Here is a 56,559-nt window from a genome sequence, read left to right on the forward strand (position 1 = left end):
GGCCATCGCGAAGCGACGCGACCGCAGGGAGCGCCCTTGAGGGGCCGGCCCGACACGGAGAGACGATGGGACTGACGGGAAACCCCCAAACCATCCCTGATCGGCTCCCACCGGCACAGGCCCCCGGAGCCCCGCCTTCGGCCACGATCCCGCCCCGCCGGCACAAGCCCCCGAAGCCACCGCCCCGCGTCCAAGATCCCGCCCCGCCGGCACAAGCCCGCCGCAGCCCCCGCCCCGCCGCACCTCCACCCCACCCCCGCTCCCGCTCCCGGCCCCACCCCCACCCCCAGGGACCCATCGAACGGATGGGCTGGGGGCAGGGGCGATTACCGCGTGCTGTGGTGGGGCGTTGGCCGGGCATGACCATGCTTCAGTCTTCAACGGGCCGGCGGCGGCGTCCGGTGCAGCCGGGTTACGAAGAATCGGTTCAGCATGAGCCCGGGCAGCAGGGCCAGGCCGCCGATCCGCCCATCTACCGTGCGCTGCTGGCCCGCTGGGCCGATGACGGGCGTACGCTGCCCGGCCGGCGGGACCCGGAGTGGGCCCGCCTCACCCGCTCCCCGGTCTGGCCCGCCGGCGGCAGCGGGCTCTACTAGCGCAGCCGGGCCGTCAGCGGGTTTCCGGGCCCGCCAGGTGGCGGGCGATGACCATGCGCTGGATCTGGTTGGTGCCCTCGACGATCTGGAGCACCTTCGCCTCGCGCATGAGCCGCTCGACCGGGAAGTCCGCGGTGTACCCGTAGCCGCCGAGGATCTGCACGGCGTCCGTGGTGACGGCCATCGCCGCGTCGGTGCAGAACAGCTTGGCCATGGCGGCCTGGCGGGAGAACGGCTTGCCCGCGTCCCGCAGGCGCGCCGCGGCGAGGTACAGGGACCGGCCCGCCTCGATCTTGGTGGCCATGTCGGCCAGCATGAAGCGCAGCCCCTGGAAGTCCGCGATCGGGTGCCCGAACTGCTTGCGGTCCAGGGCGTAGGTCACGGCCTCGTCGAGCGCGGCCTGGGCGACGCCGATGGCGCAGGCGGCGATGCCGAGGCGGCCCGCGTCCAGTGCGGCGAGCGCGATGGTGAAGCCCTGGCCCTCCTCGCCGATGCGGCGGGCGTCGGGCACCCGTACACCGTCGAAGTGCAGCTGGGCGGTGGGCGAGCCCTTCATGCCCATCTTCTTCTCGGGGACGGCGGCGGTGAGGCCCTGCGCGTCGCCCGGGACCAGGAAGGCGGTGATGCCCTTGGGGCCCGCGGCGCCGGTGCGTGCGAGGACGGTGTAGAAGTCGGCGACTCCGCCGTGGGTGATCCAGGCCTTGGTGCCGGTGATGAGCCAGTCGTCGCCGTCGCGGACCGCCTTGGTGGTCAGCGAGGCGGCGTCGGAGCCCGCGGCCGGCTCGGAGAGGCAGTAGGCGCCGAGCAGGCCGCCGCCGAGCATGGCGGGCAGGTGGGCGCCCTGCTGCTCCTTGGTGCCGTATCCGGCGAGGCCGTGGCAGGCCAGCGAGTGCACGCTGACGCCGAGGCCTACGGTCAGGCGGGCCGCGGCGAGTTCTTCGAGGACCTGGAGGTAGACCTCGTAGGGCTGCTCGCCGCCGCCGAAGGCGCCGTCGTAGGGGAGCCCGAGCAGGCCGGCCTCGGACAGCAGGGTGAAGATCTCGCGCGGGAACCGGCCGGAGTCCTCCTCCTCGGCGGCCCGGGGGCGGATCTCCCGCTGGGCGATCTCGCGTACGAGCGCGAGGAGGTCCCGGGACTCCTCGGTGGGCAGCTGACGGTCCACCGGCTGCGGGGCGCGGTCTGTCATGGCGGCGCTCTCCTCCCTCGTCGGGCACGGCGGCGACGCGTGAGGTGTGGGACGCGCCGCCGGGTCTCGGTGCTCTTACAGCCGATGGTGCCCTCCCGGGTTACGGAAGGACCTGTTCAGCGGCTGCGGCGGGTCGAGTATGCCTGATCAGGCGCCTCCCGTCACCGGTGCAAGATCACCGTTACGGCAGGGCCGCTTCCTCGGGGAGGGGCGGAGCGGGGCACTCCGGGACGAACTCCTCGATGACCGTCAAGGTCGCGCGCAGCTGGCGTACGAGCAGGGCTCCGAGCCGGGCGCGGCCGGGCTGGCCGGCCGGGTCCGCGGCGAGGGCTCCGATCCACTCCAGGGTGATCCCTTCGACCGAGGAGAGCCAGCCGACGAGCGCGAGGCGGGCGACGGGCGGGACGGTGCGGCGTCCGTACGCGCCTTCGGCGATGGTGGCGACCAGTTCCTCGCGGACGGCGTCGCGGACCGCGAGGACCTCGGCATCGGATCCGACGCCGCCGGTGACGATGGTGCGGTAGGCGGCCTGGTGGTGCTCGGCGTAGTGGAGGTAGCCGTCGACGGTGCGGCGCACCCGTTCTGCGGCGGGCAGTTCGGTGTCCCGGGCGGCGCGGGCGACGAGTTCGGCCACCGAGTCCTCGACGATGGCGAGGTAGTACCCGCGTTTGCTCTTGAAGTAGTAGTAGATCAGCCCCTTGGCGACGCCCGCGTGCTTGGCGATGTCGTCCATGGAGAGCGCGTCGTACGAGGTGTCGGCGAACAATTTGCGCCCGATGGCTATGAGTTCGGCCCTGCGTACCTGCGATCGGCCGGTCGCTCCGCGCTGTTGACCATTGTTCAAAGTCAGCCCTAGCCTCGAACTGCCACAGGATGCCCCGAAGTATGGCAGACCTGTATGTCGGGCTCTCTTCGCACTTCCCCTCCGCACCGGACGACGTACGGGACGACGGGACGTACGGGATGAACAGTCATGGCGACGGCAAGACGGTGAAGGGCGGCGGACGCCCGCCGCGGGCGTGACCGGCGGAGAGGGCGTGACCGGCGGGCCGCGCCTTACAGCCAGCCGACCTGGGTGACGAACATGGCGACGACGACCACGAGCGTCCAGCCGAGGACGTGTTCCAGCCAGGAGGAATCCTCCTTGGGGCCCCCGGTACGGACGAGGTTGCGGGCGCGGGCGGTCAGGGCGGCACTGGTGGCAGTCATGGTGTCCAATGTGCCAGCGTTCGCGGCCTTCGCGGTAGAGACGAGGGTCACTGGTGGCCGGCGTCACGCCGCCCGGCCCCGGCCGATCCGGAGCTGCCGGGCCGCAACCGCCGCGGACCTGCCGGGCCCCGGCCGCTCCGGCAGGTCCGGTGCGGTCGGGGCCCGGCGGCGGGTCCGGTGTCCCCGTCAGGCGCGGGTCTCCCGGCTGCGTCCGGCCATCGCCGCCATGGCGAGGCCGAGGCAGAGGGCGACGGCTCCGGTGATCACGTTGTTGACCACCGTACGGGTCACGTCCATCTCACCCGCGATGGCCCACGGGGCGATGATCGTCCACGCACCGAGTGCGACCGCCGTCCAGGCCATCGCATGGGTGCGCTCGTACGCGGAACCCAGACCGCCCATGCACAGACAGAACGCCAGGCCGGCGATCAGGTTGTTGATGGCGAGCGGGGTCAGGACGCTGAAACCGGCGATCCACGGCGAGGCCGCCAGGTAAAGGCCCGTGACCAGGGCCATTGCCTCGACTGCCTGCGCGGCGGGAGTACTGGTCACCCGCTCGAACCGAGTGCGCATCTCGGCGAGGTCGGGGTGGTGCTCGATGCTCGGATGGGTGGTCATGGCGGGCCGCCTCCTACGAGAAGCCTTTATCTCCCATTTACCCCATTATGTTGCGCTTATACGGGTCTCCGGTCAACGGAAAATATGCCCCTTTCCCGGCATCAAACCGCCGCCCGGGCCGCGCTCCTGGACGCCCGAAGGCCGAGGTCAGAGCACTCCGACCGCCCCCAGCGCCGCGAACTGCACGGGGCTCGGCGCGGCCGGGGCGTAGAGGTAGCAGATGCCTCCGCTGCCCGAGACGACCTTGCCCGCCGCGTTGTGCCGCTTGGTGCGCAGCCAGATGTTCTCGAATTCGCGCCGCTCGTAGACCCGGCGGACGGACGCGTTGTCCGGAGAGTTCGGGTCGTTGGCGATCACGTCCCCGGCGGCGGTGAAGCCGATGACGGTCATCAGGTGGCCCGCGGTGCCGTAACCGGCTCCGGTGAGCTCCTCGGTCCGGAAGGACTGCGAGGTGATGGCGGGGATCCCGGCCCGGACCAGGATCTCCAGGTCGGCGAGGGAGCCGAGCCGGGTGACCACTCCGGCGAGCCCGCGGTAGGTGGCGGCGTACGCGGCGTTGAAGGGCCAGTTGCCGCAGCCCTTGTACGCGGCGTCGTAGGTGGAGCGGGCGGCGTGGCACACCTGCGGGTCGGAGTACTTCGGATCGACCCAGGCCGTGGCGGTGGCACTGGCCCGGCCGCCCCAGTACTCGATGACCATCTGGGAGGAGGTGGGGCTGCACCAGGCTTCGCCGCCGTTGTCGTACTGGGGGTAGCGCCCGGCGTGGACCTCCTGGGAGTAGCGCGGTACGGGCAGCTCGACGGCCTGGCCGGAGGGCGTGGAGGCGGGGACGGTGAGGCGGTCCGGGACGTCGGAGACCATGGCTCCGGCGAGCCGGACGGTGGGTCCCGTGGCGGCGCCGGGCCTGCGGTACAGGGTGAGGCGCAGCTGCCAGTCGGTGAGGCGCAGGCCTCCCGCGGGGGCGTCGACGGCGAGGGTGTCGGTCCAGACGGTGGTGCGGCCGTCGCTCTGGCCGTCCACGGAGGTGCGGCGGATGTCGCCGTCGCCGGAGGCCCAGCGGCCCATGACGTACCAGGGGGTGGTGGTGCCGTCGGTGTAGGTGCCGCGCAGTTCGGTCTGGATCCAGGTGCCGGCGGGGGTGCGGGCGTTCCAGGAGGCGATGGCCTCGGTGGCGGGCACGGCGGGGCGGTGCACCGGGGAGGTCCAGGTGGCGTACTCCCAGGTGCTCTTCTTCCCGGTGTGCGGGTCGGTGTACTCGGTGCGGCCGGCCGGAGTACGGATCTCCAGGCCGGGGCGGGCGCCGGGGACGGCGGTGGTGCCGTGGTGGCGGCCGGCGAGCCAGTGCTCGTACGCGTACCAGAAGCGGTTGTCGACGGTGCGGCCCGGGCCGCGGGGGGCGGGCGGGGCCGCGGCGGAGGCGCTGCCCCCGGAGACGGTGGCCGCGGTGGCGGCGGTGGCGACCGCGAGTGCGGCGACGAGTACGGCCCTGCGCGGTGTGGGTGCGGTCATCGCGGGGTTCCCCCAGGGGTGGGTCGGTGCATCGTTGGCTTCACCTTTCCAGTTCCCGGGGGCCGGGGGCCGAAGCCGCGGGCTCGTGTCGGGGGTGACGGCCGGGCCGGTCGTAGGGTGGCGGGGTGGAGCCACACCAGTCACTCGATTCACTCGCGCGGGAGCTCGCCGCCCTGCCCCCCTCCCTCGGCCCCGTCCGGCTGGTCGGCGTCGACGGGCACGCCGGGTCGGGGAAGAGCACCTTCGCCGGCCGGCTCGCCGAGGCCCTGGGCGGGGCGCCGGTGCTGCACCTGGACGACGTGGCCACCCACGAGGAGCTGTTCGGCTGGCAGGAGCGGCTGCGCGCGCAGGTGCTGGAGCCGCTCGCCGCCGGGCGGCCCGCGCACTGGGCCCCGTACGACTGGGTGGAGCGCCGCTTCGGCGCGGAGCGGGTGCTGGAGCCGGCGGCGGTGGTGCTCGTCGAGGGGGTCGGGGCCGGGCGGCGCGCGCTGCGCCCGCACCTGGCGCGGCTGCTGTGGATGGAAACCCCGCGCGCGCGGTCCTGGGGGCGCGGACGGGAGCGGGACGGGCGGGAACTCTCCGGCTTCTGGGACGGATGGGAGCGCGCGGAGCTCGCGCACTTCGCGGATGACCCTTCACGCCCCTTCGCCGACATCCTGGTGCGCCAGAGCGGTACGGGATACGAGTGGACTTCCGGGGCCGGTGCGACGGCGGGAACCCCCACTTCCGTCACCGAGGGTGACGAGCTCCCCCGGGCCTGAGCGGCCCTGGACCTGGGCCCCAGCGAGCCTCCGTCGACCTGCTTGACCGGGGCCCCGCACCGGCCTTACGTTCTCAATGCGCGGCCTTTACCGGCTGCCGCGGACGCGAAGCCCCCGATCGTTCCCCCGTGATCGGGGGCTTCGTTCTGCCCCCGCGCCCTCCGCGGGCCGCGGTCCGGCGGGCCGCAGCACCCCCGACCCCTCACCCTGAGTCACGGGCCAGGGTCCGGGAGGACGGCCGAACCGGGGGCGTCGCACCCTACGTAAGGTGCGAAACCGCAGGTACGATGCAGCCCTGATTTCAGCGACGCCGGTCGGGGGCACCGGACAACTCGCGTGCTCGACGCGGGGGTTGCCGCGCACCACGGGGCAGGCTTGTGGGGGACGTGATGGATTTCGGCATGCCGGGCAGCACGCACGCCCCGGCCGAACTCGCCTGGCTGCGCGGGGTCGACGCCTGCACCATGGGCGCCTATCCGCAGGCCGAGGAGGAGTTCCGGGCGGCCGTACGACTCGATCCCGCGATGGCCGACGCCTGGCTGGGCCTGCACGCGCTCCGGGTGGACACCGCCAACGCCTTATTGCGCATGTACGCCCATCGGGACCGTTTCGGCGAGCAGCGGGCCCGCCACCGGCGGACGCTGAACTCCTGGTACTGGCTGGGCTGGTGGGTGCAGCCGGTGCTGGAGAGCCGGCGGGACCTCCTGCTGGCCCACGCCTCGCACTGGCTGGACGGGCGCCACGTGCCCGAGCTGGACCAGGCGCTGGCCGCGCTGCCCCCGGTGGACACCGATCCGCAGGTGCGGTTCCTGCACGCCTGCCGGGCCTACCTGGTCAAGGACTGGGAGCAGCTGGTGCTGCACACCGAGCCGCTGGTGGACGATCCGCTGCTGGGGATCGAGGCGGGCCTGTTCGGCGGGATGGCCCGGGTCCGGCTGGAGATGTACGGGCAGGCGGAGCCGCTGCTGTCGGCGGCGCTGATGCGGTGCCGCAGCGAGCAGCCGCAGCGCAAGGAGCTGCGGTACTGGCTGGCACGGGCGCACGAGGGTACGGGGCGCAGTGCGGCGGCGCTGCCGCTGTACCGGGCGGTGCACCGGGTGGACCCGTCGTTCATGGACACGGCGGCCCGTCTGACGGCCATCGAGGACGGCGACGACACCGACAACATGGCCGGGCTGGCGGACCTGGCCGGTCCGGGGTACGCGGGGTACGGGGCCTGGGGCGGGCACGGTCCGTCCCCGGCGGGCGGGGACTTCGCGGCGGTGGCGCTGGGCGGCGGGCCGGTCCCGGACACCGCCGCGGACGGGCAGCCGGACCAGGATCCGCTGGCGGCGCCCGATCCGCCCGATCCTCGGTACGGCCCGGGCTCGCCGGGGGTGCCGCCGCCCGGCCGGGGGGAGGGCGCGCGGCGCAAGGTGTCCGTTCCTCCGCAGTCCGCGCCCCCGGGGCTGCCGGCCGGTCCGGCGGATCCGGAGGCGCTCGCCGAGGCGCTGGCGGAGCTGGAGCGGATGGTGGGCCTGGAGCCCGTCAAGCGGCAGGTGAAGGCCTTGTCGGCGCAGTTGCACATGGCGCGGCTGCGGGCGGGGCAAGGGCTGCCGGTGCAGCCGCCGAAACGGCACTTCGTGTTCTCCGGCCCGTCGGGCACGGGCAAGACCACGGTGGCGCGGATCCTGGGCCGCGTCTTCTACGCCCTGGGCCTGCTGGGCGGCGACCATCTCGTGGAGGCCCAGCGGTCGGACCTGGTGGGCGAGTTCCTGGGGCAGACCGCGGTGAAGGCGAACGAGCTGATCGACTCGGCGATCGGCGGGGTGCTGTTCGTGGACGAGGCGTACAGCCTCTCCAACTCCGGGTACAGCAAGGGCGACGCGTACGGGGACGAGGCCCTGCAGGTGCTGCTGAAGCGGGCCGAGGACAACCGGGACCACCTGGTGGTGATCCTGGCGGGCTATCCGGCCGGGATGGACCGGCTGCTGGCCGCCAATCCGGGGCTGTCCTCGCGGTTCACCACGCGGGTGGACTTCCCCAGCTACCGGCCGCTGGAGCTGACCGCGATCGGCGGGGTGGTGGCGGACGCGAACGGCGACCGCTGGGACGAGGAGGCGCTGGAGGAACTGCGCAGCATCAGCGGGCACGTGGTGGACCAGGGGTGGATCGACGAGCTCGGCAACGGCCGCTTCCTGCGCACCCTGTACGAGAAGAGCTGCGCCTACCGGGACCTGCGGCTGGCGGGCTTCGCGGGCGATCCCTCCCGGGACGACCTGGCCACGTTGCGGCTGGCGGACCTGATGCAGGCGTACGGGGAGGTCCTGTCAGGGCGGGGGCCCCAGGAACGGCCGGAGCCTCCGCCGTTGTAGCCGGGGCGGGGCTGCGGCTGAAACAGCCCCGCCGGCTTTCGAGGCGCGGGGGTCCGGGGGCGGAGCCCCCCGCCACGGCGCCGCACGGCAGCCGCTACGCGCCCCGTACGTACGCGCGGTGCGCGGGGTCGCGTACCTCCCCCACCAGCATCTCCAGGACGTCCTCCATGGCGACCAGGCCCAGCACGCGGCCGGCCGCGTCGGCGACCTGGGCCAGGTGGGTGGCGTCCCGGCGCATGACGCTCAGCGCGTCGTCCAGCGGGAGGGTCGCCGACAGGGTGGTCATCCGGCGCCAGACCCGCTGGGGCACGGCCCGCTCCCGGTCCTCCAGGTCCAGTACGTCCTTGACGTGCAGGTATCCCATGAAGGCCCCGCTGCCGGAGCGGACGGGGAAGCGGGAGTACCCGGTGCGCACCGTCAGCTGCTCGATCTGCCGCGGGGTGGCCGAGGGGCCGACGGTGACGATGCGGTCCCGGGCGAGGAGGACGTCGGTGACCGGGCGGCTGCCCAGTTCGAGGGCGTCCTCCAGGCGTTCCTGCTCCCCCGGTTCCAGGAGCCCGGCCTGCCGGGAGTCCTCGACGAGGCGGCCGAGCTGGGCGCTGGTGTAGACGGCCTCGACCTCGTCCTTGGGCTCGACCTTGAAGAGCCGCAGGACGAGCGTGGCGCAGGCGCCGAGCGCGGTCGTGACGGGCCCGCACAGGCGGGCGAAGGCGACCAGTCCGGGGCTGAACCACAGGGCGGTCTTCTCGGGGGCGGCCATGGCGAGGTTCTTGGGGACCATTTCGCCGATGACCAGGTGCAGGAAGACCACGGCGGCGAGCGCGAGGGCGTAGCCGAGGGGGTGGATGAGGCCCTGGGGGACGTGCAGGGCGTGGAAGACGGGCTCCAGGAGCCGGGCCACGGTGGGTTCGGCGACGGCTCCCAGGGTGAGGGAGCACAGGGTGATGCCGAACTGCGCGGCGGCCATCATGCGGGGCAGGTTCTCCAGGCCGTGGAGGACCTGCCGGGCCCGTTTGGAGCGTGCGGCGAGCGGTTCGATCTGGCTGCGCCGTACGGAGACGAGGGCGAACTCGGCGCCGACGAAGAATCCGTTGGCGAGTACGAGGAGCAGGGCGAACAGGAGCTGGAGGGCGTTCACCGGCCCACCGCTTCCAGTTCGGCGGGGGCGGTGGCGGGGACGGTGCGCACCAGCCGGACCCGTTCGGCCCGGTAGCGCCCGACCTGCCGGACGGAGAGCTTCCAGCCGGGCAGTTCGGCCCGGTCCCCGGGGGCGGGGATGCGGCCGAGGAGGTCGGCGACGAGGCCTGCGACGGTCTCGTAGGGGCCTTCGGGGACTTCCAGGCCTATGCGGCGCAAGGTCTGCACCCGGCAGCTGCCGTCGGCCTCCCAGGAGGGGCGGCCGTCCTCGGCGGGTACGGGGGCCAGTTCGGGCCTGCCGTCCTCCGCGTGGTCGTGCTCGTCGCGGACCTCGCCGACGAGTTCCTCCACGATGTCCTCCAGGGTGACCACGCCGGCGGTGCCGCCGTACTCGTCGACCACCACGGCCATCGGCTGTTCGCTGCGCAGCCGCTCCAGGAGGGGCTGCACCGGCAGGGAGCCGGGCACCAGCAGCGGGGCGACGGAGATCCGGCCGACGGTGGTGCGGGCACGTTCCGCCTCGGGTACGGCGAGGGCGTCCTTGAGGGAGACCACACCGGTGATCTCGTCGATGCGCTCGCGGTAGACCGGGAAGCGGGACAGTCCGGTGGCGCGGGTCAGGTTGAGCACGTCGGCGGCGGTGGCCGTGTGCTGGAGGGCGCTGACCTTCACGCGGGGGGTCATGACGTGCTGGGCGGTGAGCTCGCCCAGCGAGAGGGTCCGTACGAAGAGGTCGGCGGTGTCCTGTTCGAGGGCGCCGGCCTGGGCCGAATGGCGGACCAGGGAGACCAGTTCGCCGGGGGTGCGGGCGGAGGCCATCTCCTCGGTGGGTTCCACGCCCAGGAGCCGCACCAGCCGGTTGGCGACGGCGTTGAGGCCGGCGATGACCGGCCGCAGGGCGCCGGAGAAGGCCTGCTGGGGGCCGGCGACGAAGCGGGCCACCTGGAGCGGCCGGGAGACCGCCCAGTTCTTCGGGACGAGCTCGCCGACGACCATCTGGACGGCGGAGGCGAGCAGCATGCCGATGACCACGGAGATGCCGGCGGTGGCTCCCGCGGGGAGGCCGGTCGCGGTGAGCGGCCCGGCCAGCAGTGCGGCGAGGGCGGGCTCGGCGAGCATGCCGACCACGAGGGAGGTGATGGTGATGCCGAGCTGGGTGCCGGAGAGCTGGAAGGACAGCTCCCGCAGGGCTTCGACCACCGTGCGGGCACGGCGGTCGCCGTCGGCGGCGGCTCGTTCGGCCTCGGGCTTCTCGACGGTGACGAGGCCGAATTCGGCCGCCACGAAGAAGCCGTTGGCGAGGATCAGGGCGAAGGCCGCCAGGAGCAGGAGTAGCGGGATGGTCATGCCGCCGCCTCCGAGGGGAGGGCGGCGCGGGTACTACCGGACGATCCGTCCATTGCTGGAGGGAGTCACTCCTCAAGTCGCAGTTGCCCGCGGGCCACGGGGTCCCGGGGCCGGTGGGAGGGCGCGCAGCCGCGCCCCGCACCAGGGTAGTCACTGAGATCGCCGCCGCAATGGGACGCAGCGGGCGGAGGCGGACCGCTCAGCTTCGGCTCCGGGCCGCTTCAGGGCCGGCGCGGCCGGCTGAGGGCCGGTGTGGCCGGCTCAGTGGTCGTGCGCGCCGGTTCCGCGGGTCTCGGCGAGGGCGCGCAGCGCGCGGGCGTCGTTGACGGCCTGCTGCCTGGCCACGCCGGGCTGGATGCCGAGGGCGGGCAGGCTGGTGCCGTCGCTGAGGTCGAGGAAGACCCACGGGTCGCCGGGGCGCAGGTTGACCCGCAGGATCTGGGCCCACTCCAGGCGGCGCTTGGTCGTGAGGTTGACGACGGTGACGCCGTTCTCGTCCGCGACCACCTTGGGGCGGCTGAGCAGGACGAGGACGGAGGTGAGGAGCGCCGCCATGAAGACGAAGCTGACGCGCTCTCCCGGGTTGAGCCTCTCCAGGAGGACCGCGACCGACGTGATGGTGACGAACATGACGAGCCCGACGCCCAGCAGGACCGCCCGGGTGCGGGTCGGCCGGAAGGTGACCGGCAGGGCGGGGGGTGCGGGCTGGGCGGCGGACTCGGTCATGTGCGTGCGTTGCCTTCGGGAGGGGGGCGTACGGGTCTGTGGACGGCGTACGGGTCGCCGTACGCCGCCGGACTGGGTCGGCGTACGGCGGACGGCGTACGGGTCAGAGACGGCAGGCGTGGATCGAGGTGGTGAGGATGGCGCGGGCTCCGAGCTCGTACAGGTCGTCCATGATCCGCTGCGCCTCCTTGGCCGGGACCATCGCCCGGACGGCGACCCAGCCCTCGTTGTGCAGCGGGGAGATGGTCGGCGACTCCAGGCCCGGGGTGAGGGCGACGGCGCGCTCCAGGTGCTCGGCGCGGCAGTCGTAGTCCATCATCACGTAGCTGCGGGCCACCAGGACGCCCTGGAGGCGGCGCAGGAACTGCTGGGCGCGCGGGTCGTCGGCGTCGGTGCCGTTGCCCCGGATGACGACGGCCTCGGAGGTGAGGATCGGCTCGCCGATGACCTCGAGGCCGGCGTTGCGCAGGCTGGTGCCGGTCTCGACGACGTCCGCGATGATCTGGGCGACGCCGAGCTGGATGGCGGTCTCGACCGCGCCGTCGAGGTGGACGACGGAGGCGTCGATGCCCTTCTCGGCGAGGTGCTTGGCGACGATTCCCTCGTACGAGGTCGCGATCGTCATCCCGTGGAAGTCCTCGGGGCCCTTCGCGGTGCCGGGGAGGGTGGCGTAGCGGAAGGTGGAGCGGCCGAAGTTCAGCGCCAGGATCTCCTCGGCGCTGGCGCCGGAGTCGAGCAGCAGGTCGCGGCCGGTGATGCCGATGTCGAGCTTGCCCGAGGAGACGTAGATCGCGATGTCCTTGGGGCGGAGGTAGAAGAACTCCACCTCGTTCTCGGGGTCGACGACCACGAGCTCCTTGGACTCCTTGCGCATCCGGTAGCCGGCCTCATGGAGCATCGCCGACGCCGGTCCGGAGAGTGAACCCTTGTTGGGGACGGCGATGCGCAGCATGGGGCTTCCTTTGGTGCGTAGGTTGCGAAAGGTGTGTGCTGGTGGGGCGGGGGCCCGCGGGCGGAGCTCCGGCCTAGAGGTGCGCGTAGACGTCGTCGAGGGAGATCCCGCGCGCCACCATCATCACCTGGACGTGGTAGAGCAGCTGGGAGATCTCCTCGGCGGCGGCTTCCTTGCCCTCGTACTCGGCGGCCATCCAGACCTCGGCGGCCTCCTCGACGACCTTCTTGCCGATGGCATGGACGCCCTTGCTGACGAGCTCGGCGGTGCGGGAGGTGCTGGGGTCGCCGTTGGCGGCCTTGAGCTGGAGCTCGGTGAAGAGTTCTTCGAAGCTCTTGGGGGGTTTGTTCGCCATGATGGTCCTCAGAATACGGGGTTCCCCCACGCCACTCAGCGCCAGGGTTCGCTGACGGTCCGCAGGGTCATGGCGGTGGAGACGGCGGCGGTGACCGCTTCGTGCCCCTTGTCCTCGTTCGACCCCTCGAGCCCGGCGCGGTCCAGCGCCTGCTCGTCGTTGTCGCAGGTCAGTACGCCGAAGCCGACGGGGACTCCGGTGTCGATCGACACCTGTACCAGGCCCTGGGTGACGCCCTGGCAGACGTAGTCGAAGTGCGGGGTGCCGCCGCGGATGACCACACCGAGGGCGACGATGGCATCGTAACCGCGACCGGCGAGTACCTTCGCCACGACCGGGAGCTCGAAGCTGCCCGGGACCCGCAGCAGGGTGGGCTCGTCGATGCCCAGCTCGTGCAGGGCCCGCAGGGCGCCGTCGACCAGTCCGTCCATGACCTTCTCGTGCCACTGGGCAGCGATGACGGCGACTCGCAGGTCTCCGCAGTTCTTCACGCTCAGTTCGGGTGCGCCCTTGCCGCTCACAGCTCTGCTCCTCGGTGGTTCGTGTACGGGTACGTACTGGTGCGTACGGGTTGTGGTGGTGTGTGCTGGTGTGTGTGGTTACTGGTTGCCGCAGGCGGAGGTGGGCACGGCCCCCTCCAGCCAGGGCAGGTCGTGCCCCATCCGGTCCCGCTTGGTGCGCAGGTACCGCAGGTTGTGCTCGCCCGCCTCGATCGGCATGGCCTCGCGGCCGGCGACCGTGATGCCGTGCCGGACGAGGGCGGCGGACTTGTCGGGGTTGTTGGTCAGCAGCCGGACGCTGTGCACGCCGAGGTCGGCGAGGATCTGCGCGCCGGCGCCGTAGTCCCGGGCGTCGGCGGGCAGGCCGAGTTCCAGGTTGGCGTCGAGGGTGTCGCGGCCGCGCTCCTGGAGCTCGTAGGCGCGCAGCTTGGACAGCAGTCCGATGCCGCGGCCCTCGTGGCCGCGCAGGTAGACGACGACGCCGCGGCCCTCCGCCTGGATGCGTTCCATGGAGGCGTGCAGCTGGGGGCCGCAGTCGCAGCGCTGGGACTGGAAGATGTCGCCGGTCAGGCACTCGGAGTGCATCCGGACGAGGATGTCCTCGCCGCCGCCGACCTCGCCGTGGACGAGGGCCACGTGCTCGACCCCGTCGACGGTGGAGCGGTAGCCGTACGCGGTGAAGTCGCCGAAGGAGGTCGGCAGGCTGACCTCGGCCTCGCGGCGCACGGTGGGCTCGGCGGAGCGGCGGTAGGCGATCAGGTCCTCGATGGAGATGATCGTCAGGCCGTGCTTGCGGGCGAAGGGGATCAGCTCGGGCAGCCGCAGCATGACGCCGTCCTCGCCGGCGATCTCCACGATGGCGCCGGCCGGGCGCAGGCCCGCGAGGCGGGCGAGGTCGACGGCGGCCTCGGTGTGGCCGTTGCGGACCAGGACGCCGCCGGGCTTGGCGCGCAGCGGGAAGATGTGGCCGGGGCGCACGAAGTCGCCGGGCTCGGAGGTCCCGTTCGCCAGGAGGCGCAGGGTGGTGGCGCGGTCGGCGGCGGAGATGCCGGTCGAGACCCCGTGGGCGGCGCTCGCGTCGACGGAGACGGTGAAGGCGGTCTTCATCGACTCGGTGTTGTTCTGGACCATCTGGGGGAGTTCGAGCCGCTCCAGCTCGGGGCCCTCCATGGGGGCGCAGATCAGGCCGCGGCACTCGCTCATCATGAAGGCGATGATCTCGGGGGTGGCCTTCTCGGCGGCGATGACGAGGTCGCCCTCGTTCTCGCGGTCCTCGTCGTCGACGACGACGATCGGGCGGCCCGCGGCGATGTCGCGGATGGCCTGCTCGACCGGGTCGAGGCGGAAGGTCTCTTCGGGGACGTCGAGGACGTCGGGCACGGGCTTGAGGGTGGGAGTCATGCCGTTGCTCCTTCCAGGGCCGGGGCGGAGGTGGTGCGCGAGCGCTGGTACCAGTCGTAGGCGCCCCACAGGACGAGGGCGAAGTACACGACGTAGACGAGGCCGGAGAAGGCCAGGCCGCCGTTGAAGGCGAGGGGGACACCGACCAGGTCGACGAGGAGCCAGGCGAACCAGAACTCGACGAGGCCGCGGGCCTGGGCGATCATCGCGACGATGGTGCCGACGAAGATGTAGGCGTCGGCCCACGGGCTCCAGGACAGGTGCGGGAAGAGCGTGAACAGCCCGCCGACGGCGAGGGTGCCCAGCGCCGCTCCGGCGAGGAGCAGTCCGCGCTCCTTCCAGGTGGCGGTGCGTACCGCGATGGAGCCGTCCTGGGCCTGCCGCTTGCCCTGCTGCCAGGCGCGCCAGCCCCAGAGGGCCACGCCGATGACGAGGAGCTGCTTGCCGACGCCGCCGGAGAGGTGGGCGGAGGCGTAGGCGGCGATGAGGATCACGCCGGAGAGCAGTTGGGCGGGCCAGGTCCATATGGAGCGGCGCCAGCCGAGGGCGAGGGCGGCCAGGCCCATCAGGTTGCCGATCATGTCGGACCAGATGACCTTCTGGCCGAAGACGGTGAAGGCCTCGGTGTTGAGCCAGGTCAGGGCGCTCACCGGTCGGCTCCTTCGGCGTGCAGGGGGTCGACTCCGGCGGCCAGGAGGCGCTCCACGTACTTCGCGAGGACGTCGACCTCCAGGTTGACCGGGTCGCCGGGCTGCTTGATGCCCAGGGTGGTCAGCGCGAGGGTGGTGGGGATCAGGCTGATGCTGAACCAGTCGGCGGCGGCCTCGACCACGGTGAGGCTGACGCCGTCCACCGTGATGGAGCCCTTCTCGACGACGTAGCGCGAGAGGTTCGCCGGGAGGGCGACCCGGACGATCTCCCAGTGCTCGGAGGGGGTCCTGGAGAGGATCTCGCCGGTGCCGTCCACGTGCCCCTGGACCAGGTGGCCGCCGAGCCGTCCGCCGAGGGCCATGGGCCGCTCCAGGTTGACCCGGGAGCCCTGGGTGAGGGCGCCGAGGCTGGAGCGGTTCAGGGTCTCCTGCATGACGTCGGCGGTGAACTCGCCGTCGGCGGTGTCCACGACGGTCAGGCAGACGCCGTTGACGGCGATGGAGTCGCCGTGCTTGGCGCCCTCGGTGACCAGGGGGCCGCGCAGTCGGAAGCGGGAGGCTTCCGCGAGCTGCTCGACGGCGGCGACCTCGCCCAGTTCTTCGACGATTCCGGTGAACACTCAGTGCTCCTTGGTGGCGGTGGCGGGTGCGGTGACGGGTACTGCGGTGATGCGGAGATCGGGGCCGACGCGGACGGCCTCGGTGATGTCGAGGCGCAGCGCGTCGGAGATGTTCTTGATGCCGGCGTCGGCAAGGGCCGCGGGGCCCGCGCCGAGCAGGGCCGGGGCGAGGTAGCCGATGACGCGGTCGACGGCTCCGGCGGCGAGGAAGGCCCCGGCCAGGGCGGGTCCGCCTTCCAGGAGGACGGAGCGCGTGCCGCGGGCGTGCAGCCGGGCGAGCAGGTCGTGCACGCCGATGTGCCCGTCGTGCAGGGGAAGGCGCAGGACGTCCACGCCGGGCAGGTGCCGGGTGTCGGCGTCCTCGCCGACGACGAGCAGGGTGGGCGCGGCCCCGTCGAGGATGCGGGCGGTCGGCCGGACCGTGGCGCGGGCGTCGAGGGCGATCCGCAGCGGCTGGTCCGCGCCTTCGATGCCGCGCACGGCGAGGTGCGGGTCGTCGGCGCGCAGGGTGCCGGAGCCGACGAGGACGGCGTCGCTCTCGGCGCGCAGCCGGTGGACGTCGGCCCGGGACTCGGCGGAGCTGATCCAGCGGCTGCTGCCGTCCGCGGCGGCGCTGCGGCCGTCGAGGGTGGCGGCGTACTTCCAGGTGACGTGCGGGCGCCCGAGGCGTACGGAGGTCAGCCAGGCGGCGTTGCCCTGCTCCGCCTCGTCGGCGAGGAGTCCGGCCGTGGTCTCGATCCCGGCGGCGCGCAGGGTGGCGGCGCCACCGCCGGCCTGCGCGCTGGGGTCGGACACGGCGTACACGACGCGGCTGATCCCGGCGGCGATCAGGGCCTGGGCGCAGGGTCCCGTACGGCCGGTGTGGTTGCAGGGTTCGAGGGTGACGTAGGCGGTGGCGCCGCGGGCGGCGTCGCCCGCCGCGCGCAGGGCGTGGACCTCGGCGTGCGGGCCGCCGGCCCGCTGGTGCCAGCCCTCCCCGACGACGGTGCCCGCGGCGTCGGTGATGACGCAGCCGACGACCGGGTTGGGGGTGGTGGAGCCGAGCCCGCGGGCCGCGAGTTCGACGGCTCGGCGCATGGCGCGGGTGGCCGCGTCGGGTGCTGCGTCCGCTGTAGGTGTCGCCACCGGGTCCTCCTGCCTCATCGGGCACGGACTCCGGGGCCTGTCGGGATACGACAGATGAAGCGGGCTTGCGCACACGGGGACGCCGAGGCCGGAAAACGGTCCGGTCAGACGTATCCACGGGGGAATACGCCGACGAACCGCCGACGGCGGCGTACCGGTCACTGGCCCGCCGCGCACTGCCTCCCATCCGGACTTTAACCGTCGGTCCAGGAATCTCACCTGGTCAACCGGCCGCTGGCTGCGGACGGGTCGCGGACTATAACCGCCGGTTCGGAATTACACCGACCCCGGAGTGCGCTGCTTACTGGTACTGGAGCCAGTCTGCCACGGGTGATCGGGGGCCACGCGAGTGAGGAGATGTGGCCTGGCTCACATGAAGGCGGATTCGAGGCGGTCTCAGCCTGGCCGTCCGGCGGGGGCGCGGGCGGGCGGGGCGGGCGATTGCGACTGGGGGCGGCGGCGGGCGAGGTGGGGTGGGCGGCGGACGGTGGCGGTCCGGTGACGGGCGGGCCGGGCGGAGGACAGCGGTCCGGTGCCGGGCCGGCGGAGGCCGGGCGCTGCAACGGGTCGGCCAACTGGCGCCAGCTTTGGTCCAGACCTATTGACGGGTTGGTCTAGTCCTCTTAACGTTCCCTTCATCTTCCGCGGAACAGCCCGTCAGATGTGCGCACGTCACGGGCCAACACGAGTCAGTCACCTTGCTGTTGCTCCACGTTGTGTCCCTTTGTGTCCTGCCACCTCCCCTCCCCAGGAGGCTCCATGCTGTCCCCCACGCGTACGAGAGCGATGCTCCTGGCATCCGGCGCCGCAATCGCCGGACTGCTGATGGGCGGGCTCTCGACGGGCGTCTCGCACGCCGCCGACAACGAGTCCTGTCGCCCCGACGGGCTGTACAAGACCGCCGGTGTCGACGTCCCTTACTGCTCGGTGTACGACACCGAGGGCCGCGAGAAGATGGGCGCGGACCACCAGCGTCGTGTCATCGGCTACTTCACGGGCTGGCGCACTGGCAAGGACGGCACGCCCGCCTACCTCGCCAACAACATCCCCTGGTCCAAAGTCACCCATCTGAACTACGCGTTCGCGCACGTGGGAGCCGACAACAAGATCTCGGTCGGCACGGACAACGTGAACAACGCCGCCACCGGGATGACCTGGCCGGGCGTGGCGGGCGCCGAAATGGATCCCGCCCTCCCCTACAAGGGCCACTTCAACCAGCTGACCAAGTTCAAGAAGCAGTACCCCGACGTCAAGACGCTGATCTCGGTCGGCGGCTGGGCGGAGACGGGCGGCTACTTCGGCGACGACGGCAACCGGGTCGCCTCCGGCGGCTTCTACTCGATGGCCACCAACGCCGACGGCTCGGTCAACCAGGCCGGCATCGACACCTTCGCGGACTCCTCGGTCGAGTTCATCCGCAAGTACGGGTTCAACGGCGTGGACATCGACTACGAGTACCCGACCACGATGAAGGACGCCGGCAACCCGCTGGACTGGCAGCTGTCCAACGCCCGCCGGGCCGGCCTCGTCAAGGGCTACGACGCCCTGATGAAGTCCCTGCGCGAGAAGCTCGACCGCGCGGGCGCCGCCGACGGCAAGCACTACCTGCTCACCGTCGCCGCCCCCTCCTCCGGCTACCTGCTGCGGGGCATGGAGACGTTCCAGATGCAGAAGTACCTGGACTACGTCAACATCATGTCCTACGACCTGCACGGCGCCTGGAACGAGTTCGTCGGGCCGAACGCCTCGCTCTTCGACGACGGCAAGGACGCCGAGCTGGCCGCCGCGAACGTCTACGGCAGCTCCCAGTACGGGAACATCGGCTACCTCAACACCGACTGGGCCTACCACTACTTCCGCGGCTCCATGCCGGCCGGCCGGATCAACATCGGCCTGCCCTACTACACCCGCGGCCACAAGAACGTGCAGGGCGGCACCGACGGCCTGTGGGGCAAGGCCCCCGCGACCACCTGCCCGGCCGGTGCGGGCCTGACCAAGTGCGGTGACGGCGCGGTCGGCATCGACAACCTGTGGCACGACAAGGACACCAACGGCGTCGAGTCTCCCGCCGGGTCCAACCCGATGTGGCACGCCAAGAACCTGGAGAAGGGGATCGTCGGCGACTACGTCACCAGGTACGGCTTCCCGGCGAACACCACCCTGACCGGCACCTACGCCCGCAAGTACGACTCCACGCTGGTGGCGCCGTGGCTGTGGAACGCGCAGAAGAAGGTCTTCCTCTCCACGGAGGACGAGCAGTCGGTGGCCGCCAAGGCCGATTACGTGATCGACCGCGGCATCGGCGGCACGATGGTCTGGGAGATGGCCGGCGACTACGACTGGAACGCCGCCAAGGGCCAGTACGAGATGGGTGACACGCTCACCTCGCTGATGTACGACAAGTTCAAGGCCGCCGCCCCGTACGGCGCGAAGAAGTCCAAAGCCGCGCTGCCCGCGCAGGCCGTGGACATCAAGACGGAGTTCACCGAGTTCAAGCTGGGCGACTCCAACTACCCGATCACCCCGAAGATCAAGATCACCAACAACACGAACGCCGCGTTGCCGGGCGGCACCGAGTTCCAGTTCGACTACGCCACCTCGGCCCCGAACAACGCCTCGGACCAGTCCGGCTTCGGCACGAAGGTGATCAGCAGCGACCACACCGGCAGCAACGTCGGCGGCCTGAAGGGCGACTTCCACCGGGTCTCGCTGAAGCTCCCGGCCTGGCAGTCGCTGGCCCCCGGCGCCTCGGTCGACCTGGCGTTCAACTACTACCTGCCGGTGTCCACGCCCTCCAACTGGACGGTGAACATCTCCGGCACGACGTACGCCCTGGCCGGGGACCTGGCGCGCGGCACCACGGTGGTGCAGCCGGGCGGCACCCAGCCGCCGACCACGCCGCCCACGACCCCGCCCACGACCCCGCCGACCACTCCCCCGACGACGCCTCCGACGACCCCGCCGGGCGGGACGTGCACGAACCCCGCGTACGTGGCGGGCACGGTCTACAACAGCGGCAACGTCGTCTCGCACAAGGGCCGCAACTGGAAGGCCCAGTGGTGGACGCAGAACGAAGAGCCCGGCACCACCGGTGAATGGGGTGTCTGGAAGGACCAGGGGGCCTGCTGACCCCCGTAGGTGACCTGATGTGAGGACCCGGTGGCCCGGCGGCCACCGGGTCCTCGCACGTTTTGCCACCGGGTCCTCGCACGTCCTGCGGCGCTGCAACAACCCTGCGGGTCAGGCCACAGCACTAGCGGCCGAACAGCACCTCCTGCGCCGCCTCGCGCGCGGCCAGGCGGGCTCCCGCCAGGACGGCCGGGCCGCCCAGGGCCGTGGCGCGGACCTCCGTCGGGACCGGCGTCAGCGTCGTCAGGCGGTCGGCGACCCGGGCGGCCAGGGCGGGGCCGCCCGCGCGGCCGAGTTCGCCGGCCAGGACCACGCAGCCCGGGTCCAGGACGGCCGCGACCGCCGCCGCGCCCAGGGCGAGGCGTTCGGCCAGGGCGTCGAGGAAGGCCTCGCCGGCGGCGCCGGCCACCGCCTCCTCGACCGGGCCCCGGAAGCCGTGCTCCGCCGCCAGCGCCGCCACGGCGTCCCGGCCCGCCAGGGCGTGGAATCCGCCCCCGCAGTCGGTGGCGGAGGGCAGCCTGCCGGTGCCCGGCACCGGCAGGAAGCCGATCTCGCCCGCGCCGCCGGAGGCGCCCCGGCGCAGCCGGCCGTCCAGGACCACGGCCGCGCCCACGCCCGCGCCGAGCCACAGCAGGACGAAGGAGTCGAGGTCGCGGGCGGCGCCCAGGCGCTGCTCGGCGAGGGCGGCGAGGTTGGTCTCGTTCTCGACCACGACCACGGCGGGCAGGCTCTGCTGGAGGGCGGTCACCAGGTCCCGGTGCCAGCTCGGCAGGCCGGTGGTGTCGCGCAGCTCCCCGCTGCCCGGGGCGACCAGGCCGGGGGCTCCGACGACCACGGTGTGCAGCTCGCCCGCGCCGGCTTCGCGGGCGGTGCGCAGCAGGGCGGCCACCGCGTCCTCGGGGGCGCCGGCGGGCAGGGCGGCTTCGGCGAGGGGGTGGCCGAGGAGGTCGGTGACCACGGCCGTGACGCTGTCCGTCCGTACGTCGAGGGCGGCCAGGTGGGCGCGGCGGGCGACGATCCCGTAGAGCCGGGCGTTGGGGCCGCGGCGTTGTTCGCCGGACTCGCCGACGACCTCGATGAGCCCGGCTCCGGTCAGCCGCTCGACGAGGTCGGCGACCGAGGGCCGGGAGAGGCCGGTCAGCGTCTTGAGCTGGGTGGCCGTCAGGGGGCCGGACTCCTGGAGGAGGCGCAGGGCGAGGCGGTCGTTGATGGCCCGGGCCGTGCTCGGGGAGGCGGGGGACGGAACGGCGGTGGCGGTGGCGGTTGCCTTGGCGGGAGTCACGGCGCCCATCTTAGGGAGGTCGAAGCCATTAACCATCAGGCAAGGTTCCTGATAGTTTACTGCCCATGACCGGGGAATCAGACCTCAGCCCGGCGCGACTGCGCCACGCCCGTTTCGCGATAGCCGCCGTCTTCTGCGCCCACGGCGCCGTCACCGGCTCCTTCGCCACCCGCATCCCCTGGATCCAGGAACACGCGCAGCTCAGCGCCGGCACCCTGGGGCTGGCCCTCGCCTTCCCGGCCCTGGGCGCGGCGCTCGCGATGCCGCTGGCGGGGCGGATCAACCACCGCTTCGGCGCCCGTGCCGCGCTGCGGGTCCTGCTGGTGCTGTGGACCCTCTCCCTCATCCTGCCGAGCCTCGCCCCGAACCTTCCCATCCTGTGCGGTGCGCTGTTCGTCTACGGAGCCACCTCCGGCATGTCGGACGTGGCGATGAACGCGCTCGGCGTGGAGACCGAGAACCGGCTGGGCCGCTCGATCATGTCCTCGCTGCACGGCATGTGGAGCGTGGGCGCGCTGCTCGGCTCCGCCGCGGGTACGGTCGCCGCGCACACCGGGGCGGACGCGCGGCTGCACCACCTGGTCGCCGCACTGGTCCTCACCGCGGCCGGGCTGGCCGCCGTACAGGGGGTGCTGGACCTGAGGAGCGCCGAGGACGCGCAGGCGCCGCCGCATTTCGCGCTGCCGCCGAAGTCGGCGCTGCTGATCGGCGCCATAGGGTTCGCGGCGGTCTTCGCGGAGGGGGCGAGCCTGGACTGGTCGGCGGTCTACCTCAGGGACGTCCTGCACACCGATGCCGGCCTGGCGGCCGCCTCCACCACGGCGTTCGCGCTGACCATGGCCGCCGCCCGGCTGGCCGGGGACCGGGTGGTCGACCGGTTCGGGGCGGTGCGCACGGTCCGGGCGGGCGGGGTCCTGGCCACCGCGGGCGGGGTGCTCGTGGTCACGGTCCGGGAGCCGGCCGCGGCCCTGGCGGGCTTCGGTCTGATCGGGCTGGGGATCGCGGTGGTGGTCCCGCTCGCCTTCGCGGCCGCGGCGCGCAGCGGTCCGGCCCCGGCGCAGGCCATCGCCGGTGTCGCGACGATCACGTACACCTCGGGGCTGATCGCCCCGTCGGCGATCGGCGCGGTGGCGGACGCGAGTTCGCTGGTGGTGTCCTTCGGCCTGGTCACCCTGCTGGCCTTCGCGCTGGTCGTGGGGGCCGCGGTGCTGCGGCCGGGGCCGCCGGTGGGGCAGGCTACGGGGAAGGCCGGCCCAAGCAATAGGGACGAACCCGAGCGAATCCGGCCGTAATATATCGCTGGCCGTGGCGGCATCCCCTGCGCCGCGGCCTCGACGTGTTGTCAGCCGGAGAAACGGAGCGGAACATGGGCCTCGGCGTGCGCTGGACCCTGCACGGAGACGGGCGGACCCCCGCCCCCGGCGCGGTGGTCCGGCCGGAGGAGCGGCTGTCGTGGCCGCGGACCGCGGGGCTGGGCGCCCAGCACGTCGTGGCCATGTTCGGCGCGAGCTTCGTCGCGCCGGTCCTGATGGGCCTGGACCCGAACCTGGCCATCATGATGTCCGGCATCGCGACGGTGATCTTCCTCCTCGCGACGCGCGGGCGGATCCCCTCGTACCTGGGCTGCTCGCTCTCCTTCGTGGGCGTGGCGGCGGCGATCCGGGCCTCGGGCGGCGACAGCGCGACGGTGACCGGCGCCGTCTTCGTGGTCGGAGCGGCCCTGTTCCTGTCCGGGCTCGCCGTCCAGCGTTTCGGCGCGCAGATCATCCACGCGGCGATGCCGCCGGTGGTGACCGGCGCGGTCGTCATGCTGATCGGCTTCAACCTGGCGCCGGTGACCGCTTCCACGTACTGGCCGCAGGACCAGTGGACGGCGCTGCTGGTGATGCTGTTCACCGGGCTCGCGGTGGTGTGCCTGCGCGGGTTCTGGTCGCGCATCGCGATCTTCCTCGGGCTGCTCTTCGGGTACGGGATCTCCTGGATCTCCGACCTGGTCTTCGGCAAGATCCACTCCCCCATGGGCGGTCCCGAGGCCGTGGACCACTGGCGGCTGGACCTGTCCGGGGTGGGCAAGGCGGACTGGATCGGCCTGCCCTCCTTCCACGCCCCGCAGTTCGAGTGGTCGGCGATCCTGATCGCGCTGCCGGTGGTGATCGCGCTGATCGCGGAGAACGCCGGGCACATCAAGGCCGTCGGCGAGATGACCGGCGACCCGCTCGACGACAAGCTCGGCACCGCGATCGCCGCCGACGGCGCCGCGTCCATGCTGTCCACGGCGGTCGGCGGCCCGCCGAACACCACGTACTCCGAGAACATCGGCGTCATGGCCGCCACCCGCGTCTACTCCACCGCGGCCTACTGGGCGGCGGCCGGCTTCGCGCTGCTCTTCGGCCTGTGCCCCAAGTTCGGCGCGGTCGTCGCCGCGATCCCCGGCGGGGTGCTCGGCGGCATCACCGTGATCCTCTACGGCATGATCGGCCTGCTCGGCGCCCAGATCTGGCTCCACGGCCGGGTGGACCTGCGCAATCCGCTGAACCTGGTGCCGGCCGCCGCGGGCATCATCATCGGCGTCGGCGGGGTCAAGCTCCAGATCACCGACACCTTCGAACTCGGGGGCATCGCCCTGGGCACGATCGTGGTGATCACCGGCTACCACGCGCTGCGGTACTTCGCCCCCGCACACCTGAAGGAACAGCCGCCCCTGCTCGACGCGGGCACCTCCGCCTACGACGCCCAGGAGCCGCAGGACAAGCAGCGTTGACGGGGTTTCGCCCGAACCGGGGAAGCGTACGGCCAAGTTCCCCGGATCCCCGCCGGGGCCTGCGAACCTGCCTCCCATGGAAGCGGTGCTGGCGCGGATGCGCGCCCTGGACGAGCGGCTGCCGCCGCAGGACGGCGTCGCCGTCTTCAACCGGGTGTACCTGACGGTGACCCGGACCCTGCACCGCCGGATCGAGCGCGGGGACTTCCCGGCGCCACGGGCGGCGCAGACGCTCAGCGTGCGGTTCGCGGAGCGCTACCTGACGGCGGTGGAGTCGGACCGGGCCCCGGCCTGCTGGCGCCCCCTGCTCCAGTACCGGCGCCACCCGGGGGTGCGTCCGCTCCAGCACGCCCTGGCCGGGATCAACGCGCACATCGGCCACGACCTGGCGCTGGCGGTGGTGTCGACCTGCCGCGCCCTCGACTGCGAACCCCGCGCCCTCGAGGCGGACTTCGACCGGGTCGGCGACACCCTGGTCGCCCTGGAGGAACACATCCGCGAGGACCTGATGCCGGGCCCGGACCTCCTGGAGATCGCCGACCCGCTGACCCACCTGCTCGGCTCGTGGAGCCTGGACCGCGCCCGCTCCGGCGCCTGGGCGGCGGCCCGCCTCCTGTGGACCCTGCGCCGCTCCCCCGACCTGGCCGAGGAGTTCGCGGAGTCCCTGGACTCCGGCGTCGGCCTGGTCGGCCGCTGCCTGCTGACCCCGCTGCCGGCCGCGGCGGTCCCCTGCCGGACGGGACCGCCGGCCCGGACCGGCGGCCTCGGCCTCCTCTGACGGCGGCACCCGGCCGGTGCTGCGGCCGGGCACCGGGCCCGGTCAGCCCTGCCCGGAGTGCGGAGACGACGCCAGAAACGCCAGACCCCGACCGCGCCGGATCCCGTCCTGGAAGGGGCCGGGGTGCCGCCGGGCATGAGAACGGGCCGCCGCCGCGCTGTTCGCGCGGGGACGGCCCGTGGTCACGGGGATCCGGGAAGGATCAGTCCTCCGGGAGTTCCACCGGGGCGATCTCGTCGTAGACGTCGCCCGGGCCCGGGTTGGTGGCGTCGGTGGAGCCGCCGAGGTGGTGCATGACGCCCCAGACGGCGTTCAGGGCGGTCTGCACGGCGCCCTCGGCCCAGCCGGCCGTCCAGGAGATGTCGTCGCCCGCGAGGAAGATGCCGCGCTTGTCCTCGGGGAGGCGGTCCTGCATGAAGTGCGTGAACAGACGGCGCTGGTAGCGGTAGTGGCCGGGGAGGTTGGCCTTGAACGCGCCCATGAAGTAGGGCTCGTTCTCCCAGGACACGGTCACCGGGTTGCCGATGACGTGGCGGCGGATGTCGACCTTCGGGTAGATCTCGCCGAGGGACTTCAGCATGACCTCCATCCGCTCGTTCGCGGACAGCGGCAGCCACTTCAGGCTGTCGTCGCACCAGGTGTACGAGAGGCAGATGACGGCGGGCTTGTCCGGGCCGTTGTCCAGCAGGTAGGTGCCGCGGGTCATCCGGTCGGTCAGCGTCATCGACATGACGTCGCGGCCGGTCTCCTCGTCCTTGTCCAGCCAGAAGGGCCGGTCGACGGGGACGAAGAGCTTCGAGCTCTCCATGTAGTGGGTGCGCTCGATCGCCGTCCAGTGGTCGATCGGGAAGAGCGTGTCATCGCACTCGATCTTGGACAGCAGCATCCAGGACTGGGCGGTGAAGATCGCGGCGCGGTACGTGCGGATGTCGCCGGACGCGTCCGTGACCGTGATGCGGTTGCCCGCCGTACGGTGCAGACGGGTCACCGCCGGGCGCGGGGTACCGCCGTGGAGCGAGGACAGCGAGGTGCCCTGCGCCCAGTGCAGGATCTTCTCGGGCTCGCGCTCCCACAGGCGCAGCGGCAGCTGCTGCGAGCCGCCGACGATGCCGCGGTGGTGGTCGTCGGCCTCGGTGTAGACGACGCGCAGGATCTCCAGGATGGAGTTCGGGAAGTCGGTGTCCCAGCCACCGGTGCCGAAGCCGACCTGGCCGAAGATCTCGCGCTTGCGGAAGGACTGGAAGGCCTCGGACTTGCAGAGGAACCCGTAGAAGGTCTCGTCGTCGAGCTTCTCGACGAGCTTCGCCCAGATCTCGCGGATGCGCGGGACGTCCCGCTCGCGCATCGCGGTGTTCATGTCGGAGAAGTCGGCGCCCTCGTCAAGGCAGGCGTTCCACGCGGCGGACACGTCGCGGTAGACCTGCGGGAGGTCCGCGATGGTCTCGGCGTAGTGGGTCTCGCCCTTGAGGTCGACGACCGTCGAGGGGGTGGCCTCGGCGAGCGGGTTGGGGAAGGGCTCCGTGACCAGGCCGACGAGGTCGATGTAGTGCTGGAGCGCCGTGGAGGACGGCGGGAAGCGCATGGCGCCCATCTCCGCGGTCAGCTCCTCGGTGCCGGCGCCCTCGAAGCCGACGGTGCGCAGCCGGCCGCCGATCTGGTCGGCCTCGTAGACGACGGGCTTGAGGCCCATCTTCATCAGCTCGTACGCGGAGATGATGCCGGACAGTCCGCCGCCGATGACGGCGACCTCCGTGCCGTGCTCGGTCGCCGGTATCTGGCCCAGGCCCGCCGGGTGGGCGAGGAAGTCGTCGTACGCGTACGGGAAGTCCGGGCCGAACATGGTGATCGGCGGCTGTCCGTCGCTGTGCGGGACGGCGGTGGTGGGCACCGTGGACGTCATGGGGGTACGTCTCCTTGCGGCAGAGCAGGCGGGGCGGGGGAAGAGGGGTCTCAGACGAGGGAGGCGTAGAGCCCGGGGCGGCGGTCGCGCAGGTAGGGATTGGTCTCGCGGGACGCTGCCAGCAGCTCGGGATCGGCCTCGCCGAACACCAGCTCCTCGCCGCGGCCGGCCCGGGTGCGGGTGGTCCCGTCGGGGCTCGCCAGGCAGCTGAGTCCGACGAACTCGAACTCGCCTTCCGGGCCGGTGCGGTTGACGTACGCGATGTACATCTGGTTCTCGAAGGCCCGTACGGGGACGAGCTGTTCGGCGACGAACTGGAACGGGTGCATCTGCGCGGTCGGCACCAGGAGGAGGTCGGTGCCGGCGAGCGCGTGCGCCCGGACGTTCTCGGGGAACTCCACGTCGTAGCAGATCATGATGCCGACCCGGAGGCCGTTCAGGTCCGCCTGGACGACGGGGGTGTCGCCGGGGGTGAAGGCCTCCTGCTCGAAGCTGCCGAAGAGGTGGGTCTTGCGGTAGTTCGCGAGCGGGGTCCCCTCGGGGCCGATGAGCTGCGCCGCGTTGTAGACGGCGGAGCCGGCGCGCTCGGGGTAGCCGTACAGGACGGCGACCCCGTGGCGGCGGGCGATCTCGCCGATGGCCCGGGCGGACATGCCGTCGGCCGGTTCGGCGAGGGCGGCGATGTCCTGGACGTCCAGCGCGTAGCCGGTGAGGAACATCTCCGAGGTCACGAGGAGCCCGGCCCCGCCCTGTGCGGCGCGCGCCGCGGCCTCGTCGAGCGCCTTGAGGTTCTCGGCGGTGTCGCCGAGCCTTCCGGAGCTCTGGAGGAGTGCGGTGCGCAGCGGGGGCATGGACGTACCTCTGTGGCAGGAGGGGTGGGGGTGTCCCAAAACGGTACGTTCGCGCGTTCGACCCGGACAAGCCGTGAGCGTTGCGCTCCGCGCATCGATTCGTTGCGTGTTGCGCGGCGTGCGCGGCGATTCGTTGCGCGCACCCCGCGGAGTCCCGTTTCCTGCCGTTCCGGGGCGTCCCGGACGGTGGTCGAGGGGGCCGGTCGGGAGGCCGGTCAGGAGACCGCGCGGAAGGCCGGGTGCGCGGCGAGGAGGCGCAGGTCCTCCAGTATGCCGGGGGTGTGGTTGGACACGACGCGGCCGCTCCAGGTGTCGCACAGGGCGGGGACGGTCAGCGCGCCGTCGAAGTGGTGCCCGGCGGCCTCGTAGGCCCGGCGCAGCGCGGTGTACTCGGGGGCGGCGGTGTCGGGGCCGAGGACGGTGGTGGTGACGGTGCCCTCGAGGCCGAGCAGGGCGCGGGTGGTGAGCGTGCGGAGGGAGCGCGGACAGTCGGCTGAGAGGTAGAGGTGGTAGCGGTACGGGACCGGGGAGAAGCCGGTGCCGATGCGGCCGCGCAGGGCGGGGGCGGGGCCGATGCGGGGCAGGACGGTCTGGGACATGACTCTCCAGGGGACGGGCGGGCGGGAGGGTGGCGGGTACGGGGCCGCGTACGGGCCTTCGGCCTGCGTACGGGACGGCGTACGGGCCTGCGTGCGGGGAAACCGGCCGCGCGGGGCGGATCGGCGTACGGGGATCAGCCGCGCGGGGCGAATGCGCTGCACACGCGCAGGAGGTCGATGTGCAGGCGCCGGGTCAGCCACCAGCGGCGCGGGGTGCGTGCTCCCGTACCCGCCGTCGAGGCCGTCTCCACCGGTGCCGTCCCCCGTCCGCCCGCTCCGCGGTGGTTACCCTGCCCGCGGCGGGCGCTGTCCGTCGTGTCCGTCCCCCGCAGTCTCGTGGCGGCGCCCGGGGCCGTCAAGAAGGCGGTGACGGCAGGTTTTCGCCGCACCTACGGAAGGAGCTCCGAGCCCATGTCCCCCGAGACCGGCAGTACTTCGGCCGGCACCGCGCCAGGCGTCGAGGTGCTCGACAATCCGGCGTGGGCCGCGCTGACCGGCCCGCACCGCGGCTTCGCACAGGTGGGGCCCGCGGGCCTCGCCGCCCGCTACCCCGGTGACACGGCCCCGCTCGCCGCACTCGCCGACCCGGCGGATCCGCTTGCCTGGGCGGAGCTGGCCACGCTGGCCGAGCCCGGTGAGCTCCTGCTGGTGACGGGGCTGGTGACGCCGCCCGCGGGGTGGGAGACCGTGGTGTCCGTACCGGGGGTGCAGCTGGACGGCCGGGCCGTACGGGCCGAGGCCGCGGCCGAGGCGGTGCGGCTGGGGCCCGAGGACGTACCGGAGATGCTGGAGCTGGTCGAGCTGACCCGGCCGGGCCCGTTCCGGGTGCGGACCGTCGAGCTGGGCACGTACCTCGGGATCCGGCACGAGGGGCGGCTCGTCGCGATGGCCGGCGAGCGGATGCGGCCGGCCGGCTGGTCGGAGATCAGCGCGGTGTGCACCCACCCGGAGCACCGGGGCCGGGGCCTGGGCGGCCTGCTGACCCGGGCGGTCGCGGCGGAGGCCCGGGAGCGCGGGGACAGCCCCTTCCTGCACGCGGCCGCGGAGAACACCGGTGCGGTCCGGCTCTACGAGTCGATGGGGTTCACGGTGCGGCGCCGGACGTTCTTCCTCGGGGTGCGCCCGCCGGCCGGATAGGCCTCGGCGGGTCCCGGGCGGCGGGGGGCGAGGGGCGGGGTTTCAAAGGGCGGGCAAGGGGCGGGGTTTCAAGGGGCGGACGGCGGTCAGACGCGGAACGACGGCACACAGGACGACCCACGGGAGGGAACCGCCATGTCCGACGTCTCACATCTGCCCGGCGCCACGCACCACTCCTGGCAGTGGCAATCCCGGGCGGCCTGCCGGGATCTGGGGACCAGCCGGTTCTTCCACCCCGCCGGTGAGCGGGGCGAGGACCGCGAGGAACGGGACGCAGCCGCCAAGCGGGTGTGTGCGGGGTGCCCGGTACGGGCGGCGTGCCTGGAGCACGCGCTGCGCAGCCGCGAGCCCTTCGGGGTCTGGGGCGGCCTGACGGAGGAAGAACGCCGCGCCCTCCCCCGCCCGTCCGAGCCCGCGATGACGGGTGCACCCCACCGCTGAGCCCACCCCGCCCGCCGCAATCGGCCGCCAGACCGGGCCAGCAGACGCCCCCCAGCCGAAGCCCGTCACCGGGCCCGGAGACGCCATCAGGCCAGGGCCGAAGGGCCGGGGGCGTGGGCCAGGGCCGGGGCCGAAGGCCAAAGCCGGAGCCGGGCCCCCAGGCCGAAGCCCGGGCCGGAGGCCAGAGCCGGGGCCAGGGCCCCAGGCCGGAGTCAGGGCCGGAGTGCCAGGGCGTAGGCCGGAGCCGAAGGCCAGAGCCGGGGCCGGAGGCCAGAGCCGGGGCCGGAGGCCAGAGCCGGGGCCGGAGGCCAGAGCCGGGGCCGGAGGCCAGAGCCGGGGCCGGAGGCCAGAGCCGGAGGGCCGAGGCCGGAGCCAGAGCCGAGCCGGGGGTCGGGTCAGGGACCCGAGGTCTGAGCGGGGCCGAAGGCCGGAGGTCAGGACTGGGGCCGGGGCCGGGGGCGTAGGCCGGGGCCGAGGCCGTAGGGCGGGGACGTAGGCCGGAGGCGGGGGCCAGACGCCAGGGCCGAAAGCCGTCACACCGAGGCTGGAGGCGCCGTCAGGCCAGGGCCCGGCCGTCGCGCCGAGCCGGAGGCCAACCACCGGGGCCGGGGCCGAAGGCCGGAAGCCAGGGCCGGGCCGGGGCCAAGGGCTGGGGCCCAGCACCCGAAGCTGCCACACCAGGCCGGAGGCCAACCACCGAGGCCCGGGGCCCGAAGCCGTTGCACCGGGCCGGAGGCCATCAGACCGGGGCCGAGGCCATCGCACCGGGCCGGAGGCCAACCACCGGGGCCGGAGCCGGGGCCGAAGGCCGGAAGCCAGGGCCGGGCCGGGGCCAAGGGCTGGGGCCCAGCACCCGAAGCTGCCACACCAGGCCGGAGGCCAACCACCGGGGCCCGGGGCCCGAAGCTGCCACACCAGGCCGGAGGCCAACCACCGGGGCCCGGGGCCCGAAACCGTCACCACCAGGCCGGAGCACAACCGCCAGGGCCCGGGGGCCGAAAGCGTCGCCCCGGACTGGAGGCCAACCGCCAGCCCGGGGCCCGAGGCCGTTACACCGGGCCGGAGGCCGACGGGCCCAGCACCCGAAGCCGGCGCGCCAGGCCGGAGGCCGTCAGGCCGGGGCGCCTGAGGTGAAGCGGCGCAGGAGCGGCGAGAGGACGAGCACCGACTTGGTGCGCTCCACGAACGGCTCGCCCGCGATCCGCTCCAGCACGCGCTCGAAGTGGCGCATGTCGGAGGCGAAGATCTGTACGAGGGCGTCCGCGTCGCCGGTGACGGTCGACGCGGACACCACCTCGGGGTACCGCCCCAGCCCCCGCCGGATGTCGTCCGGCGAGGTGTTGTGGCGGCAGTAGATCTCGATGAAGCCCTCGGTCTCCCAGCCCATCGCGGCCGGGTCCACCCGGACGGTGAAGCCGGTGATGGCGCCCTCGGCCCGCAGCCGGTCCACGCGCCGCTTGACGGCGGGGGCGGAGAGCCCGACCTCGGAGCCGATGTCCGCGTAGGAGCGCCGGGCGTCCTCGGCGAGGGCGTGCACGATGCGTTCGTCGAGATCGTTCAGTCGCACTGCGGGTGGATCACTTCTCTGCTGTGGCCAGTCGGGAGCGGCGGATGCCGTACTGGAAGTAGAACACGAGGCCGACGATCATCCAGCCACCGAAGACGATCCACGTGGCGGTGTCCAGGCTGAACATCATGTAGCCGCAGGCGATCAGGCCGAGGATCGGCGTGACCGGGAAGAGCGCGACCTTGAAGGTGCGCGACATGTCCGGGCGGGTCCGGCGCAGGATGACCACGGCGACGTTGACGAGGCCGAAGGCGAAGAGGGTGCCGATGCTGGTGGCGTCGGCGAGCTTGCCGAGCGGGATGAAGGCCGCGAGCGTTCCGCAGAAGAGGGAGACGATCACCACGTTGGCGCGGGGGGCGCCGGTCTTCGCGTCGACCCGGGCGAAGACCTTGGGGACGAGCCCGTCGCGGGACATGGCGAAGAGGATGCGGGTCTGGCCGTAGAGGACGGCGAAGACGACGGAGGCGATGGCGACGACGGCGCCCGCGGCGAGGACGACGCCCCAGAAGGTGTGGCCGGAGACGTCGGTCATGATCTGGGCGAGCGCGGCCTCGGTGCCCTCGAAGTCCTGCCACGGCATGGCGCCGACGGCGACGAAGGCGACGAGGACGTAGAGCACGGTGACGATCAGCAGCGAGAGCATGATCGCGCGGGGCAGGTCGCGCTTGGGGTTCTTGGCCTCTTCACCGGCGGTGGAGGCGGCGTCGAAGCCGATGTACGAGAAGAAGAGGGTGGCGGCGCCGGCGCTGATGCCCGCGATGCCCAGCGGGGCGAGGGGGGTGTAGTTGCCGCCCTTGATGCCCAGGAAGCCGATGCCGATGAAGAGCAGCAGGGTGACGATCTTCACCGCGACCATGATCGAGTTGATCCGGGCGCTCTCCTTGGCGCCGCGCATCAGGAAGACCATGGCGAGCAGGACGACGACGAGCGCGGGCAGGTTGATGTAGCCGCCGTCGCCCATCGGGGAGGAGAGCTGTTCGGGGATCGTGATCCCTATCGTGCCGTCGAGGAGTTCGTTGAGGTACTCACCCCAGCCGACGGCGACCGCCGCGACGGACACGCCGTACTCCAGGACCAGGCACCAGCCGCAGATCCAGGCGACGAGCTCGCCCATGGTGGCGTAGGAGTACGAGTACGAGGACCCGGAGACGGGCACCGAACCGGCCAGCTCCGCGTAGGACAGGGCGGAGAAGAGGGCGGTCAGGCCCGCGATCACGAAGGAGATCGTCACGGCGGGGCCGGCCTTGGGGGCGGCGGTGCCGAGGACGACGAAGATGCCGGTGCCCAGGGTCGCGCCGATGCTGATCATCGTCAGCTGCCACATGGTGAGCGAGCGGCGCAGCGTGCCGCCCTCGCCCTGGCCGCCCTCGGCGACCAGCTGCTCGACCGGCTTGCGGCGCAGCAGCGGGCTGACGGGCCTAGGGGGCTCGGTGGTGACGGGTGGCGCCTGGCCGTGGTCGAGCACGAGGGGACTCCTTCTTCGCTGCGGATGGGGATTGTCAGGCGTCGACCGCAGCGGTCCGGAGCAGCAGCAGGCGGGCAGGAGCCTGCCTGGGCATGGGGGGACCGCCGAGCAGGCGATCCGCGCCACTCCACGTACAGCGAGTGAGCCTACGAGCTGAGTGATACCGCCCGTAATGCACCATCCTTGCACATTGGCGCACGATCGTTGCGCGGATCTGTCCGGGATGGTCCTTTGTTGCGCGCGGATGATCGATCAGTGCGCAGCGGCCCTTCGACCCCCTTCTTGACACCTCGTCAGATGTGCCGCAGCGTGCGCCGTGGACGTGGCACGGGCCCCGCGGGGTACGGGGGGCGTACCCGACGATCGGAGGCGGAGAGTGAGCGAACCGAGCCCTGACGAGCGGTGGCTGGACCCCGGGCCGTTCCTGCGCGGGATCGCCTGGCTGGACAAGGGCCGTCCGGTCCGGGCCGACCCGGCGGACACCATGCGGCTGCCGTGGGACACCGGTGAGCGGGCCACGCTGCCCATCGGGGTGCGGCTGGAGTTCACCACCGAGACCGCGCGGGCGGTGGAGATCCGCTACCGCGGGACCGTCCCCGGACCCACCGACGCGCTGCGCGACCTGGCCCACGGCTTCGCGCTGTGGGACCGGCACGGGGTGGTCGCCGAGGTGTTCACCGAACCGGCCGCGGAGGCCGTCGTACGGATCGACCTGCACGGCGGCCACGGGCCCTTCACCGTCCACCCGCCGGAGACCCAGTCCCCGCTGATCCTGGCCCTGCGCGGGATAGGCGGCCCCGTCACCCCGGCGCCGGCCGCGCCGCGCTGGGTGGTGCACGGGGATTCCATCACCGAGGGCTGGTGGTCCACCCGCCCCGCGCACGGCTGGCCCGCGGTCGCCGGCCGCGCCCTGGGCTGGGACACCGTGAACCTCGGCTACGCGGGCGCCGCACGCGGCGAACTCGCCACCGCCGAACAGCTCGCGGGCCTGCCCGCCGACGTGCTCACGCTCGCCTTCGGCACCAACTGCTGGTCCCGGGTGCCGTTTTCCGCGCCCCTGCTGTACGAGACCACGCGCGCCTTCCTCGAACTCGTCCGGCAGGGTCACCCGCGGACCCCGCTGCTTCTGGTCTCGCCCGTCCTGCGGCCCGACGCCGAACGCACCCCGAACCGGCTCGGCGCCACCCTGGGCGCCCTGCGCGACGCGATGGAGCGCGCCGCCCGGGACCGGATCACCGCCGGGGACGACCGCCTCGCCGTGCTCCCGGGCCGGGACCTGCTCGGTGCCGAGCACCTGGAGGACGGTCTGCACCCCAACGACGCCGGACACCAGGTGCTCGGCCTCGCTGTGGCCACGGCCCTGCGGCGGACCGGGTTCGGCACGGGGTGAGTGAAACAGCCCACACCGGTCTCCCCGGATTTCCTTGAACAGATCCCGCCCACCGGGGCGTGTCCTGAGCACAGTTGCCGCCGCCGAGGCGACGGCGCGGGAGACACCACACGTGGGAGAGATCAACATGGGTATGAAGCGCGGAACCACCCTTGCCGCGGTCGCGATGGCCGTCGTCCTCGCGGCGACCGCCTGCGGGCCCTCGGAGGAGAAGGCGGCCGACACGGCCCAGCCGGCCGGGGCCGCTTCCTCCCAGGGCTCCCAGGCTCCCGCGGCGGACGCCGGAGCGGGCGCCAAGCCCGCCGGGCAGCTGGCGGTCGCGGCCAACGAGCAGCTCGGCCCGGTCCTGAACGACAGCGCCGGGCTCACGCTCTACCGCTTCGACAACGACACCGCCAAGCCCTCGAAGTCGAACTGCGACGGGGACTGCGCGAAGACCTGGCCGGTGGTCGCGGCGGGCGACGCCACCGCCGCCGCGGGCATGGACCCGGCCCTGCTGGGCGAGGTCGTGCGCAGCGACGGCAGCAAGCAGCTGACGGTGGCCGGCTGGCCCGCGTACCGCTTCAACAAGGACACCAAGGCGGGCGACGTCAACGGCCAGGGCGTCGGCGGGGTCTGGTTCGCCTTCGCCCCCGACGGCAAGAAGGCGGCGAAGGCCGCTCCGGCGCCGGCCGGCGGCGGCGCCGAGGCGGGCGCGGCCCTGTCCGTGGCGAAGGACCCCAAGCTGGGCGACCACATCGTCGACGGCAAGGGCATGACCGTCTACCGGTTCAAGCCGGACACCGCGTGGCCGATGGTCTCCAAGTGCGTGGGTGACTGCCTGACCAAGTGGCCGGTCGTCCCGCCGGTGGACAAGGCCAACGCCAAGGGCATCACCGAGCGGAACTACCTGGTGCTGGACCGGCCCGACGGCAAGAAGCAGCAGACGGTGGACTGCTGGCCGGTCTACACCTTCGCGGGCGACAAGAAGCCCGGCGACATCAACGGGCAGGGCGTCGGCGGCACCTGGTACGCGGTCGCCCCCGACGGCAAGCTCATCACCGTCCAGTAGCCGGCGCCTTCACCCCTCCCTCCCCCCACACACCGGACCGCGCGGCCCCCGACCACCCCCGCGGGGGCCGCGCACCCGTTCCGGGTCGTGCGCCGTCCGGACCGGTTCGCCGGTCACCACCTACACTCGGCCGCATGCTGCGTGTGCTGGCCGTCGACGACGAGAAGCCGCTCCTGGAGGAGCTCCTCTACCTGTTGCGCTCCGACCCCCGGGTGCACAGCGCGGAGGGCGCCTCGGACGCCACCGAGGCCCTGCGCCGGATCACCCGGGCGCTGGAGACGGGCCCGGAGGGCGCCGACGGCATCGACGTGGTCTTCCTCGACATCCACATGGCCGGGCTGACCGGCCTGGACATCGCGCGGCTGCTCGCCGGCTTCGCCCGGCCGCCGCTGATCGTGTTCGTCACCGCCCACGAGGGCTTCGCGGTCCAGGCCTTCGACCTCAAGGCCGTGGACTACGTCCTCAAGCCCGTACGCCCGGAGCGGCTGGCCGAGGCCGTACGGCGGGCCTGCGCCCAGCTGGACCGCTCCCCGCAGGGTCCGCCGCCCGCCTCCCCGGAGGCCGCAGCGCCCGCCGCCCCGGCCGTGCCCGCGGTGCGCCGCCCGGCTCCCGAGGCCGGGGCCGCCGACCGCACCCAGGACCAGATCGCCGTCGAACTGGGCGGGGTCACCCGGTTCGTGGCGATCGCCGACATCGCCTACGTCGAGGCCCAGGGGGACTACGCCCGGCTGCACACCGACGAGGGCAGCCACCTGGTCCGGATCCCGCTGTCCACCCTGGAGGAGCGCTGGGCGGCCCGCGGGTTCGTCCGCATCCACCGCCGCCACCTGGTGGCGCTGGGCCGGATCGACGAACTCCGGCTGGACGCGGGGACCACCACCGTCCGGGTCGGGTCCGCGGAACTCCAGGTGAGCCGCAGGCACGCGCGGGAACTGCGGGACCTGCTGATGCGCCAGGCCACGGGCTGACACCGGCCGCGCCACCCGCGGGGCGGCGGGCGCCCGCCCGACCGTCCGCCGTGCCCGTCGGCCGTTCGTCGCGCCGGGAGGGGCGTACGGCGATCCGCCGGGGCCGCCGGACGCACGGGCGGCCCGAACGGTCCGTCACCTGCGACGCCCGCGCGTATCGTGGATCTTCCGGCGTGGGAGGAGCGTGATGTCCGAGATCCAGGCGCTGCTCGACGCCCTGACCGGACTGCCCCGCACCCGGCCGGCCGGTCCGGCGGAGACCGAGGTCCTGCTGGCGGGCCTGCGCAGTGCGGCCGCCCGCTGGGCCGATGTGCTCTACGAGGCGGGCGAGGGCGTCCGCTGCCAGGTGCCGCCCCGCGCGGAGGCGGCGCTGATCCTGGCCTTCCGGCGCGCGGAGGAGTCGTACGTGGAGCTGGAGATCGCCCTGCGCGACTGCGCGGAGCACCGCGACCCGGCGCTCTGACCCGGTTCCGTCCCGAGCCGACGCGGTATCGGCCCGACCCGGTATCGGGTCCAGCTGACCCGGGACCGACCTGAGCCGGCCCGGCATCGACCCGGTCCGACCCGTTGTCGGCCCCGCCCGGCCGGCCCCGCCGCCCGGCGCGGCACCGCCGGGCCGAGCAGGCCAGATCGCGTCTGTTGCCCGGTCGCGGGCGTGCATAGAATCCGGTCACCCCGCCCCTGCCGAAGGACCGACCGGTGAACCAGACGTACGCGCTGACCGCGGTCACCGTCGTCGTCCTGGCCACGGTCCTGGTCGGCGCGCTGGGGCTGCGGATATCCCGGACCACCTCCGATTTCTACGTCGCCTCGCGCACGGTCGGGCCCCGGCTGAACGCGGCGGCCATCAGCGGGGAGTACCTCTCGGCCGCCTCCTTCCTCGGCGTCGCGGGGCTGGTGCTGCTCCAGGGGCCCGAGATGCTCTGGTACCCGGTGGGCTACACCGCCGGGTACCTGGTGCTCCTGGTGCTCGTGGCGGCCCCGCTGCGGCGCTCGGGCGCGTACACGCTGCCCGACTTCGCCGAGGGCCGGCTGGAGTCGCAGGCGGTGCGCCGGATCGCGGTGCTCTTCGTGGTGGGGGTCGGCTGGCTCTACCTGCTGCCGCAGCTCCAGGGCGCGGGCCTGACCCTGGAGATCCTGACGGGGGCCCCGCACTGGGCGGGCGGGGTGGTCGTCGCCTCCGTGGTCAGCGCAGCCGTGGCCGCCGGCGGGATGCGCAGCATCACCTTCGTGCAGGCGTTCCAGTACTGGCTGAAGCTCGCCGCCCTGCTGGTCCCGGCCTTCTTCCTGATCGCCGCGTGGGCCGGGGACGGCGCCCCGCGCGCCACCTTCGACGCCCCCGCCGTCTTCCGCGAGCACACCGCCGTCACGGTCGCCGAGGACGTCCGGCTGTCGGTGGAGGCGCCGCTCGCACTGACGGTGACCGGGCAGGTGGACGGGCGCACGTACCAGGCCGCCCCGCTGACCCTGGCCGCCGGGCAGCATGCCGTAGGGGCCCGCACGCGCCTGGAGTTCGCCCCGGACACCGTCGTCCCGCAGTCCCGGGCGGAGTCGGGGCCCGGGGTGTCCAGCTGGTCCTCGCCGCTGGCCGGGGACCACCGGGAGCAACGGCTGTACGCGACGTACGGACTGATCCTCGCGACCTTCCTCGGCACCATGGGCCTGCCGCACGTCGCGGTGCGCTTCTACACCAGCCCCAACGGGCGGGCCGCGCGGCGCACCACGCTGGTCGTGCTCGGGCTGGTCGGCGTCTTCTACCTGCTGCCTCCGGTGTACGGGGCGCTGGCCCGGATCTACGCCCCCGAGCTGGCCCTGACCGGCGACGCGGACGCCGCGGTGCTGGTGCTGCCGGAGCGCGTGCTCGGCGGGCTGCCCGGCGACCTGCTGGGGGCGCTGCTGGCCGGGGGCGCCTTCGCGGCGTTCCTGTCGACGGCTTCGGGGCTGACCATGGCGGTGGCCGGGGTGCTGCACCAGGACGTGCTGCCCTCGCGCGGGGTGCGCAGCTTCCGCCTCGCGGTGCTGGTGGCGGTCCTCGTGCCGCTCGCCGGGAGCGTGGCGGCCAGCGAGGTGCCGGTGGCGGACGCAGTGGGCCTGGCCTTCGCCGTGTCGGCCTCGTCGTTCTGCCCGCTGCTGGTGCTGGGCATCTGGTGGCGCGGGCTGACCCCGCCCGGTGCGGTGGCCGGTCTGGTCACCGGCGGCGGGGCCGCGCTGAGCGCCGTACTGGCGACCCGGACCGGGCTGGCTCCGGCGGGCTGGGGGCACACGCTGCTGGCCTGGCCCGCCGCCTGGTCGGTGCCGCTCGGGTTCCTGACGATGGTCCTGGTGTCCCTGGCCACCCGCTCTCGGATACCCGGCGGGACGGCGGCCACGCTGGCCCGTCTGCACCTGCCGGAGGACGTGGCCGTGGACCGGGCCGCGGGTGCCCGGTGAGCGCGGCCCTGCTCGCCGTGCTCGCGGTGGCCGGTGCGGCGCTGCTGCTGGGCGTCGGCTGGACGGCGGGCCGGTGGCAGGCCCGGCGCGGTGAACGGGCGGCCGGGCTGGACCTGGGGACCCCGGTGGAGCGGGCCACCTTCCACACCCTGCACACGGCTTCGCTGGCCGCTCCCCCGCTGCGCGCCGGGCTGACCGAGGACGCCGCCCGCAAGGCGGCGAAGCGGCTGCGGTCGCTGCTGGGCACGGAGGCGCTGTGCCTGACGGACCGGGAGTCGGTGCTGGCCTGGGACGGGCCGGGCGCCGACCACCACGAGCGGCGGGCGATGGCGCGGGTGGCGGTGATGCTGGAGTCGGGGCGCAGCCAGAGCGTGCGGACCGAGTGCCAGCGGCCCGACTGTCCGCTGAAGTGGGCGGTGGTGGCGCCGCTCACGGGCGAGGACGGGGTGCTGGGGGCGCTGGTGGCCTACGGCTCGCGGGAGTCGGCCGTGCTGGTGCGGGCGGCGACCGAGGTCGCGCGCTGGGTGTCCGTACAGCTGGAGCTGTCCGAGCTGGACCGGTCGCGGACCCGGCTGATGGAGGCGGAGATCAAGGCGCTGCGGGCGCAGATCTCCCCGCACTTCATCTTCAACTCCCTCGCGGCGATCGCCTCGTTCGTCCGGACCGATCCGGAGCGGGCCCGGGATCTGCTGCTGGAGTTCGCGGACTTCACCCGGTACTCCTTCCGCCGGCACGGCGACTTCACCACCCTCGCGGACGAGTTGCGTTCCATCGAGCAGTACCTGGCGCTGGCCGGGGCCCGGTTCGGGGACCGGCTGAAGGTGACCTTGCAGGTGGCGCCGGAGGTGCTGCCGGTGGCGCTGCCGTTCCTGTGCCTCCAGCCGCTGGTGGAGAACGCGGTCAAGCACGGGCTGGAGGACTCCACGCAGGTGTGCCGGATCAGCATCTCGGCGCAGGACGCCGGCTCGGAGGCGGTGATCACGGTCGAGGACAACGGGATCGGCATGGATCCGGCCCTGCTGCGGCGGATCCTGGCCGGGGAGCGCGGCGCCTCGTCCTCCGGCATCGGGCTGCCGAACGTCGACGAGCGGATCCGGCAGGTGTACGGGGACGCGTACGGGCCGGTGATCGAAACGGGTGTCGGCGCCGGCATGAAGATCACCATACGGATTCCCAAATTCCGTGCCGGTGTGCACAGTTCACCGCCGGAGCCCCCTCTCCCCCGGTCCTGACCACGTGTCATCCTACGATCGGCGCGATGTGACCGGAGGGGCCGGGCGACGTGTGGGTCGGGCGAGAACAGCATCGTGACGAGGTACGGGAGTGGGTGCGCGCGGGCGCCGAGGGCGGCAGTGCCCAGGGCGGTCTGCTGAGGGTGGAGGGCGAGGCCGGCGCGGGCCGGACCTCCTTCGTGCGGGAGGCCATGGCCGGGGCCGCCGCCCGGGGCTGCCGGGTGCGGTACGCGGCGGCGGACGCGCCCGGGGTGGCACTGCCGCTGCGCGCCGCACTGGACTGCCTGCATCCCGACGGCCCCGGCCGGGCGGCCGTGGTCTCCCTGCTGCGGGAGGCGGAGACGGCCGCGCGGCCGGGCGGGGCGCTGCTGGCGGCCATGGACCTGCTGGCGGCCGGGGCCGAGCGGTGGTGCGGCGAGCGGCCGCTGCTGCTGGTGCTGGACGACGCGCACTGGGCGGACCCGGCCAGTCTGCTGCTGTGGCGGCGGCTGGCCCGGTCCGCGCAGCGGTTGCCGCTGCTCCTGGCGGCGACCCGCAGGCCGCTGCCGCGGCGGCCCGAGGTGGAGCTGCTGTGGGCGGAGCCGGGCGGGCTGACGGTGGGGCTGGAGCCGCTGTCCGCCGGGGAGGCGGCCGAGCTGCTCCGGGACGCGCTGGGGGCCCCGGCGGGACCCCGGCTGCGGGAGGCCGCGGCGCTGGCGGGGGGCAATCCGCGGCTGCTGGGCGAGCTCCTGGAGCAGTGGGCGGGGCTGATCCGGGTCGACGAGGGCCGGGCCGAACTGACCGTTCCGGTGGCCGGGTTGCCGCCGGTGCCCGCTTCGCTGGCCCGGGGGCTGGGCTATCTGCACCGGCGGGCCAGGGCGACCCTGCGGCACGCGGCGCTCCTGGGCCCGGAGTTCACGGCGCGCGAGCTGGCCCTCGTACGGGCGCGGCCCGCGCGGGAGCTGATGGCGGTGCTGGAGGAGCCGGTCCTGGCCGGGCTGCTGGAGGACACCGGGGACCTGCTGCGCTTCCGCCACCCCGCCCTGTGCCGGGCCCTGTACGCCGAGACCCCCGGGGCCCTGCGCACGGCCCTGCACCACGACGCGGCCCGGGCCTTCGCCGAGGCGGGGCTGGATCCGGCCCGGACCGCCGAACAGCTGTTGCGCGGCGGCCGGCTGAACGCCTGGGCGGTGCGCTGGCTGGCGGACTCGGCCCCGGGGCTCGTCGCCGGGGCCCCGGGGACCGCGGCCGAGCTGCTGGAGCGCGCCCTGGAGCAGGGCGGCCTCCGCCGGGAGACGCTGGAGGCGCTGGAGGAGCAGCTGGCGGACGCCGCGCTGATGCTGCGCCGCCCGGAGTCGGTGGACCTCCTGGCGGGGCTGCGGGCCCGGACCACCGATCCCGACCGGCGGGCCGCGGTGGACTTCAAGCTGGTGTCCGCGCTGATGATCCAGGGGGACATGGCCCGTTCCCTGGCGGCCACCGAGCGGGCCCTGGCCGAGGAGTTCCCCTCCGCCCCGTGGCGGCTGCGCCTGGAGGCCTGCCGGGTGCTGGCCCTGGCCGATCTGCACCGGCCCGCAGAGGCGTACGCGCTGGCCGGGCCGCTGGTGGGGCGGGCGGAGCGGCTGGGCGATCCGCTGTGCGGGGCCGAGGTCCACCACGCCGTGTCCTTCGCGCTGTTCCACCTGAACCGCGGACGGGAGTCGCTGCGCCATGTCGCCGAGGGGATCGCGTACGCGCGGCGCAGTCCGGCCGCCAACGACATGCGGCTGCTGCTGCTGGCGAATCAGGCGGAGGGGCATCTGCGGTTCGACGAGCCGCAGATCGTTGCGGCGGCGCTGCGGGAGGCGCGGGAGCTGGCGGTGGCGACCCGCTCCACGGGACGGCTGGTGGTGACCGAGGCGCGGCTCGCCGAGTTCCACTACCGGCTCGGTGACTGGGACGCTGCCCTGGAGGCGGTCGCCCGGGCGGGTGCGCTGCCGGTCTCCGACGGCTGGCTGCCGGTGGTGGTACGGGGTCTGCGCGCCCGGGTGCTGGGCCACCGCGACGAGCGGGAGGCGGCTGCGGCCGAGCTCGCGGCGCTGCCGGCCGATGCCTTCGCCACACCCGCGGCCCGCCGCTACGCCTCCCACGTGCTGCTGGCCCGGGCGCTGCTGGCGGAGCGCGAGGGCCGCCCGGCGGACGCGCTGGCCGCGCTGGAGCCCGCGCTGGCGGACGCGTCCGGCGAGGCGGTGGCCTACGAACGCCCGTGGGTGCTGTCGGAGATGGTCCGGCTCGCGCTGGAGAGCGGGGAGACCGCCACGGCCCGGGCGGCGGTGGCCGCGTGCGGGCGCACGGTGTCGGCGCTGCCGGGGTATCCGGGGCCGGAGCTGGCGCTGCTGCGCTGCCGGGGCCTGTTCGCGCAGGATCCCGAGCTGCTGGCGCGGGCGCTGCTGCGGGGAGAGAGCGGCGGGTGGCCGCTGGTGCTGGGCCATCTCCTGGAGGACCTGGCGGTGGCCCGCGCCTGGCGCGGGGACCTCACCGGCTCGCGGGCGGCGCTGACCCGCGCGGTGACGGCGTACGAGGGGCTGGGCGCCCGCTGGGACACCGCCCGGGCCGATGCCCGGCTGCGGAGCCTGGGGGTGCGCCGGGGCAGCCGGTCGGCGCGGCGCAGGGCGGCGAGCGGCTGGGAGGCGCTGACCCCGGCCGAGCTGAAGGTGGCCCTGCTGGTGGCGCAGGGCCGCTCGAACCCGGAGATCGCCTCGGCCCTGTTCCTCTCGCCGCGGACGGTGCAGACGCACGTGTCGCACATCCTGGCCAAGCTCCAGGTCCGCTCCCGTGCGGCGGTGGCGGCTCAGGCGGCGGCGCGGCCCCCGGGAGCGTCGGGCCCGTAGCCGGGCATGGCGGCGCGCAGGGCCCGCAGGGCGTAGTAGGTACGGGACTTCACCGTTCCGGCGGGTACGCCGAGCGCTTCGGCGGCCTCGCAGACGGAGGCTCCGCGGAAGTAGATCTGCACGAGCACGGCGCGGTGCTCGGGGCTGAGTAATCGCAGGGCCTCGCGGACGTCGAGGGCGGCGACGGCCTGCTCGGTGCGGTCGTCGGCGGCCGGGGCGTGCTTCAGGGCGTCCGGCCCGACCTCCGAGGGCCGGACCTGGCGGGCGCGGCGGGCGTCTATGGCGAGCCGCCGGGCGACGGTGTAGAGCCAGGGCCGCATGGAGGCGTGGCCGCTCTCCAGGGCCTCGGGGTGCTTCCAGGCGCGGAGGAGGGTCTCCTGGAGGAGGTCCTCGGCCCGGTGCCGGTCGCCGAAGGTCAGGCCGAGGAGGAAGCCGTACAGGGCCTTGCCGTGCTCGCTGTGGAGCCGGGCGAGGGCGTGCGCCTCGGTGTGCCGGGTGAGGGTACTGGTCACGGGGTGCCCCTTCCAGGTCGGATGACCTGAGGGTGACGGACCGGCTCCGCGGTGTTATCCGCCGCTTGGCGTAGGCCGTCCCGCCGGGCGCCGACCGGTCGAACGGAGCGGCCGAACGGGCGCGTCGGACGGTCCACCGGACACGGCGGCCGCGGGGGCCGATTGGCTACCGTGGAGGGGTGCCCTGCGACGACCGACGGGAAGTGATCCTGTGACCGAGCGCAAACCCCCGGGCGTGAGTTTCGAGTCCTGGACGGACCGGCAGATCCGCGAGGCCGAGGAGCGCGGCGCCTTCGCCGACCTGCCCGGTTTCGGCAAGCCGCTGGCCGATCTGGACGAGCCGTACGACGAACTGTGGTGGATCCGCAAGAAGATGGCCCGCGAGGGCATGACCTCGATGCTTCCGCCGGCCCTGGCCCTGCGCAAGGAGGCCGAGGACGCGCTGGCCGCGGTGGCCGGGGCGCCGTCCGAGCGGGCCGTACGGGACCTGCTGGAGCCGGTCAACGAGAAGATCGCCGCGGCGCTGCTCAGGCCGCCGCCGGGCCCGCCGCTGGGCCGGAAGCTGATCGACGTGGACGAGGCCCTCCGGGAGTGGCGCGAGGCCCGCGGGAAGGCGTGAGCGCGGCCGGGGCCGGGCGGATCCGGCCCGCGGGAAGGCGTGAGCGCGGCCGGGGGCTCGTCCGGGGACCCCGGGTACGCCCGTGGCCCCGGCCGTCCACGCGGGACGGCCGGGGCCACGGGAAGAGCGGCGGGGACTAGCTCCAGCTGGCGTGCAGCGGCTTGCCCTCGGCGTAGCCGGCGGCGGACTGGATGCCGACCACGGCCTTCTCCTCGAACTCCGCGAGGGAGCCGGCACCGGCGTAGGTGCAGGAGGAGCGGACGCCCGCGATGATCGAGTCGATCAGGTCCTCGACGCCCGGACGGGTCGGGTCGAGGAACATGCGCGAGGTGGAGATGCCCTCCTCGAACAGCCCCTTGCGGGCACGGTCGTAGGCCGACTCCTCGCTCGTGCGGTTCTGCACGGCGCGGGCGGAGGCCATGCCGAAGGACTCCTTGTACAGGCGGCCGTCGGCCGACTGCTGGAGGTCGCCCGGGGACTCGTACGTACCGGCGAACCAGGAGCCGATCATGACGTTGGAGGCGCCGGCGGCCAGCGCCATCGCCACGTCGCGCGGGTGGCGGACGCCGCCGTCGGCCCAGACGTGCTTGCCGTACTTCTTCGCCTCGGCCGCGCACTCCAGCACCGCGGAGAACTGCGGGCGGCCCACGCCGGTCATCATGCGGGTGGTGCACATGGCGCCGGGGCCCACACCGACCTTGATGATGTCGGCGCCGGCGTCGATGAGGTCCTTGACGCCCTCGGCGGCGACGATGTTGCCCGCCACGATCGGGACCTGCGGGTCCAGCGCGCGGACGGCCTTGATCGCGTTGATCATCGATTCCTGGTGGCCGTGCGCGGTGTCGATGACGAGCGTGTCCACGCCCGCGTCGAGCAGCTGCTTGGCCTTGGCCACGAAGTCGCCGTTGATGCCGACGGCGGCGGCGATGCGCAGCTTGCCGTTGGCATCGGTGGCCGGGGTGTACAAGGTGGCGCGCAGGGCGGCCTTGCGGGTGAGGATGCCGACGAGCTTGCCGTCCTTGTCGACGGCCGGGGCCAGCTTGCGGTGGCCGGCGTCGAGCTTGTTGAAGGCCTCGCGGGGGTCGATGTCGGCGTCGATGAGCAGCAGCTCCTTCGACATGACCTCGGAGAGCTGGGTGAAGCGGTCCACACCGGTCAGGTCGTGGTCGGTGACGACGCCGACCGGGCGGCCCTCGGCGTCGACGACGACACCGGCGCCGTGGGCGCGCTTGGGCAGCAGGGACAGGGCGTCGGCGACGGTCTGGGTGGGCGCCAGCGTGATCGGGGTGTCGAGCACGAGGTGGCGGGTCTTCACCCAGGAGATGACGTCGGTGACGATCTCGATCGGGATGTCCTGCGGGATCACGACGATTCCGCCGCGGCGGGCCACGGTCTCGGCCATGCGGCGGCCGGCGATGGCGGTCATGTTCGCGACCACGAGGGGAATGGTGGTGCCGGTGCCGTCGGGCGAGGAGAGGTCCACGCCCTGGCGGGAACCGACCGCGGAGCGGCTCGGCACCATGAACACATCGTCGTACGTCAGGTCGTACGGCGGCTTCAGGTCATTGAGGAAACGCACGTGCTGAACATCCCAGTCAATCGGAGGTGCCTCGACAGGGGACAGCCGAGGAAACGCACGTACTTCATTCTCCCACGTCCTGGTGTTCACCACGCCCGGGCCGATCGTCCAGGACATACCGGGCCGCGTGGTTCTTTCCTACGGGACCTTGGTCCCGGCGGGCCGCCGGTGGATCGGTTCGCGGCCGCCGGTCAGCGGGACCACCGAGCCGCCGTGCCGCACGGCGGTGAACTCGGCGGCGATGGCCAGGGCGGTCTCCTCGGGGGTGCCGCCGCCCAGGTCCAGGCCGATCGGTGAGCGCAGCCGGGCCAGCGCGGCCTGCGGCACCCCTTCCTCGCGCAGCCGCAGGGCCCGCTCGGCGTGGGTGCGCCGCGAGCCCATGGCCCCCACGTACCCCAGCGGCAGCCGCAGGGCGAGCGCCAGCAGCGGTACGTCGAACTTGGCGTCGTGGGTGAGGACGCAGACGGCGGTACGGGTGTCCAGCAGGCCGGCCTGCGCCTGCGCGGCCAGGTGCCGGTGCGGCCAGTCCACGATCACCTCGTCGGCGTCGGGGAAGCGCTCCGGGGTCGCGAAGACGGGACGGGCGTCGCAGACGGTGACCCGGTAGCCGAGGAAGGCGCCGATCCGCGCGAGGGCGGCGGCGAAGTCGATGGCCCCGTAGACGAGCAGCCGGGGCCGTTCGGCCGCGGACTCGACGAGCAGGGTCAGGGGCTGTCCGCACAGGCCGCCGGCCGTGCCGAGTTCGGCGGTGCCGGTGCGGCCGGCCAGCAGCAGGGCCCGTACTCGTCCGGCGGCGGCCCGGTCCAGGGCCGCGCCGCCGTCCAGCCCGCCCTCGTAGGATCCGTCGGCGTGGACGGCGAGCGCCCGCCCGAGCTGGCGCGGCGGGCCGCAGACCACCCGGGCCAGTGCGGCCCGGGCCCCGCCCGCGGCGGCGTCGAGCACCGAGCCGAGGACGGGCCGCACCGGGTCGCGCCCGCGGACCGGGGTGACCAGCACGTCGAGGACTCCGCCGCAGGTCAGCCCCACGGCGAAGGCGTCGTCGTCGCTGTAGCCGAAGCGGTGCAGGCCGCCCTCGCCGGAGGCGATCGCGTCGAGGCACAGTTCGTGCACGGCGGACTCCACGCAGCCCCCGGAGACGGAGCCGAGCGCGGTGCCCCGGTCGTCCACGGCGAGGGAGGCTCCCGGGCCGCGCGGCGCGCTGCCGCTGACCGCCACCACGGTGGCCAGCGCGAATTCCCGCCGCGCGGCGCACCACGCGCGTAGCTCGTCGGCTATGTCGAGCATCAGCGGATGTACTCGCGGCGCGCGGTCTGTCCGGGGATGAGCGGGCGGGGCGGCAGGACCGCCGGGGCGGGCCGGGTGGCGGGATGCCGGGCCGCGGCAGCCGCCCGGACGGCGGCCGACCGGGTGGCTCCGGGATAGCTCTCGGGTTCGCGGCCGCGCGAGCCGAGCAGTTTCGCCGCGTGGGCCACGCTCGCCAGGGTGGCGTGGTGGTGCCAGCCCCGGAAGGAGCGGCCCTCGAAGTCCCGGATGCCCGCCGGTTCGCAGGTCTCCGTGAAGTCGAGGGAGACCCGGTCGGTGAGTTTGGCGAGCAGGAAGAGCTGGGCGAGCGGCCGGTCCCCGATGTTGGTGACCCAGAACTCGGTGGGCATCAGGGCGGCTTCGGTCCAGGCTCCGACCAGCAGCAGGGGGGTGGGCGGGGCGGGCACGGGCCGGTCCTCGCTGGGGGTGGCGAGGATCGAGGCGGAGGTCAGCAGGGTCACCGCTCCTTCTCCGCGGCCGTGCCGGGTCCACTCGACGACGCGGCGCTGGGAGCGCAGGGAGTCGATGAGTTCCCGGGCGGGTGCCGTGTGCGGCCCGGGTTTGTGCCGCCCCGCGCCGCCGAAGGAGACGGGCAGCGAGCCGTCCACCTTGAAGACGAAGGGGATGTCCTGGAGTGCGAAGGACTCGATGCTCTGCGGGAGATCGCTGTTGGCGACCTCCATCACCACGGGGCGGCGCTGGAGTTGCCAGGTCGCGGCCATCCGCTGTACGGCGTTCACGGCGTCCTGGGCGGGGGTGAGCGAGCGGGCCGTGTCGGGGATTCCGGCCCGCCGCCTGCGCAGGAGTTCGCTGGTCCAGGGGCCCGGGAGGGTGAGGGTCCACTCGACCGGGAAGCTGGCCTCGCTGGATGCGAGCCAGATCCCGCTGGCCTGCTGGCAGTTGGCGGTGCGGCCGAGCTGCGGGACGAACTGCCGGCCGACGCCGACCGAGCGGTCGCCGGCCTTCTCTATCACCATGGGCTGCAGCACCCAGGCCAGCGGGCGCTGGGCGGTGCGTTCGAGGTGCTGGGCGAGGGAGCGGCGCACCGGGGTCCAGTCCCAGGGGGACTTGCTGATGAACTGCTGGAGGCTCTGCTCTACGGAACTGGCCCCTGTTCCGGCAATGTTACGGATGGTTTTCTTGCCGGTGGTCTGCACGAGGCCGTTCAGATAAACGCGGGCCCAGTTTCGCTGGTCCCGCCGGGGTAAGGACTCGAAGAGCAGAGAGATCAGTACATCGATCAATTCGGAGATTTCCCTTTCGGAATCCTCCGGCAGGACTACGCGAGCCATCTCGGCCTCCCCCGCGACCAGCTAGATCCATTACCCTACTTGACCGCGGAGAACGGCCGTAGGCCCCGGCGGCTACTTCCTGAGGTCGCTGGCAGTTTCGAGCCGCTCTTCCTCTACCACGAGGGGGATGGGGATCTGGTTCGCCGCATAGTAGATCGCGATCAGGAAGTGTGCGACAAGGGTCAGCGGTGCGGAGATGAACGCCAGCAGGACCGTGAGCGGGTACGCGATCGCGCCGAGACCGAAACGCATCCGGGTGGCCCGGGCGCCGTCCTTGTCCACGTGCTCGTGGAAGAGGTGGCCGACCCGGGTGACGTACCACCAGAAGGCCATGAAGGCGAGGGCGTAGGCCACCGTGACGGCACTGTAGAGGACGGCGGCCGCGTTCGCCGACTTCCCGTCCTCGACGAGGTGTTCGGCGAGAACGGTGGTCGTGTACGGAATCACCGATACCACCATGAGCACCAGGAGATTCAGGAACAACAGCGGTCGGTCCACCCGCTTGAGGTGACTGAAGATGGTGTGGTGGTTCACCCACATGACGCCGATGATGAGGAAACTCACCACATAGGCGGCGTAATGCGGCCACTGTTCCCAGACCCCGTGCCAGAACTCCGATCCCGTTTGTTCCGGAACCTTCAATTCCAGAACAAGGATCGTGATGATGATGGCGAATACGCCGTCGCTGAATGCCTCGACCCGCCCGGTTTCGTGTTCCATGACCTCCCCTTTGCCATGTGGTGCATAAATGCAACTTGCCGGCCCTCGTATGCCACACATACGGGGAGGGCGATCTTCTCCCGCCCTCCCCGCACACGCTACCCAGATTTCAGAACTCAGCCGCCGAACCCGGCCGTCTGCCGCCAGATTCGGCCATCGCGGACCACAAGTGTCCCGAACGCGTGCTCCGGTTCGCCGTTCAGGTTCATGATCGCCCGGTAGAAGATGGTGTCTTCGGTCTCGATGTACTCCTGGAGTTCGACCAGGGTGGGCTTCACGGTGAGATAGCCGGTGAACGTCTCGCGAACGGCGTCGATGCCGACCGAGACCCCCTCGAAGCGCAGCAGTACGGCGTCGTCGGTGTAGTTCTTCATCACCGCCTCGATGTCCAGTGCGGCCAGCGCGTCCATCTGGCGGACGAACACCGGGTGCAGCTTGGAGATGTCGTACTTGGCCATGTCGACTCCCATTCAACTGGTGGAGGAACTGGTGGAGACGGGCGCACCGGCTGGTGCGGCGGGTGGAGCGCAGGACGCGGCGGTGCCGGCGAAGGGCAGCCGGACCACCATCCGGGTCTCTCCGGGACGCGAGCGGGCCGTGATCGACCCGCGGTGGCGCTGGGTCACGATGCGGTAGCTGAGGTGCAGCCCCAGGCCCGTGCCCTTGCCCACGTCCTTGGTGGTGTAGAAGGGTTCGAAGATCCGCGGCAGGGATTCCTCGGGGATGCCGCGGCCGGTGTCGGTGATCTCCACGACCATGCAGATCCCCTCGGCCCGGGCGCGCAGCGTCAGCACACCGGACCCCTCCATGGCCTCGGCCGCGTTGTCTACCAGGTTGGTCCACACCTGGTTCAACTCGCTCGGATAGCCCGTCAGTTCGGGCAGGCCGGGTTCGTACGCGCGCACGATGCTGATCCCGGCGAGCTTGGCACGCAGCACGACCAGCGTGTTCTCCAGCCCGTCGGTCACCGAGAAGCGCTGCTCGGGCGCGCGGTCGAGATTGGCGTAATCCCGGGTGGCGGCCACCAGCTGGGAGATCCTGGGGCCGGCCGCGCGCAGCTCCGCCGCCAGCGAGCGGATCTCCAGCAGCGCCGCCAGGTGGTCCAGCCCCGCGGCCAGGGCCGGTTCGCCGACCCCCTCCAGCCGCTCCAGCAGCCAGCCCAGCTCGACGCCGAGGTCGGAGACCCCCGAGCCGAGCAGGCCGGAGCGTTCGGCGCCCGCCTCCTCGGCCCAGTCGGCGATCTCCTCCTCGGCGTCGGCCTGGGCCAGCGGGTCGGTGATCTCCGGCGGCGGCAGCTTGTCCAGCTCCTCGGACAGCCGGTCGAAGACGGCGCGCTCGGCCCCCGTCGCGGACGCCCCCCAGGCCTGGGCGGTCCGTGTGAGCCGCTCCAGGGCGGGGGCCAGCTCCTGCGCGGCCCGGGCCACGGCGGCCGCCGGGTTGTTCAGTTCGTGCGCCAGCCCGGCGGCGAGGGTGCCGAGGGCCTCCACGGTGGCCCGTTTGCGCGCCTGCACCTCGGAGGACTTGATCCGCCAGGCCAGGACCGGCAGCAGTACGGCGGCCACTCCGCTGCAGCGGGTCAGCATCTCGAAGAAGACCGGCCTGGAGTAGGCGACGACCGTGGTCGACGGCCCGCTCGCGGCCGCGGTGGCCACGTAGGAGCCCTCCGTGAGCAGCGGGAGCTCCCCGGTGAACCGGTGGGCCGCCGAGGGCTTGCCGTCGTGGTCCTCGGCGGCGGCGCTCTCCTCCTCGGTGGAGTGCCGGGTGAGCACCTCCTCGCGGCCGTCGACGACCTTGGTGACCACGAGCCCGCCGGAGAGCAGGACGTGGAAGCCCGTGGCCTCCTCGCCGTCGCGGAACAGCACCTCCCCGTCGGAGAGGACCCGCGGCTCGGACACCGAGACCAGCCAGTCCAGCTGCTCCTCGGTGATCGCGGCGAAGATCTCCAGCCCGTGCAGGGCGGAGCGCAGCTCCGGGACGTTCATGCCGTGCTCCCCTCGGCCCTGGTACGCGCGGCCAGCCGCAGGGTGGCCAGCAGGGCGATCGCGCACACCCCGGCGACGGCGGCCATGAAGCCGACCGAGGTGCGGTGCAGCCCGTGGATGTTGGTGAGCATCCCGGCGAGCACCGCCGGGACGCTCATCGCCAGGTACGCGAAGACGTAGACGGCCGCGGTCAGTTCACCGCGGTGGGCGGGATCGGCGAGGGTGCTCAGCGCCCGGAAGGAGCCGAGGAACGCCGCGCCCCAGCCGCTGCCGAGCACCGCGGTGGCCACCAGGAACACCGGCGCCGAGCCGAGCCCCAGTGCCAGCAGGACCAGGCCCAGCCCGGCGAGCAGCCCGCACAGGCCGAGTACGGCGGTGCGCAGGGCCTCGGTGCGGCCGAGCAGCAGCTGGGCCACGGTTGCGGCGCCGGCGAGCAGGGCCACGGTGCCCCCGCCGACGAGGTAGTTGGTGGACTCCAGCAGCGACAGCACCAGGTGCGGGCCGAGCGAGAGGTAGAACCCGCCCACCGACCAGACGGCCACGATCGACAGGACGAGGACGGCGAAGCGGCCGCGGGCTCCGGCCGGTACGTGGATCCGGTGCGGGACCACCCGGAAGCGGCCTCCCGCCCCGGGAGCGCTCTCCCGCATCCGGACCACTCCCACCAGGCCGAGGGCGAAGGCCCCGATCAGCAGGAGGTAGCTCAGTACGGTCGGCGCGGGCGCGAACTGCACGAGCAGTCCGGCGCCGATCCCGCCCAGCCCGATGCCCACGGTCGGCCCCGCGCTGTTGACCTGGGCGCCGAGCGCGGGCCTGGAGGGCGGGGCGAGTTCGAGCAGGGCCGCGCCCATCGCCCCGGTGGCCAGACCCACGGCGAGCCCCTGCACGGCGCGGGCGGCGAGCAGCAGCGCGAGCCCGTCGGCGGCGGCGAACAGGGCCATGGAGACGATCGCCAGGACCAGTCCGGCGCCCAGGACGGGGCGCCGGCCCAGGGTGTCGGAGAGCGACCCGAACAGCAGCAGCCCGGCGAGGACCGTGACCGCGTACAGGGCGAAGACCACCGTGATGATCCCGGAGGACAGGCCCCATTGCTGCTGGTAGAGGACGTAGAGGGCGGACGGTACGGAGGAGGAGAGCATCAGCAGGACGAGGACCGCGCCCACCACCCAGAAGCCGGAGCCTCTGGCCGGGCCGGCCGCGTGCGCGGCTCGGTGCGCGGCTGGGTGCACGGTAACCCCCGTGGTCGTTTTCGTCGGTTCGGCCACTGCTTCACTCAACTCCCCCGTGATGGGGCCCGTGACGGGCCCCGTGGCGTGCGGTGGTCAGGCGAGGGCCCGGGCCTTCGCCAGCGCGCGGGCGGTGAGCACCCCCGCGAGGTGGCCGAGGTACTCGGCCGAGGTGCCGCGCCCGGGGACGAACAGTTCCCGGGGTTCGCCGCGGAAGGCGGCGAGTACGGCGTCCGTCGTGTACGGGCCTCCGCGCAGCCGGTCCTCGACCCCGCGCAGCCGCAGCGCGCGGGGGGTGGCGCCGGTGACGGCGATGCGCGGCCCGTCGGTGGTCATCCGTACGGCGGCGGCGCACACCGGGTACCGGGTGGCCCGGTCGGCGGTCTTCTCGAAGGCGGCGGCCCGGCCGGCGGCGGGCACCAGCAGTGCGGTGACGACCGAGCCGTCGGGCACCCCGGTGGCCGCGAACTCCTCGGCGGGCACGGTCGACCGGCCGCCGGGTCCGGCCAGTTCGACGGTGGCGTCGGCGGCTATGGCGGCCACGGGCAGGTCGGTGGCCCGGCCGGGGGCGGCGAGGTTGCCGCCGACGGTGCCGAGGTTGCGGACCTGGGGGTCGCCGTTGGCCCGGGCCGCGGCGGCCAGTTCCGGGGCCTCGGCGAGCACCAGCGGGTCCGCGGCGAGTTCGGCGAGGGTGGTGAGGGCGCCGACGCGCAGTCCCTCGGGGCTCCGGCCGATGCCCCTCAGCTCCTCCAGGCGGCGGATGTCGACGAGCAGCCGGACCCCGTCGGCGCCGAAGCCGTTCTCGCCGGTGCGCAGCCCGGGCAGCAGGCTCTGTCCGCCGGCCAGTACCCGGGCGCCCCGGGTGCCGGAGAGCAGGGTCAGGGCCTCGTCGAGGCCGACGGGCCGGACGTAGTCGAACTCGGTGAGGATCACTGGGCTTCTCCTCGCAGGCGGCGCCAGACCTTCTCGGGGGTGAGCGGCATGTCGATGTGCTGCACTCCGAGGTCGGAGAGGGCGTCGACGACCGCGTTGACGACGGCCGCGGCGGGCGGCACGGTGGCGATCTCGCCGGCGCCCTTGGCGCCGAGCGGGTTGTGCGGTGAGGGCGTGACGGTCTTGTCGAGGGTGAAGAGCGGTACGTCGGCGGCGCGCGGCAGGGCGTAGTGGTCGAGGTCGGAGCTGATCAGCAGTCCGTTCCCGTCGTACTCGGCCACCTCCATCAGCGCCTGGCCGAGGCCGTGCACGATGCTTCCCTCGATCTGGCCGAGAACCACCTTCGGGTTGCCGATGTGTCCGGCGTCGTCGACGGCCGTGTAGTCCACCACTTCGGTCTCGCCGGTCAGTTCGTCGACCTCGACGACCGCCACGTGCGTACCGAAGGGGTAGTTGAAGTCCGGCGGGTCGAAGTGGGTGGTCTCGTCGAGGGCCGGTTCGATCTCCGGCGGCAGTCCCCAGCCGTACCACATGGCCATCGCGAGCTCGGCGAAGGTCTTGGTGTTCTCCGGGTTGCCCGCCTCGTAGACCTTGCCGCCCTCGTAGACGACCTTCTCCTCGGGGACGTTCAGGAAGACGGCGCCGGCCCGGACCAGCTTGCTCTTGATCTTCCGGGCGGTGAGCGCGACGGCCGGGGCCGCCATGCTGTAGGAGCGGGAGCCGTAGGTTCCCTGGCCGTACGGGGCCTTCAGCGTGTCGCCCTCGTACACCTGGACGGTGTCCGGGTCGATGCCGAGTTCGTCGGCGGCCACCTGGGCGAACACGGTGCCGTGGCTCTGGCCGGTGGAGGCGGAGCCGACGGTGACGGTGACCTCGCCGGTGGGGTGGACGCGGATGTTGGCGCTCTCCCACGTGCCGCCGAGCATGCCCTCCTGGGACATCCGGGTGGAGGGGCCGACACCGCAGATCGCGACGTACGTGGCGATGCCGACGCCGAGCCGCTTGCCGCGGGCGCGGGCCTCGGCCTTGCGGGCGGGCATGTCGGCGTAGCCGGACAGTTCGATGGCCCGGTCGAAGTTCAGCTGGTAGTTCCCGGAGTCGTAGGTCCAGCCGAGGCCGTTGTCGTACGGGAACTTCTCCTTCGGCACCAGGTTCTTGCGCCGTACGGCCGCCGGGTCCATGCCGATCTCGGAGGCGTACCGGTCGACCAGGCGTTCCATCAGGAACGCGGCCTCGGCGCGCCCGCTGCCGCGCTGGGCGCCGAGCGAGACGGTGTTGGTGAAGGCGGCGTAGACCTCGCAGAAGGCCGCGTCGATGTCGTACATCCCGCTGATGGAGCGGCCCATCAGGGCGGTGGCGACACCTGGGCCGATCGTCGAGGGGTAGGCACCGAGGTTGGCGTAGCTGGTGCAGCGCAGGCCGGTGATGCGGCCGTCGCGGGTGCCGGCGAGGGTGACGTGCTGGCGGTGGTCGCGGCCCTGGACGGTGGAGTTCATCAGCCCGGTGCGGGTGTCCACCCATTTCACGGGCCGGCCCAGCGCCTTGGACATGAGCAGGACCAGCGGCATGTCCGGGTACAGGTACCCCTTGGTGCCGAAACTGCCGCCGACGGTCGGGGCGATCACCCGCAGTTTGTTGAAGGGGATGCCGAGGACCAGCGCGGAGAGCAGGAAGCGGTGGTTGTGCGGGCCCTGCGTGGAGGCGTAGAGCGTGTACTCGCCTGTGGCGGCGTTGTAGTCGCCGACCGCACCGCGCGGTTCGATGGGGCTGTTGATGGTGCGCTGGTTGACGAGGTCGAGTTCCACGGTGACCTCGGCCTCGGCGATGGCCGCGTCGGTGCGGTCCTTGTCGCCGCAGGTCCAGTACGCGTTCAGGTTGCCCGGTACGGCCTCGTGCAGCTGCGGCGCGCCTTCGGCGAGGGCCTCGTCGGCCCGGACGACCACGGGCAGCGGCTCGTACTCGACGGTGATGGCGGCCAGCGCGGCGGCGGCCTGGCGCGGGGTCTCGGCGACGACCACCGCGATCGGGTCGCCCACGTGGCGGACCGTGTCCCCGGTGAGGACGGGCCGGGCGCCGGGCAGTCCGTAGGGGTGGGGCGGGAAGTGGCTCTCGACCCCGCCGGGTATCCAGATGCAGGGCAGCGGCATGACGTCGGTGAAGTCGGCCGCGGTGGCCACCTTCAGCACGCCGGGCAGCTGCTCGGCCGCCTTGGTCTCGATGGAGAGGATCTTCGCGTGGGCCACGGTGCTGCCCAGGATGGCCATGTGGGCGGTGCCCGGCAGGTCGATGTCCGCGACGTACTTCGCCTCGCCGCGCAGGAGCTGCGGGTCCTCGCGGCTGTCCAGCGGCTGTCCGAGCAGGCCGTTCCCGCTGGGGGCGGTCTCCTGCGGCTGCGCCGTCTGCTCCCCCGTCACTGCGGTCATGTCCCTCACACCTCCTGTCCGGCTGCGGTGGCCGCGGCGGAGCCGGCGGGGACCTCGGCACGGGCGGCGGCGCAGGCGCGCTGCACTCCGCGGACGACGCTGTGGTAGCCGGTGCAGCGGCACAGGTTGCCGGTGAGCCACTCGCGGATCTCGGGCTCGGTGGGCGCCTCGCCGCCGGCGGTGGAGTCGACGAGCTCGCCGAGGGCCATGACCATGCCCGGGGTGCAGAAGCCGCACTGGGTGCCGTGCTCCTGGCGCAGTGCCTCCTGGAGGCCGGACAGTTCACCGCCGGGGGTGGTGACCCCCTCGATGGTGGCGACTTCGGAGCCGGCCGCCGACGCGGTGAGGACCAGGCAGCTCTTGACGGACCGGCCGTCGAGCTGGACGACGCAGGAGCCGCACTGGCCGGTGTCGCAGCCGACCTTGGTGCCGGTCAGCCCGAGGCCGTCGCGGAGCCGTTCCACGAGCAGTTCGTTCGGCTCCGCCGAGAACTGCTCGGGTCTTCCGTTCACCTTCAGTGAGATATCCATGCCAGCGCCTGCGCTTCCGTGAGCGGCCGGTTGAAAAGGGGCCCGCCGGGCTGCTGGAGAATTCCTCCGGAGTGCAGCGGGCCGGTGTCGACGGGTGCGAATCCCAGATCCGTGATGATTCCCGCGACGATTTCCTTCGCTTTCACGTCGTCGCCCGCCACGAAATGGGCCAGGCGCTCCGACCCCGTCCGTTCCGGCGCGGTGCCGGCGACGGCGAGGGTCTCGAAATGCATGGTGTTCAGGGATTTCACCAGCCGGGCTCCGGGATACCAGTCGGCGACGAGTTCGCTGGACCCGCGCTCACCGAGGTCCCGGGGTGCGCCGGGGCCGTCGAAGGCGTTGGTGGCGTCCACGAGCACGGTGTCCCGTACGGCCTCTTGCGGCAGCAGTCCGCGGACGCTGTCGAAGGGCACCATCAGCACCAGGAGTTCGGCCTGGCCGGCGGCCTCGGCAGGGTGCGCCGCCGAGGCCGCCCGTCCCAGTTCGGCCACGAGCGGGCCGAGGGTCTGCGGGCCGCGGGCGTTGGCGAGCACGACCTGGTGTCCCGCCGCCACGAGGATCCTGG

Annotated in this window: 51 protein-coding genes and 1 riboswitch (1 of these 52 only partly in view); of the genes, 18 read left to right on the forward strand and 33 right to left on the reverse strand. The window is 73.1% G+C overall.

What is annotated here, in order from left to right; all coding sequences use genetic code 11:
* Positions 1-365 precede the first annotated feature (365 nt).
* On the forward strand, positions 366-596 hold the full coding sequence (locus AB0D94_RS23950) for a hypothetical protein (protein ID WP_362055313.1): 231 nt from the start codon (positions 366-368) through the stop codon (positions 594-596).
* A gap of 13 nt (positions 597-609) precedes the next feature.
* Here AB0D94_RS23950 and AB0D94_RS23955 read toward each other — a convergent pair whose 3' ends face one another.
* Both AB0D94_RS23955 and AB0D94_RS23960 read right to left on the reverse strand, forming a co-directional pair.
* The gene (locus AB0D94_RS23955) at positions 610-1,782 is read right to left on the reverse strand and encodes an acyl-CoA dehydrogenase family protein (RefSeq protein WP_362055315.1); all 1,173 of its coding nucleotides are present in this window, start codon (positions 1,780-1,782) and stop codon (positions 610-612) included.
* A gap of 181 nt (positions 1,783-1,963) precedes the next feature.
* On the reverse strand, positions 1,964-2,626 hold the full coding sequence (locus tag AB0D94_RS23960; RefSeq protein WP_362055317.1) for a TetR/AcrR family transcriptional regulator: 663 nt from the start codon (positions 2,624-2,626) through the stop codon (positions 1,964-1,966).
* Positions 2,627-2,667: 41 nt separating this feature from the next.
* On the opposite strand from AB0D94_RS23960, the gene AB0D94_RS23965 reads away from it, so the two are divergent.
* On the forward strand, positions 2,668-2,805 hold the full coding sequence (locus tag AB0D94_RS23965) for a hypothetical protein (protein ID WP_362055319.1): 138 nt from the start codon (positions 2,668-2,670) through the stop codon (positions 2,803-2,805).
* A gap of 33 nt (positions 2,806-2,838) precedes the next feature.
* Here AB0D94_RS23965 and AB0D94_RS23970 read toward each other — a convergent pair whose 3' ends face one another.
* The 3 genes from AB0D94_RS23970 to AB0D94_RS23980 all read right to left on the reverse strand — a co-directional run bounded on the left by AB0D94_RS23970 (position 2,839) and on the right by AB0D94_RS23980 (position 5,118).
* On the reverse strand, positions 2,839-2,991 hold the full coding sequence (locus AB0D94_RS23970) for an SCO1431 family membrane protein (RefSeq protein WP_362055321.1): 153 nt from the start codon (positions 2,989-2,991) through the stop codon (positions 2,839-2,841).
* A gap of 186 nt (positions 2,992-3,177) precedes the next feature.
* Positions 3,178-3,609 (reverse strand): SPW repeat protein, encoded by a 432-nt coding sequence (locus AB0D94_RS23975; RefSeq protein WP_362055323.1) that lies wholly within the window; start codon positions 3,607-3,609, stop codon positions 3,178-3,180.
* 147 nt (positions 3,610-3,756) lie between these two features.
* Positions 3,757-5,118, reverse strand: a complete 1,362-nt coding sequence (locus AB0D94_RS23980) for a peptidase C39 family protein (RefSeq protein WP_362055325.1) — start codon at positions 5,116-5,118, stop codon at positions 3,757-3,759.
* A 125-nt stretch (positions 5,119-5,243) separates the two neighbouring features.
* On the opposite strand from AB0D94_RS23980, the gene AB0D94_RS23985 reads away from it, so the two are divergent.
* Positions 5,244-5,879, forward strand: coding sequence for a hypothetical protein (locus tag AB0D94_RS23985; RefSeq protein ID WP_362055327.1), 636 nt, complete (start codon positions 5,244-5,246; stop codon positions 5,877-5,879).
* A gap of 389 nt (positions 5,880-6,268) precedes the next feature.
* Positions 6,269-8,233, forward strand: coding sequence for an AAA family ATPase (locus AB0D94_RS23990; RefSeq protein WP_362055329.1), 1,965 nt, complete (start codon positions 6,269-6,271; stop codon positions 8,231-8,233).
* Positions 8,234-8,327: 94 nt separating this feature from the next.
* Here AB0D94_RS23990 and AB0D94_RS23995 read toward each other — a convergent pair whose 3' ends face one another.
* The 10 genes from AB0D94_RS23995 to ribD all read right to left on the reverse strand — a co-directional run bounded on the left by AB0D94_RS23995 (position 8,328) and on the right by ribD (position 16,998).
* On the reverse strand, positions 8,328-9,371 hold the full coding sequence (locus AB0D94_RS23995) for a hemolysin family protein (RefSeq protein WP_362055331.1): 1,044 nt from the start codon (positions 9,369-9,371) through the stop codon (positions 8,328-8,330).
* Positions 9,368-10,717, reverse strand: coding sequence for a hemolysin family protein (locus AB0D94_RS24000; RefSeq protein ID WP_362055333.1), 1,350 nt, complete (start codon positions 10,715-10,717; stop codon positions 9,368-9,370). The genes AB0D94_RS23995 and AB0D94_RS24000 overlap by 4 nt, the downstream gene beginning before the upstream one ends.
* Before the next feature lie 261 nt (positions 10,718-10,978).
* Entirely contained in the window at positions 10,979-11,443 is a 465-nt protein-coding gene (locus AB0D94_RS24005) for a PH domain-containing protein (RefSeq protein ID WP_362055335.1), read from the reverse strand.
* Between the two features lie 103 nt (positions 11,444-11,546).
* Positions 11,547-12,395 (reverse strand): ATP phosphoribosyltransferase, encoded by an 849-nt coding sequence (gene hisG, locus AB0D94_RS24010; protein WP_362055337.1) that lies wholly within the window; start codon positions 12,393-12,395, stop codon positions 11,547-11,549.
* A gap of 73 nt (positions 12,396-12,468) precedes the next feature.
* Positions 12,469-12,750: a phosphoribosyl-ATP diphosphatase gene (locus AB0D94_RS24015; RefSeq protein WP_031144947.1), complete on the reverse strand. Its 282-nt coding sequence runs from the start codon at positions 12,748-12,750 to the stop codon at positions 12,469-12,471.
* Between the two features lie 35 nt (positions 12,751-12,785).
* A complete protein-coding gene (ribH, locus tag AB0D94_RS24020; RefSeq protein ID WP_007262951.1) occupies positions 12,786-13,271 on the reverse strand; it encodes a 6,7-dimethyl-8-ribityllumazine synthase in 486 nt (161 codons plus the stop codon).
* Between the two features lie 78 nt (positions 13,272-13,349).
* Complete coding sequence (locus AB0D94_RS24025) at positions 13,350-14,651, reverse strand: bifunctional 3,4-dihydroxy-2-butanone-4-phosphate synthase/GTP cyclohydrolase II (RefSeq protein WP_362055340.1); 1,302 nt, start codon at positions 14,649-14,651, stop codon at positions 13,350-13,352.
* Positions 14,648-15,301, reverse strand: a complete 654-nt coding sequence (locus tag AB0D94_RS24030; protein WP_362055341.1) for a nicotinamide mononucleotide transporter family protein — start codon at positions 15,299-15,301, stop codon at positions 14,648-14,650. The genes AB0D94_RS24025 and AB0D94_RS24030 overlap by 4 nt, the downstream gene beginning before the upstream one ends.
* Positions 15,298-15,921: a riboflavin synthase gene (locus tag AB0D94_RS24035; protein WP_362055343.1), complete on the reverse strand. Its 624-nt coding sequence runs from the start codon at positions 15,919-15,921 to the stop codon at positions 15,298-15,300. The genes AB0D94_RS24030 and AB0D94_RS24035 overlap by 4 nt, the downstream gene beginning before the upstream one ends.
* Entirely contained in the window at positions 15,922-16,998 is a 1,077-nt protein-coding gene (gene ribD, locus AB0D94_RS24040) for a bifunctional diaminohydroxyphosphoribosylaminopyrimidine deaminase/5-amino-6-(5-phosphoribosylamino)uracil reductase RibD (RefSeq protein WP_362055453.1), read from the reverse strand.
* A 217-nt stretch (positions 16,999-17,215) separates the two neighbouring features.
* Positions 17,216-17,346, reverse strand: a riboswitch (FMN riboswitch).
* 459 nt (positions 17,347-17,805) lie between these two features.
* Between ribD and AB0D94_RS24045 the strand changes: the two genes are divergently transcribed.
* Complete coding sequence (locus AB0D94_RS24045; protein WP_362055345.1) at positions 17,806-20,175, forward strand: chitinase C-terminal domain-containing protein; 2,370 nt, start codon at positions 17,806-17,808, stop codon at positions 20,173-20,175.
* 124 nt (positions 20,176-20,299) lie between these two features.
* On the opposite strand, the gene AB0D94_RS24050 is transcribed toward AB0D94_RS24045, so the two are convergent.
* The gene (locus tag AB0D94_RS24050) at positions 20,300-21,466 is read right to left on the reverse strand and encodes an ROK family transcriptional regulator (RefSeq protein ID WP_362055455.1); all 1,167 of its coding nucleotides are present in this window, start codon (positions 21,464-21,466) and stop codon (positions 20,300-20,302) included.
* Between the two features lie 56 nt (positions 21,467-21,522).
* Here AB0D94_RS24050 and AB0D94_RS24055 point away from each other — a divergent pair, with 56 nt between their 5' ends.
* The 3 genes from AB0D94_RS24055 to AB0D94_RS24065 all read left to right on the forward strand — a co-directional run bounded on the left by AB0D94_RS24055 (position 21,523) and on the right by AB0D94_RS24065 (position 24,996).
* Positions 21,523-22,749: an MFS transporter gene (locus AB0D94_RS24055; RefSeq protein ID WP_362055347.1), complete on the forward strand. Its 1,227-nt coding sequence runs from the start codon at positions 21,523-21,525 to the stop codon at positions 22,747-22,749.
* A gap of 74 nt (positions 22,750-22,823) precedes the next feature.
* Complete coding sequence (locus tag AB0D94_RS24060; protein ID WP_362055349.1) at positions 22,824-24,218, forward strand: solute carrier family 23 protein; 1,395 nt, start codon at positions 22,824-22,826, stop codon at positions 24,216-24,218.
* Between the two features lie 76 nt (positions 24,219-24,294).
* The gene (locus tag AB0D94_RS24065; protein WP_362055351.1) at positions 24,295-24,996 is read left to right on the forward strand and encodes a DUF5995 family protein; all 702 of its coding nucleotides are present in this window, start codon (positions 24,295-24,297) and stop codon (positions 24,994-24,996) included.
* Positions 24,997-25,198: 202 nt separating this feature from the next.
* Here the strand turns inward: AB0D94_RS24065 and AB0D94_RS24070 are convergent, their stop codons facing one another.
* The 3 genes from AB0D94_RS24070 to AB0D94_RS24080 form a co-directional block, all read right to left on the reverse strand.
* The gene (locus tag AB0D94_RS24070; protein WP_362055353.1) at positions 25,199-26,896 is read right to left on the reverse strand and encodes an NAD(P)/FAD-dependent oxidoreductase; all 1,698 of its coding nucleotides are present in this window, start codon (positions 26,894-26,896) and stop codon (positions 25,199-25,201) included.
* Between the two features lie 50 nt (positions 26,897-26,946).
* A complete protein-coding gene (locus AB0D94_RS24075; RefSeq protein ID WP_362055355.1) occupies positions 26,947-27,747 on the reverse strand; it encodes a carbon-nitrogen hydrolase family protein in 801 nt (266 codons plus the stop codon).
* Between the two features lie 215 nt (positions 27,748-27,962).
* Complete coding sequence (locus AB0D94_RS24080; RefSeq protein WP_362055357.1) at positions 27,963-28,346, reverse strand: hypothetical protein; 384 nt, start codon at positions 28,344-28,346, stop codon at positions 27,963-27,965.
* Positions 28,347-28,757: 411 nt separating this feature from the next.
* Between AB0D94_RS24080 and AB0D94_RS24085 the strand changes: the two genes are divergently transcribed.
* Positions 28,758-29,483, forward strand: coding sequence for a GNAT family N-acetyltransferase (locus AB0D94_RS24085; RefSeq protein ID WP_362055359.1), 726 nt, complete (start codon positions 28,758-28,760; stop codon positions 29,481-29,483).
* 135 nt (positions 29,484-29,618) lie between these two features.
* A complete protein-coding gene (locus AB0D94_RS24090) occupies positions 29,619-29,924 on the forward strand; it encodes a WhiB family transcriptional regulator (protein ID WP_362055361.1) in 306 nt (101 codons plus the stop codon).
* Positions 29,925-31,035: 1,111 nt separating this feature from the next.
* On the opposite strand, the gene AB0D94_RS24095 is transcribed toward AB0D94_RS24090, so the two are convergent.
* Both AB0D94_RS24095 and AB0D94_RS24100 read right to left on the reverse strand, forming a co-directional pair.
* The gene (locus tag AB0D94_RS24095) at positions 31,036-31,491 is read right to left on the reverse strand and encodes an Lrp/AsnC family transcriptional regulator (RefSeq protein ID WP_073920257.1); all 456 of its coding nucleotides are present in this window, start codon (positions 31,489-31,491) and stop codon (positions 31,036-31,038) included.
* 10 nt (positions 31,492-31,501) lie between these two features.
* Complete coding sequence (locus AB0D94_RS24100) at positions 31,502-32,956, reverse strand: amino acid transporter (protein ID WP_362055364.1); 1,455 nt, start codon at positions 32,954-32,956, stop codon at positions 31,502-31,504.
* Between the two features lie 376 nt (positions 32,957-33,332).
* Between AB0D94_RS24100 and AB0D94_RS24105 the strand changes: the two genes are divergently transcribed.
* From AB0D94_RS24105 to AB0D94_RS24135, 7 genes are all read left to right on the forward strand, one after another.
* Complete coding sequence (locus tag AB0D94_RS24105) at positions 33,333-34,346, forward strand: GDSL-type esterase/lipase family protein (RefSeq protein ID WP_362055366.1); 1,014 nt, start codon at positions 33,333-33,335, stop codon at positions 34,344-34,346.
* Positions 34,347-34,473: 127 nt separating this feature from the next.
* Positions 34,474-35,397, forward strand: a complete 924-nt coding sequence (locus tag AB0D94_RS24110; protein ID WP_362055368.1) for an SCO0930 family lipoprotein — start codon at positions 34,474-34,476, stop codon at positions 35,395-35,397.
* Positions 35,398-35,531: 134 nt separating this feature from the next.
* Positions 35,532-36,365 (forward strand): LytTR family DNA-binding domain-containing protein, encoded by an 834-nt coding sequence (locus AB0D94_RS24115; RefSeq protein ID WP_362055370.1) that lies wholly within the window; start codon positions 35,532-35,534, stop codon positions 36,363-36,365.
* A 187-nt stretch (positions 36,366-36,552) separates the two neighbouring features.
* On the forward strand, positions 36,553-36,828 hold the full coding sequence (locus AB0D94_RS24120) for a hypothetical protein (protein WP_362055372.1): 276 nt from the start codon (positions 36,553-36,555) through the stop codon (positions 36,826-36,828).
* Positions 36,829-37,064: 236 nt separating this feature from the next.
* On the forward strand, positions 37,065-38,795 hold the full coding sequence (locus AB0D94_RS24125) for a cation acetate symporter (protein ID WP_362055374.1): 1,731 nt from the start codon (positions 37,065-37,067) through the stop codon (positions 38,793-38,795).
* The gene (locus AB0D94_RS24130) at positions 38,792-40,027 is read left to right on the forward strand and encodes a histidine kinase (RefSeq protein ID WP_362055376.1); all 1,236 of its coding nucleotides are present in this window, start codon (positions 38,792-38,794) and stop codon (positions 40,025-40,027) included. The genes AB0D94_RS24125 and AB0D94_RS24130 overlap by 4 nt, the downstream gene beginning before the upstream one ends.
* A 50-nt stretch (positions 40,028-40,077) precedes the next feature.
* Positions 40,078-42,876, forward strand: a complete 2,799-nt coding sequence (locus tag AB0D94_RS24135) for a LuxR C-terminal-related transcriptional regulator (RefSeq protein WP_362055378.1) — start codon at positions 40,078-40,080, stop codon at positions 42,874-42,876.
* Here the strand turns inward: AB0D94_RS24135 and AB0D94_RS24140 are convergent.
* A complete protein-coding gene (locus AB0D94_RS24140; RefSeq protein WP_362055380.1) occupies positions 42,837-43,388 on the reverse strand; it encodes a sigma-70 family RNA polymerase sigma factor in 552 nt (183 codons plus the stop codon). The two genes, AB0D94_RS24135 and AB0D94_RS24140, sit on opposite strands and share 40 nt — an antisense overlap.
* 211 nt (positions 43,389-43,599) lie before the next feature.
* On the opposite strand from AB0D94_RS24140, the gene AB0D94_RS24145 reads away from it, so the two are divergent.
* Positions 43,600-44,007: a DUF1992 domain-containing protein gene (locus AB0D94_RS24145; protein WP_362055382.1), complete on the forward strand. Its 408-nt coding sequence runs from the start codon at positions 43,600-43,602 to the stop codon at positions 44,005-44,007.
* Between the two features lie 136 nt (positions 44,008-44,143).
* Here AB0D94_RS24145 and AB0D94_RS24150 read toward each other — a convergent pair whose 3' ends face one another.
* The 11 genes from AB0D94_RS24150 to AB0D94_RS24200 form a co-directional block, all read right to left on the reverse strand.
* Complete coding sequence (locus AB0D94_RS24150; RefSeq protein ID WP_362055384.1) at positions 44,144-45,586, reverse strand: GuaB1 family IMP dehydrogenase-related protein; 1,443 nt, start codon at positions 45,584-45,586, stop codon at positions 44,144-44,146.
* A gap of 138 nt (positions 45,587-45,724) precedes the next feature.
* Positions 45,725-46,870, reverse strand: coding sequence for an XdhC family protein (locus tag AB0D94_RS24155; protein ID WP_362055386.1), 1,146 nt, complete (start codon positions 46,868-46,870; stop codon positions 45,725-45,727).
* Positions 46,870-48,132, reverse strand: coding sequence for a transposase (locus AB0D94_RS24160; protein WP_362055388.1), 1,263 nt, complete (start codon positions 48,130-48,132; stop codon positions 46,870-46,872). Before AB0D94_RS24160 ends, AB0D94_RS24155 begins: the two co-directional genes overlap by 1 nt.
* Before the next feature lie 120 nt (positions 48,133-48,252).
* A complete protein-coding gene (locus tag AB0D94_RS24165; protein WP_362055390.1) occupies positions 48,253-48,900 on the reverse strand; it encodes a TMEM175 family protein in 648 nt (215 codons plus the stop codon).
* Positions 48,901-49,016: 116 nt separating this feature from the next.
* On the reverse strand, positions 49,017-49,358 hold the full coding sequence (locus AB0D94_RS24170) for a nuclear transport factor 2 family protein (RefSeq protein ID WP_266937957.1): 342 nt from the start codon (positions 49,356-49,358) through the stop codon (positions 49,017-49,019).
* Between the two features lie 12 nt (positions 49,359-49,370).
* Positions 49,371-50,882: an ATP-binding protein gene (locus AB0D94_RS24175; RefSeq protein ID WP_362055393.1), complete on the reverse strand. Its 1,512-nt coding sequence runs from the start codon at positions 50,880-50,882 to the stop codon at positions 49,371-49,373.
* A complete protein-coding gene (locus AB0D94_RS24180) occupies positions 50,879-52,111 on the reverse strand; it encodes an MFS transporter (RefSeq protein WP_362055395.1) in 1,233 nt (410 codons plus the stop codon). Before AB0D94_RS24180 ends, AB0D94_RS24175 begins: the two co-directional genes overlap by 4 nt.
* 93 nt (positions 52,112-52,204) lie before the next feature.
* Positions 52,205-53,041, reverse strand: a complete 837-nt coding sequence (locus AB0D94_RS24185; RefSeq protein WP_362055397.1) for an FAD binding domain-containing protein — start codon at positions 53,039-53,041, stop codon at positions 52,205-52,207.
* Complete coding sequence (locus AB0D94_RS24190) at positions 53,038-55,464, reverse strand: xanthine dehydrogenase family protein molybdopterin-binding subunit (protein ID WP_362055400.1); 2,427 nt, start codon at positions 55,462-55,464, stop codon at positions 53,038-53,040. The genes AB0D94_RS24185 and AB0D94_RS24190 overlap by 4 nt, the downstream gene beginning before the upstream one ends.
* Positions 55,465-55,469: 5 nt before the next feature.
* Complete coding sequence (locus tag AB0D94_RS24195; RefSeq protein WP_362055402.1) at positions 55,470-55,994, reverse strand: (2Fe-2S)-binding protein; 525 nt, start codon at positions 55,992-55,994, stop codon at positions 55,470-55,472.
* Positions 55,979-56,559 carry the 3' portion of an NAD(P)-binding domain-containing protein gene (locus tag AB0D94_RS24200; protein ID WP_362055404.1) on the reverse strand. 166 nt of this gene lie beyond the right edge of the window, so the window shows 581 of its 747 coding nt (coding positions 167-747); its start codon lies off the right edge, out of view; it ends in the stop codon at positions 55,979-55,981. The genes AB0D94_RS24195 and AB0D94_RS24200 overlap by 16 nt, the downstream gene beginning before the upstream one ends.

The organism is Streptomyces sp. NPDC048255 (assembly GCF_040652415.1).
Taxonomy (GTDB): Bacteria; Actinomycetota; Actinomycetes; order Streptomycetales; family Streptomycetaceae; genus Streptomyces.

What these genes read in the sequence shown, in the direction of transcription:
- AB0D94_RS23950 (WP_362055313.1), top strand. Translation starts at nt 366, where the DNA reads ATGCTTCAGTCTTCAACGGGCCGGCGGCGGCGTCCGGTGCAGCCGGGT.
- AB0D94_RS23955 (WP_362055315.1), bottom strand. Translation starts at nt 1,782, where the DNA reads ATGACAGACCGCGCCCCGCAGCCGGTGGACCGTCAGCTGCCCACCGAG.
- AB0D94_RS23965 (WP_362055319.1), top strand. Translation starts at nt 2,668, where the DNA reads ATGGCAGACCTGTATGTCGGGCTCTCTTCGCACTTCCCCTCCGCACCG.
- AB0D94_RS23970 (WP_362055321.1), bottom strand. Translation starts at nt 2,991, where the DNA reads ATGACTGCCACCAGTGCCGCCCTGACCGCCCGCGCCCGCAACCTCGTC.
- AB0D94_RS23975 (WP_362055323.1), bottom strand. Translation starts at nt 3,609, where the DNA reads ATGACCACCCATCCGAGCATCGAGCACCACCCCGACCTCGCCGAGATG.
- AB0D94_RS23980 (WP_362055325.1), bottom strand. Translation starts at nt 5,118, where the DNA reads ATGACCGCACCCACACCGCGCAGGGCCGTACTCGTCGCCGCACTCGCG.
- AB0D94_RS23990 (WP_362055329.1), top strand. Translation starts at nt 6,269, where the DNA reads ATGGATTTCGGCATGCCGGGCAGCACGCACGCCCCGGCCGAACTCGCC.
- AB0D94_RS24000 (WP_362055333.1), bottom strand. Translation starts at nt 10,717, where the DNA reads ATGACCATCCCGCTACTCCTGCTCCTGGCGGCCTTCGCCCTGATCCTC.
- AB0D94_RS24005 (WP_362055335.1), bottom strand. Translation starts at nt 11,443, where the DNA reads ATGACCGAGTCCGCCGCCCAGCCCGCACCCCCCGCCCTGCCGGTCACC.
- hisG (WP_362055337.1), bottom strand. Translation starts at nt 12,395, where the DNA reads ATGCTGCGCATCGCCGTCCCCAACAAGGGTTCACTCTCCGGACCGGCG.
- AB0D94_RS24015 (WP_031144947.1), bottom strand. Translation starts at nt 12,750, where the DNA reads ATGGCGAACAAACCCCCCAAGAGCTTCGAAGAACTCTTCACCGAGCTC.
- AB0D94_RS24025 (WP_362055340.1), bottom strand. Translation starts at nt 14,651, where the DNA reads ATGACTCCCACCCTCAAGCCCGTGCCCGACGTCCTCGACGTCCCCGAA.
- ribD (WP_362055453.1), bottom strand. Translation starts at nt 16,998, where the DNA reads ATGCGCCGAGCCGTCGAACTCGCGGCCCGCGGGCTCGGCTCCACCACC.
- AB0D94_RS24045 (WP_362055345.1), top strand. Translation starts at nt 17,806, where the DNA reads ATGCTGTCCCCCACGCGTACGAGAGCGATGCTCCTGGCATCCGGCGCC.
- AB0D94_RS24050 (WP_362055455.1), bottom strand. Translation starts at nt 21,466, where the DNA reads ATGGGCGCCGTGACTCCCGCCAAGGCAACCGCCACCGCCACCGCCGTT.
- AB0D94_RS24055 (WP_362055347.1), top strand. Translation starts at nt 21,523, where the DNA reads ATGACCGGGGAATCAGACCTCAGCCCGGCGCGACTGCGCCACGCCCGT.
- AB0D94_RS24060 (WP_362055349.1), top strand. Translation starts at nt 22,824, where the DNA reads ATGGGCCTCGGCGTGCGCTGGACCCTGCACGGAGACGGGCGGACCCCC.
- AB0D94_RS24065 (WP_362055351.1), top strand. Translation starts at nt 24,295, where the DNA reads ATGGAAGCGGTGCTGGCGCGGATGCGCGCCCTGGACGAGCGGCTGCCG.
- AB0D94_RS24070 (WP_362055353.1), bottom strand. Translation starts at nt 26,896, where the DNA reads ATGACGTCCACGGTGCCCACCACCGCCGTCCCGCACAGCGACGGACAG.
- AB0D94_RS24075 (WP_362055355.1), bottom strand. Translation starts at nt 27,747, where the DNA reads ATGCCCCCGCTGCGCACCGCACTCCTCCAGAGCTCCGGAAGGCTCGGC.
- AB0D94_RS24080 (WP_362055357.1), bottom strand. Translation starts at nt 28,346, where the DNA reads ATGTCCCAGACCGTCCTGCCCCGCATCGGCCCCGCCCCCGCCCTGCGC.
- AB0D94_RS24085 (WP_362055359.1), top strand. Translation starts at nt 28,758, where the DNA reads ATGTCCCCCGAGACCGGCAGTACTTCGGCCGGCACCGCGCCAGGCGTC.
- AB0D94_RS24090 (WP_362055361.1), top strand. Translation starts at nt 29,619, where the DNA reads ATGTCCGACGTCTCACATCTGCCCGGCGCCACGCACCACTCCTGGCAG.
- AB0D94_RS24110 (WP_362055368.1), top strand. Translation starts at nt 34,474, where the DNA reads ATGGGTATGAAGCGCGGAACCACCCTTGCCGCGGTCGCGATGGCCGTC.
- AB0D94_RS24115 (WP_362055370.1), top strand. Translation starts at nt 35,532, where the DNA reads ATGCTGCGTGTGCTGGCCGTCGACGACGAGAAGCCGCTCCTGGAGGAG.
- AB0D94_RS24120 (WP_362055372.1), top strand. Translation starts at nt 36,553, where the DNA reads ATGTCCGAGATCCAGGCGCTGCTCGACGCCCTGACCGGACTGCCCCGC.
- AB0D94_RS24155 (WP_362055386.1), bottom strand. Translation starts at nt 46,870, where the DNA reads ATGCTCGACATAGCCGACGAGCTACGCGCGTGGTGCGCCGCGCGGCGG.
- AB0D94_RS24165 (WP_362055390.1), bottom strand. Translation starts at nt 48,900, where the DNA reads ATGGAACACGAAACCGGGCGGGTCGAGGCATTCAGCGACGGCGTATTC.
- AB0D94_RS24170 (WP_266937957.1), bottom strand. Translation starts at nt 49,358, where the DNA reads ATGGCCAAGTACGACATCTCCAAGCTGCACCCGGTGTTCGTCCGCCAG.
- AB0D94_RS24175 (WP_362055393.1), bottom strand. Translation starts at nt 50,882, where the DNA reads ATGAACGTCCCGGAGCTGCGCTCCGCCCTGCACGGGCTGGAGATCTTC.
- AB0D94_RS24190 (WP_362055400.1), bottom strand. Translation starts at nt 55,464, where the DNA reads ATGACCGCAGTGACGGGGGAGCAGACGGCGCAGCCGCAGGAGACCGCC.
- AB0D94_RS24195 (WP_362055402.1), bottom strand. Translation starts at nt 55,994, where the DNA reads ATGGATATCTCACTGAAGGTGAACGGAAGACCCGAGCAGTTCTCGGCG.